Annotated in this window: 55 protein-coding genes and 1 pseudogene (2 of these 56 only partly in view); 26 read left to right on the plus strand and 30 right to left on the minus strand. The window is 52.5% G+C overall.

What is annotated here, in order from left to right; all coding sequences use genetic code 11:
- Positions 1-128, minus strand: the 5' portion of a protein-coding gene (rpsB, locus tag ACTJI9_RS15770; RefSeq protein WP_115053299.1) for a 30S ribosomal protein S2. Its footprint begins 670 nt before the window's first position; 128 of the gene's 798 nt are visible here — the first part of the coding sequence; the start codon lies at positions 126-128; the stop codon falls past the left edge of the window.
- 177 nt (positions 129-305) lie between these two features.
- Complete coding sequence (locus ACTJI9_RS15775) at positions 306-1,091, minus strand: cell envelope integrity EipB family protein (protein ID WP_440809362.1); 786 nt, start codon at positions 1,089-1,091, stop codon at positions 306-308.
- 154 nt (positions 1,092-1,245) lie between these two features.
- Between ACTJI9_RS15775 and ACTJI9_RS15780 the strand changes: the two genes are divergently transcribed.
- The 4 genes from ACTJI9_RS15780 to ACTJI9_RS15795 all read left to right on the plus strand — a co-directional run bounded on the left by ACTJI9_RS15780 (position 1,246) and on the right by ACTJI9_RS15795 (position 4,218).
- Positions 1,246-1,710, plus strand: coding sequence for a RidA family protein (locus ACTJI9_RS15780; protein ID WP_115053006.1), 465 nt, complete (start codon positions 1,246-1,248; stop codon positions 1,708-1,710).
- Between the two features lie 2 nt (positions 1,711-1,712).
- Positions 1,713-2,432 carry a glycerophosphodiester phosphodiesterase gene (locus tag ACTJI9_RS15785; RefSeq protein ID WP_354343765.1) on the plus strand — a complete coding sequence of 240 codons (720 nt, stop codon included), beginning with the start codon at positions 1,713-1,715 and terminating at the stop codon, positions 2,430-2,432.
- A gap of 105 nt (positions 2,433-2,537) precedes the next feature.
- A complete protein-coding gene (locus ACTJI9_RS15790; RefSeq protein WP_440809211.1) occupies positions 2,538-3,722 on the plus strand; it encodes a GNAT family N-acetyltransferase in 1,185 nt (394 codons plus the stop codon).
- Between the two features lie 64 nt (positions 3,723-3,786).
- Positions 3,787-4,218 carry an HIT family protein gene (locus ACTJI9_RS15795; RefSeq protein ID WP_115053003.1) on the plus strand — a complete coding sequence of 144 codons (432 nt, stop codon included), beginning with the start codon at positions 3,787-3,789 and terminating at the stop codon, positions 4,216-4,218.
- Here ACTJI9_RS15795 and ACTJI9_RS15800 read toward each other — a convergent pair.
- The 5 genes from ACTJI9_RS15800 to ACTJI9_RS15820 form a co-directional block, all read right to left on the minus strand.
- Positions 4,213-4,557, minus strand: a complete 345-nt coding sequence (locus ACTJI9_RS15800) for an AzlD domain-containing protein (RefSeq protein WP_115053002.1) — start codon at positions 4,555-4,557, stop codon at positions 4,213-4,215. The two genes, ACTJI9_RS15795 and ACTJI9_RS15800, sit on opposite strands and share 6 nt — an antisense overlap.
- Entirely contained in the window at positions 4,554-5,312 is a 759-nt protein-coding gene (locus tag ACTJI9_RS15805) for an AzlC family ABC transporter permease (protein WP_115053001.1), read from the minus strand. Before ACTJI9_RS15805 ends, ACTJI9_RS15800 begins: the two co-directional genes overlap by 4 nt.
- A 66-nt stretch (positions 5,313-5,378) precedes the next feature.
- Positions 5,379-7,847 carry an ATP-dependent Clp protease ATP-binding subunit ClpA gene (clpA, locus tag ACTJI9_RS15810; protein WP_440809215.1) on the minus strand — a complete coding sequence of 823 codons (2,469 nt, stop codon included), beginning with the start codon at positions 7,845-7,847 and terminating at the stop codon, positions 5,379-5,381.
- A 6-nt stretch (positions 7,848-7,853) separates the two neighbouring features.
- Complete coding sequence (clpS, locus tag ACTJI9_RS15815) at positions 7,854-8,186, minus strand: ATP-dependent Clp protease adapter ClpS (protein WP_162802512.1); 333 nt, start codon at positions 8,184-8,186, stop codon at positions 7,854-7,856.
- Positions 8,187-8,401: 215 nt separating this feature from the next.
- Positions 8,402-8,734, minus strand: a complete 333-nt coding sequence (locus ACTJI9_RS15820; protein ID WP_115052999.1) for a phasin family protein — start codon at positions 8,732-8,734, stop codon at positions 8,402-8,404.
- Positions 8,735-9,018: 284 nt separating this feature from the next.
- Here ACTJI9_RS15820 and ACTJI9_RS15825 point away from each other — a divergent pair, with 284 nt between their 5' ends.
- Both ACTJI9_RS15825 and ACTJI9_RS15830 read left to right on the plus strand, forming a co-directional pair.
- Entirely contained in the window at positions 9,019-10,353 is a 1,335-nt protein-coding gene (locus ACTJI9_RS15825; protein ID WP_440809365.1) for an SPOR domain-containing protein, read from the plus strand.
- 49 nt (positions 10,354-10,402) lie between these two features.
- Positions 10,403-10,675 carry a hypothetical protein gene (locus tag ACTJI9_RS15830; protein WP_440809217.1) on the plus strand — a complete coding sequence of 91 codons (273 nt, stop codon included), beginning with the start codon at positions 10,403-10,405 and terminating at the stop codon, positions 10,673-10,675.
- A 211-nt stretch (positions 10,676-10,886) separates the two neighbouring features.
- Here ACTJI9_RS15830 and ACTJI9_RS15835 read toward each other — a convergent pair whose 3' ends face one another.
- Together ACTJI9_RS15835 and ACTJI9_RS15840 are read right to left on the minus strand one after the other, a co-directional pair.
- Entirely contained in the window at positions 10,887-11,324 is a 438-nt protein-coding gene (locus ACTJI9_RS15835) for a DUF1489 family protein (protein WP_115052997.1), read from the minus strand.
- A gap of 69 nt (positions 11,325-11,393) precedes the next feature.
- A complete protein-coding gene (locus tag ACTJI9_RS15840; protein WP_440809221.1) occupies positions 11,394-12,794 on the minus strand; it encodes an L-serine ammonia-lyase in 1,401 nt (466 codons plus the stop codon).
- Between the two features lie 241 nt (positions 12,795-13,035).
- Between ACTJI9_RS15840 and ACTJI9_RS15845 the strand changes: the two genes are divergently transcribed.
- A complete protein-coding gene (locus ACTJI9_RS15845; RefSeq protein WP_307285235.1) occupies positions 13,036-13,749 on the plus strand; it encodes a DUF599 domain-containing protein in 714 nt (237 codons plus the stop codon).
- On the opposite strand, the gene ACTJI9_RS15850 is transcribed toward ACTJI9_RS15845, so the two are convergent.
- The gene (locus tag ACTJI9_RS15850) at positions 13,744-14,943 is read right to left on the minus strand and encodes an MFS transporter (RefSeq protein ID WP_115053295.1); all 1,200 of its coding nucleotides are present in this window, start codon (positions 14,941-14,943) and stop codon (positions 13,744-13,746) included. The genes ACTJI9_RS15845 and ACTJI9_RS15850 overlap by 6 nt on opposite strands.
- 196 nt (positions 14,944-15,139) lie before the next feature.
- On the opposite strand from ACTJI9_RS15850, the gene ACTJI9_RS15855 reads away from it, so the two are divergent.
- Positions 15,140-16,105 carry a DUF1624 domain-containing protein gene (locus ACTJI9_RS15855; protein ID WP_440809224.1) on the plus strand — a complete coding sequence of 322 codons (966 nt, stop codon included), beginning with the start codon at positions 15,140-15,142 and terminating at the stop codon, positions 16,103-16,105.
- A 4-nt stretch (positions 16,106-16,109) separates the two neighbouring features.
- Here ACTJI9_RS15855 and ACTJI9_RS15860 read toward each other — a convergent pair whose 3' ends face one another.
- The 6 genes from ACTJI9_RS15860 to ACTJI9_RS15885 all read right to left on the minus strand — a co-directional run bounded on the left by ACTJI9_RS15860 (position 16,110) and on the right by ACTJI9_RS15885 (position 22,279).
- Positions 16,110-16,496 carry a MerR family transcriptional regulator gene (locus ACTJI9_RS15860; RefSeq protein WP_115053294.1) on the minus strand — a complete coding sequence of 129 codons (387 nt, stop codon included), beginning with the start codon at positions 16,494-16,496 and terminating at the stop codon, positions 16,110-16,112.
- A gap of 111 nt (positions 16,497-16,607) precedes the next feature.
- Positions 16,608-18,020, minus strand: a complete 1,413-nt coding sequence (mgtE, locus tag ACTJI9_RS15865; RefSeq protein ID WP_336440056.1) for a magnesium transporter — start codon at positions 18,018-18,020, stop codon at positions 16,608-16,610.
- A 50-nt stretch (positions 18,021-18,070) separates the two neighbouring features.
- Positions 18,071-19,519, minus strand: coding sequence for an aldehyde dehydrogenase family protein (locus ACTJI9_RS15870; RefSeq protein ID WP_440809227.1), 1,449 nt, complete (start codon positions 19,517-19,519; stop codon positions 18,071-18,073).
- 150 nt (positions 19,520-19,669) lie between these two features.
- Complete coding sequence (locus ACTJI9_RS15875) at positions 19,670-20,266, minus strand: anthranilate synthase component II (RefSeq protein ID WP_337354719.1); 597 nt, start codon at positions 20,264-20,266, stop codon at positions 19,670-19,672.
- Entirely contained in the window at positions 20,263-21,657 is a 1,395-nt protein-coding gene (gene pabB / locus ACTJI9_RS15880; protein ID WP_440809230.1) for an aminodeoxychorismate synthase component I, read from the minus strand. The genes ACTJI9_RS15875 and pabB overlap by 4 nt, the downstream gene beginning before the upstream one ends.
- Positions 21,658-21,856: 199 nt before the next feature.
- Positions 21,857-22,279, minus strand: a complete 423-nt coding sequence (locus ACTJI9_RS15885; protein WP_115052990.1) for an Lrp/AsnC family transcriptional regulator — start codon at positions 22,277-22,279, stop codon at positions 21,857-21,859.
- Between the two features lie 133 nt (positions 22,280-22,412).
- On the opposite strand from ACTJI9_RS15885, the gene rocF reads away from it, so the two are divergent.
- Together rocF and rocD are read left to right on the plus strand one after the other, a co-directional pair.
- Positions 22,413-23,402: an arginase gene (gene rocF / locus ACTJI9_RS15890; protein ID WP_440809233.1), complete on the plus strand. Its 990-nt coding sequence runs from the start codon at positions 22,413-22,415 to the stop codon at positions 23,400-23,402.
- A gap of 24 nt (positions 23,403-23,426) precedes the next feature.
- Positions 23,427-24,635, plus strand: coding sequence for an ornithine--oxo-acid transaminase (gene rocD, locus ACTJI9_RS15895; RefSeq protein WP_307286544.1), 1,209 nt, complete (start codon positions 23,427-23,429; stop codon positions 24,633-24,635).
- Positions 24,636-24,680: 45 nt separating this feature from the next.
- Here rocD and ACTJI9_RS15900 read toward each other — a convergent pair whose 3' ends face one another.
- Positions 24,681-25,319 carry a LysE family translocator gene (locus ACTJI9_RS15900; RefSeq protein ID WP_440809235.1) on the minus strand — a complete coding sequence of 213 codons (639 nt, stop codon included), beginning with the start codon at positions 25,317-25,319 and terminating at the stop codon, positions 24,681-24,683.
- Positions 25,320-25,546: 227 nt separating this feature from the next.
- Between ACTJI9_RS15900 and ACTJI9_RS15905 the strand changes: the two genes are divergently transcribed.
- Positions 25,547-26,587, plus strand: coding sequence for an LLM class flavin-dependent oxidoreductase (locus ACTJI9_RS15905; RefSeq protein ID WP_115052988.1), 1,041 nt, complete (start codon positions 25,547-25,549; stop codon positions 26,585-26,587).
- Between the two features lies 1 nt (position 26,588).
- Here the strand turns inward: ACTJI9_RS15905 and murI are convergent, their stop codons facing one another.
- The 3 genes from murI to ACTJI9_RS15920 are packed head-to-tail and all read right to left on the minus strand — an operon-like array spanning position 26,589 to position 28,537.
- A complete protein-coding gene (murI, locus tag ACTJI9_RS15910) occupies positions 26,589-27,392 on the minus strand; it encodes a glutamate racemase (protein ID WP_115052987.1) in 804 nt (267 codons plus the stop codon).
- Complete coding sequence (locus tag ACTJI9_RS15915) at positions 27,385-28,251, minus strand: TrmJ/YjtD family RNA methyltransferase (RefSeq protein ID WP_115052986.1); 867 nt, start codon at positions 28,249-28,251, stop codon at positions 27,385-27,387. Before ACTJI9_RS15915 ends, murI begins: the two co-directional genes overlap by 8 nt.
- Positions 28,238-28,537, minus strand: a complete 300-nt coding sequence (locus ACTJI9_RS15920; protein ID WP_307285270.1) for a hypothetical protein — start codon at positions 28,535-28,537, stop codon at positions 28,238-28,240. The genes ACTJI9_RS15915 and ACTJI9_RS15920 overlap by 14 nt, the downstream gene beginning before the upstream one ends.
- On the opposite strand from ACTJI9_RS15920, the gene ACTJI9_RS15925 reads away from it, so the two are divergent.
- From ACTJI9_RS15925 to ACTJI9_RS15935, 3 genes and pseudogenes are all read left to right on the plus strand, one after another.
- Entirely contained in the window at positions 28,536-29,750 is a 1,215-nt protein-coding gene (locus ACTJI9_RS15925; protein ID WP_307285273.1) for an NADP-dependent isocitrate dehydrogenase, read from the plus strand. The two genes, ACTJI9_RS15920 and ACTJI9_RS15925, sit on opposite strands and share 2 nt — an antisense overlap.
- Positions 29,751-29,904: 154 nt before the next feature.
- On the plus strand, positions 29,905-31,125 hold the full coding sequence (locus ACTJI9_RS15930; protein WP_440809240.1) for a PLP-dependent aminotransferase family protein: 1,221 nt from the start codon (positions 29,905-29,907) through the stop codon (positions 31,123-31,125).
- Positions 31,126-31,213: 88 nt separating this feature from the next.
- Positions 31,214-31,342 (plus strand): annotated as a pseudogene (locus ACTJI9_RS15935) (N-acetyl-gamma-glutamyl-phosphate reductase); the annotation flags it as partial.
- Between the two features lies 1 nt (position 31,343).
- On the opposite strand, the gene ACTJI9_RS15940 reads toward ACTJI9_RS15935, so the two are convergent.
- From ACTJI9_RS15940 to recA, 3 genes are all read right to left on the minus strand, one after another.
- Complete coding sequence (locus ACTJI9_RS15940) at positions 31,344-31,796, minus strand: hypothetical protein (RefSeq protein WP_337354712.1); 453 nt, start codon at positions 31,794-31,796, stop codon at positions 31,344-31,346.
- A 308-nt stretch (positions 31,797-32,104) separates the two neighbouring features.
- The gene (alaS, locus tag ACTJI9_RS15945) at positions 32,105-34,762 is read right to left on the minus strand and encodes an alanine--tRNA ligase (protein ID WP_440809243.1); all 2,658 of its coding nucleotides are present in this window, start codon (positions 34,760-34,762) and stop codon (positions 32,105-32,107) included.
- Positions 34,763-34,960: 198 nt separating this feature from the next.
- On the minus strand, positions 34,961-36,055 hold the full coding sequence (recA, locus tag ACTJI9_RS15950) for a recombinase RecA (RefSeq protein ID WP_115052980.1): 1,095 nt from the start codon (positions 36,053-36,055) through the stop codon (positions 34,961-34,963).
- A gap of 319 nt (positions 36,056-36,374) precedes the next feature.
- Between recA and ACTJI9_RS15955 the strand changes: the two genes are divergently transcribed.
- Both ACTJI9_RS15955 and ACTJI9_RS15960 read left to right on the plus strand, forming a co-directional pair.
- Entirely contained in the window at positions 36,375-37,325 is a 951-nt protein-coding gene (locus ACTJI9_RS15955; RefSeq protein ID WP_440809246.1) for a carbohydrate kinase family protein, read from the plus strand.
- 10 nt (positions 37,326-37,335) lie between these two features.
- Entirely contained in the window at positions 37,336-38,259 is a 924-nt protein-coding gene (locus ACTJI9_RS15960; RefSeq protein ID WP_440809249.1) for a pseudouridine-5'-phosphate glycosidase, read from the plus strand.
- Here ACTJI9_RS15960 and ACTJI9_RS15965 read toward each other — a convergent pair.
- Positions 38,249-38,911 (minus strand): OmpA family protein, encoded by a 663-nt coding sequence (locus tag ACTJI9_RS15965; RefSeq protein WP_307285291.1) that lies wholly within the window; start codon positions 38,909-38,911, stop codon positions 38,249-38,251. The genes ACTJI9_RS15960 and ACTJI9_RS15965 overlap by 11 nt on opposite strands.
- Before the next feature lie 187 nt (positions 38,912-39,098).
- On the opposite strand from ACTJI9_RS15965, the gene ACTJI9_RS15970 reads away from it, so the two are divergent.
- Positions 39,099-39,812: an SDR family oxidoreductase gene (locus ACTJI9_RS15970; protein WP_440809252.1), complete on the plus strand. Its 714-nt coding sequence runs from the start codon at positions 39,099-39,101 to the stop codon at positions 39,810-39,812.
- Here ACTJI9_RS15970 and ACTJI9_RS15975 read toward each other — a convergent pair.
- Entirely contained in the window at positions 39,809-40,504 is a 696-nt protein-coding gene (locus tag ACTJI9_RS15975; protein WP_440809254.1) for an ArsR/SmtB family transcription factor, read from the minus strand. The genes ACTJI9_RS15970 and ACTJI9_RS15975 overlap by 4 nt on opposite strands.
- A 192-nt stretch (positions 40,505-40,696) precedes the next feature.
- Between ACTJI9_RS15975 and ACTJI9_RS15980 the strand changes: the two genes are divergently transcribed.
- The gene (locus ACTJI9_RS15980) at positions 40,697-41,026 is read left to right on the plus strand and encodes an NIPSNAP family protein (RefSeq protein ID WP_307285298.1); all 330 of its coding nucleotides are present in this window, start codon (positions 40,697-40,699) and stop codon (positions 41,024-41,026) included.
- Positions 41,023-41,370: an antibiotic biosynthesis monooxygenase family protein gene (locus tag ACTJI9_RS15985; RefSeq protein WP_336440043.1), complete on the plus strand. Its 348-nt coding sequence runs from the start codon at positions 41,023-41,025 to the stop codon at positions 41,368-41,370. The genes ACTJI9_RS15980 and ACTJI9_RS15985 overlap by 4 nt, the downstream gene beginning before the upstream one ends.
- A 395-nt stretch (positions 41,371-41,765) precedes the next feature.
- On the opposite strand, the gene ACTJI9_RS15990 is transcribed toward ACTJI9_RS15985, so the two are convergent.
- The 3 genes from ACTJI9_RS15990 to ACTJI9_RS16000 are packed head-to-tail and all read right to left on the minus strand — an operon-like array spanning position 41,766 to position 47,915.
- A complete protein-coding gene (locus ACTJI9_RS15990; protein WP_307285302.1) occupies positions 41,766-44,210 on the minus strand; it encodes a GcvT family protein in 2,445 nt (814 codons plus the stop codon).
- Positions 44,207-46,654: a GcvT family protein gene (locus ACTJI9_RS15995; RefSeq protein ID WP_440809259.1), complete on the minus strand. Its 2,448-nt coding sequence runs from the start codon at positions 46,652-46,654 to the stop codon at positions 44,207-44,209. The genes ACTJI9_RS15990 and ACTJI9_RS15995 overlap by 4 nt, the downstream gene beginning before the upstream one ends.
- A 28-nt stretch (positions 46,655-46,682) precedes the next feature.
- The gene (locus ACTJI9_RS16000; RefSeq protein WP_115052971.1) at positions 46,683-47,915 is read right to left on the minus strand and encodes an aromatic ring-hydroxylating oxygenase subunit alpha; all 1,233 of its coding nucleotides are present in this window, start codon (positions 47,913-47,915) and stop codon (positions 46,683-46,685) included.
- Positions 47,916-48,066: 151 nt separating this feature from the next.
- Between ACTJI9_RS16000 and ACTJI9_RS16005 the strand changes: the two genes are divergently transcribed.
- Positions 48,067-48,975, plus strand: coding sequence for a LysR substrate-binding domain-containing protein (locus tag ACTJI9_RS16005; protein ID WP_440809261.1), 909 nt, complete (start codon positions 48,067-48,069; stop codon positions 48,973-48,975).
- Here ACTJI9_RS16005 and ACTJI9_RS16010 read toward each other — a convergent pair.
- Complete coding sequence (locus ACTJI9_RS16010; protein ID WP_440809264.1) at positions 48,962-49,453, minus strand: thioesterase family protein; 492 nt, start codon at positions 49,451-49,453, stop codon at positions 48,962-48,964. The genes ACTJI9_RS16005 and ACTJI9_RS16010 overlap by 14 nt on opposite strands.
- Positions 49,454-49,532: 79 nt before the next feature.
- A complete protein-coding gene (locus tag ACTJI9_RS16015) occupies positions 49,533-50,513 on the minus strand; it encodes a GlxA family transcriptional regulator (protein ID WP_440809267.1) in 981 nt (326 codons plus the stop codon).
- Positions 50,514-50,591: 78 nt separating this feature from the next.
- Here ACTJI9_RS16015 and ACTJI9_RS16020 point away from each other — a divergent pair, with 78 nt between their 5' ends.
- The 6 genes in view from ACTJI9_RS16020 to ACTJI9_RS16045 are tightly spaced (at most 11 nt apart) and all read left to right on the plus strand, a layout consistent with a single transcriptional unit that may run on beyond the window.
- Positions 50,592-51,497 carry a 3-keto-5-aminohexanoate cleavage protein gene (locus ACTJI9_RS16020; RefSeq protein ID WP_115052967.1) on the plus strand — a complete coding sequence of 302 codons (906 nt, stop codon included), beginning with the start codon at positions 50,592-50,594 and terminating at the stop codon, positions 51,495-51,497.
- 4 nt (positions 51,498-51,501) lie between these two features.
- Positions 51,502-52,566, plus strand: coding sequence for a carnitine 3-dehydrogenase (locus tag ACTJI9_RS16025; protein ID WP_307285322.1), 1,065 nt, complete (start codon positions 51,502-51,504; stop codon positions 52,564-52,566).
- A 4-nt stretch (positions 52,567-52,570) separates the two neighbouring features.
- A complete protein-coding gene (locus ACTJI9_RS16030; RefSeq protein WP_336440037.1) occupies positions 52,571-53,734 on the plus strand; it encodes an acyl-CoA dehydrogenase family protein in 1,164 nt (387 codons plus the stop codon).
- A gap of 11 nt (positions 53,735-53,745) precedes the next feature.
- Complete coding sequence (locus ACTJI9_RS16035; RefSeq protein ID WP_440809272.1) at positions 53,746-55,818, plus strand: acetate--CoA ligase family protein; 2,073 nt, start codon at positions 53,746-53,748, stop codon at positions 55,816-55,818.
- Positions 55,815-56,597, plus strand: coding sequence for a carnitinyl-CoA dehydratase (locus tag ACTJI9_RS16040; protein WP_440809274.1), 783 nt, complete (start codon positions 55,815-55,817; stop codon positions 56,595-56,597). Before ACTJI9_RS16035 ends, ACTJI9_RS16040 begins: the two co-directional genes overlap by 4 nt.
- Positions 56,594-56,695 carry the start of an alpha/beta hydrolase gene (locus tag ACTJI9_RS16045; protein WP_354343812.1) on the plus strand. The gene runs 849 nt beyond the window's last position, so the window shows 102 of its 951 coding nt (coding positions 1-102); its start codon is at positions 56,594-56,596; the stop codon falls past the right edge of the window. Before ACTJI9_RS16040 ends, ACTJI9_RS16045 begins: the two co-directional genes overlap by 4 nt.

Genomic DNA, 56,695 nt, shown 5'->3' on the forward strand with positions numbered 1-56,695 from the left:
AGAATGTGGATATTGTTACGGGAACCATAAATATATGGTGCCATTTTCGGGTTCCAGCGATGTGTCTGGTGTCCGAAGTGAACGCCAGCTTCCAAGAGCTGACGCATGCTGAAATCAGGCAATGCCATCTTGTGTTTTCCTTTTCCGGTTGAACCTCCACGGGAAGAGGCGGGAAACCCGCCACCGGAGGCCATATCGGATTTCTCCCGATATCGACCCAAATCCCGTGTGTGGAATGAAGCGGCTGTTAATGGATATTTGCGGCAAACGCAAGGGCGTCCGGCACAAAAGACCTCAGCCTTGGTCTACTTCTTGCATTTCGGCGTATCAAACAGCTCGAGATTGACCAGCTTGCCGGTCATGGAAAAATCACCATAATCCATTTTCAGGTCGCGGGTTACACCGTTGCGATACATCTTGAAATTGATGCGGTAGCTTGGCAGTCCTTCTGCCTTTTCCTTTTCGTCGAAGTAAGCGATTGATACAGGCCAGGTCGCATCTTTCGCCAATGGACCCATGTGCTTGATCTCGTCATCAGGCTCGGTAACGGCTGATTTACCGATAACGACGGTCGTCGCCATGATCTTGTTGGCATCTTCCGAGCCATCGAAAAGCTTGGTTTGATAAAAAACCTCGCCAGCAAGCGCTTTCTCGATCAATTGCTGCATGTGACGTGTGGGAAATTGGGAAAGATCAAGATCTTCTTTCGAAGCAATCGGCTTTGTCAGTGAAATTTCCGTCTTGTCTTTCAACAGCGATGCATCGCCGCGAACTTCCTTGGTTAGGCTTTGATCGACAAAAGTTTTATTGACGAAGCGAAATTTCTCACCATTTGCGGTTTCGAACGTCGTCGTTTGTTGATCTGTCACCCTTTGCGGCTGCTCTTCCATATCGACGCGCGTCACAAAGCGGAAGTTCGTCGTGTAGCCTTCGCAATCCGACCCATTGAACTCGTAGACCATACGCCCCGTCAATCCGGTAATGCCGCTAGAATCCTGTGCATTGTCCAGTTTCAGGTCATAAATAGCGCGATGAGGAACAAGCGTTGCAGTTCCGGCAGCAAATGTCATGGTAGAACCACCCAAAGCCATGACGCCAAGACTGTAACCAAGGATTGAAAATACGCGCATCAAAAGATTCTCCACTATTGAACGTGCATATTAAAAAAACTCTTGGCGGAAGCGAGGCAAAAATCGCAACTTCCATCACAATCAATTGCGATTCCGAAACACAAGGACAATAACCATGAGCAATCCTGTCGAATCCCGCCTTGCCGAGCTCGGCATCAGCCTCCCCGTCGCCGCAGCGCCGGCAGCAAATTATGTGCCCTATTCGCAAACAGGAAATCTTTTGCTCACATCGGGCCAGTTGCCTTTGGTCGGCGGCAAGCTCGTTCATACGGGATTGCTCGGTGCGGATCTGGATGTGGCACAGGGTCAAGCCTGTGCTCAGGCGTGCGCCGTCAATATTCTGGCTCAGGCAAAAGCTGCACTTGGCGATCTTGAAAAGATTGTTCGCGTCATAAAGATCACTGTTTTTGTCGCCTCAACGCCAGGTTTTACCGAACAGCACCTTGTTGCCAATGGCGCTTCTGATCTTCTTGTCGCGGCATTGGGCGATATTGGACGCCATGCACGCTCTGCAGTTGGCACAGCGGCACTGCCCCTTAATGCTCCTGTCGAAATCGAAGCTATCATTGAGGTTCGCTGATTATGCCCTCAATTGACTGGTTGAAGAAAACTCCAATAGCCCATCGTGGCTTGCATGATTTGAACAATAAGCGCTGGGAAAACACGCTGTCTGCTTTTGACGCCGCAGCAAGCGCGGGCTTCGCCATAGAATGCGACGTTCATCTATCCGCCGATGGCAAAGCGGTTGTTTTTCACGATGGCACCTTGGACCGCGTCACGGGCCAAAAGGGCAATATTGATGAACTGACTGCGCAACAGGCCTGCAAAATCCGCGTCGGCGGAACCAAGGACCATATCCCTACCCTTACCGAAGCCCTGAAGCTGATTGATGGTCGCGTACCGATTATCATCGAACTGAAGGGCATTGCCGGACGCGACGACGGTCTGGTCAAGGCCGTCGCAAGTGATTTGGCGGCTTATCAAGGTCAAGCCGCGATCATGTCGTTCGATCACCATCTCATTCGCCTTTTCGGCAAGGACGCACCGGGCATTCCAGCCGGGCTGACAGCCGAGGGCCTGCGCGATGAGGATATGGAAGCGCATTTCTCAATGCTGGCCTACGAAATCGACTTCATTTCCTATAATGTCCACCATCTGGAAAATCGCTTTCTGGAGTTTGTAAACTCGCACCTTGACCTGCCTGTGATCTCCTGGACTGTGCGTAGCGCGGCAGACAAGGTGAAAAGCGATGCTCTTGTAGACCAGATCACATTTGAAGGCTTTGATCCTCGCTTGCCATAAGGCTGGCTTTGCCTCTTGTATCGGCAAATCAATCACCTAGCTTATTGATTGAACCGGAATCGTTGCTTCCGGTTCGTCTTCGCTTATGGAAAGCCCAATTTGCTGATGCAAAATCTTGAACACGGCAATTTCACCTTGCGTGCCTGCGAAGGCATTGGCGCATTCACGCCAGCCGAGTGGTCGCGGCTGACTGACACCTCCCGTGATCGACCGGGTTACAATCCATTCATTTCGCATGCCTTTTTGTCGTCGCTGGAAGATTCCGGCTGCGTTGCCACCAAGGCAGGCTGGCTACCGCAGTTCTTGCGCCTTGAAGATGAATGCGGCGTGCTCGTCGGCGCCGTTCCTTGCTACTTAAAAAGCCATAGCCAAGGGGAATATGTATTCGACCATGGTTGGGCTGATGCATTTGAACGGGCGGGCGGGCGCTATTACCCGAAATTGCAGGCAAGCATACCGTTTACGCCAGCCACCGGCCCACGTCTGCTGGTCAATTATGATTGGGATGGCGACGCAGTCCGCGCCGCGCTGGCTAATGGGTTGCAGCAACTCGCCACGCAGCTGAACGTTTCGTCCGCACATTCAACCTTCGTGAATGAGACCGATCTTGTGTCTTTCACTGAAGCCGGGTTCCTGCATCGCGTCGACCAGCAATTCCATTTCATCAATGATGATTATGCCAATTATGACGAATTCCTTGATACGCTTGCATCCCGCAAGCGCAAGGCTTTGAAGAAAGAACGCCGCGAAGCCGTGGCGAATGGTATCACCATTGAGCGACTGACCGGCACCCAACTCACTCAAGAGGTTTGGGACGATTTTTATACGTTCTATATGGATACTGGCAGCCGCAAATGGGGTCGCCCCTATCTGAACCGCAAGTTCTACCAACTGATTGGTGAGCGCATGCCCGAGGATATCATGCTTGTCATGGCTCGCCGTGATGGTCGCTATATCGCGGGAGCCATCAATTTCATCGGCTCAGACAGATTATATGGCCGGAACTGGGGCTGTATCGAAGACCACCGATTCCTGCATTTCGAGGTTTGCTATCATCAAGCCATTGATTTCGCTATTGAGCGCAAATTGCGTGTCGTCGAAGCGGGTGCGCAAGGCGAACACAAGTTGGCACGTGGCTATCTGCCCGTCATTACAAATTCAGTGCACTACATTGCCCATGAGGGGTTGCGGCGCGCAGTCAATGATTTCCTCAGGCATGAACGCGCTGATGTTGCTTTGATGAGCGATGCGCTCAATGAACATGCGCCATTCAAAAAATCCGAACAATAAGCTTGACCCGCAAAACGGGCATGATCAAAAACATCAGCCATGATTTTGTAAGGACACGCACAGAATGAACCAGCAATATGAAAGCACCAACATATTCGCGCGAATCCTCCGCGGAGAGATTCCGTCTCATAAGATATACGAAGATGACAGAACCTATGCGTTAATGGATGTAATGCCGCAGGGAAAGGGTCATTGCCTCGTATTAACCAAATCTCCAAGCCGCAACCTGCTCGACGCCGATACAGAGGCGCTTTCCGCCGCCATCGCTACAACGCAGAAAATTGCGCAAGCCGTGGTGAAGGCTTTCAATGCCGATGGGGTCGGCATTGCACAGTTCAACGAATCTGCCGCAGGACAAACGGTTTTCCATCTGCATTTTCACGTCATTCCGCGCTTTGAAGGAATTGCGCTGAAACCACACAGCGGCACGATGGAAGACAACGCCGTACTGGCGGCCAACGCGGAAAAGATCAGGGCGGCTTTGGCAGAGCTATAAAAGCAAGCCGGCAATCAAAATAGCTTCCCCGACGACAACGCCAATAATGACCCGTCGGCCCAGGTAGAGATAGGCGAGAAATCCTGCCAAGGCGGCGCCTACTCTCAAATAGACGGACGACTCTGCTAAAGCGCCGCTTGGATAAAGTATCAATTGGGCGATAACGCCTGCCACAAGCGATGTTGCAACAGCGCGCACAACCGTCAGTGCTTCTGAATCTTCGCTAACGCGCCCACCAATAAATACGCCGATGAAGCGCCAGATATAGGTGGGAAATGCTCCTGCCAGCAGAATGAAAACGTAAGGCCACCACCAATCGGAATAGCTTTGCCAAGTCATGACGACCTGCTCCGCATAGCTGCAAATCGCACATATGCCATTGTCACCAAACCACCGGCAAAGCCCGTTAACAGCAGATCATAAGCCGGGACGATGGTATGGATCAGCGGGAACAGCAACAGCCCCGAAACCATGGCAACATGCACAGAACGATCATGCGCCGATCCCCAAAGGGAAGCCAGGAAGTACATCGGCGTCAAAAAAAACAACGCAGCAAAGACAAGTGGCGGAAAACTGGCCGAAAGCCAATACACCATCGCCACGACCAATGTGTTCACAGTGGTTAGAGTAATGCCCAGACCTGCGAAAAATATCAGGCGCATGTCGCGCGGCACATGCTTGAGCTTTTCCATGCCCACCACCCACGCAGTAATCGCAATGAAATGCGCAATGGGCAGAAGCGCTCTTTTCCTGGTTTTTGGGCCGCGCACCTCAGGGATGAACGCCGCAACCATTGGCATTAGCCTGATGGATGAAAGCCCTACTGCAATGGCTGTTGCGACAATGGAATAGCCACCCGAAATGGCACCTATCAGCACGATATTAGCCGGAAGCGCCCAGATTGAAGCTACCATGAACGTCGCTTGCAGCATCGAGACGCCATTTTCACTGGCAAAGCCGGCGAAGCCAACATGAGCGGTCATGAGGATAAGTGCCGGGATACTTGCGATCAACGAAGCACCTGCCAGAAACCACTGAAATGGTGTCCGCTCGGTCATCTGTGTGTCTTCGGGGGCAAGATCGGAATCAGACATGCTTCAAGCGTTAAACGCAACTTTCATAGGGGGCAAGAAAAAGGCCACCCGAGGGTGGCCTTTCTGTTATTTCTTGCGCGGAACCTTTGGCACTGATGCTTTGGGGGTCACAGGGGTGGAGCGTTCCCCGCTGACCGCATCTGCCGAAGCTTTCTCGAGCACCGGTTTTTTAGGCGCTGGCTTCTTACGTGCCAGCGGTTTTTTCTCTACCGGCATTTCCTTCTTCGGCTTTACCACAACCTCGTCGGCTATGTAGTCGAGTACCAGACCGCGTGAACCATCCGGCTTCTCGGCAACGGAAACCTTGACGGTGCCGCCCTTCTTGAGTTTTCCGAACAGCACTTCATCAGCCAATGGCTTCTTGACGTACTCCTGGATAACGCGACCCAGCGGACGCGCACCCATGCGATCATCATAACCTTTGTCAGCCAACCAGGCGATTGCTTCCTGTTGCAGATCGAATGTTACGCCGCGATCGGCAAGCTGTGCCTCAAGCTGGATAACAAACTTCTGCACCACCTGATGAATGACCGGAACAGGTAGAGGACCAAATGGCACGATCGCATCGAGACGGTTGCGGAATTCTGGCGTGAACAGGCGGTTGATGGCTTCCAGATCATCGCCTTCACGCCGTGAAGAGCCAAAACCTATAGCCGCCTTTGCCGCATCCGAAGCGCCGGCATTCGTCGTCATGATCAAAATGACATTGCGGAAATCGATCTGCTTGCCATTATGATCTGTCAACTTGCCGTGATCCATGACCTGCAAGAGGATGTTGAACAGATCCGGATGCGCCTTCTCGATTTCGTCCAGCAGCAGCACGCAATGCGGATGCTGATCGACGCCATCGGTCAAAAGGCCGCCCTGGTCAAACCCGACATAGCCGGGAGGCGCGCCTAGCAGACGCGACACCGTATGGCGCTCCATATATTCCGACATATCGAAACGCAGGAGTTCCACGCCAAGTGATGCAGCCAATTGCTTGGCAACCTCGGTCTTGCCGACGCCGGTAGGACCGGAGAACAGATAAGAGCCGATCGGCTTTTCCGGTTCGCGCAAACCTGCACGGGCCAGCTTGATTGATGAAGACAGCGCTTCAATGGCCAGATCCTGACCATAGACAACCCGCTTCAATTCCGCCTCAAGGTTCGAAAGGACTGCTTCATCATCTTTCGAGACAGTCTTCGGTGGAATGCGCGCCATTGTTGCAATGGTTGCTTCTATTTCCTTGACGCCAATCGATTTCTTGCGCTTGGCCTCCGGCAGCAGCATCTGGCTTGCACCAGTCTCATCGATCACGTCGATTGCCTTGTCCGGCAATTTGCGATCATTGATATAGCGTGCTGAAAGTTCTACAGCCGATTTGATCGCCTCCACAGTGTATTTGACCTTGTGGAAGTCTTCAAAATATGGCCGCAAGCCCTTCATGATCTCAATTGCATCAGGAATTGAAGGCTCGTTCACATCGATCTTCTGGAAACGGCGTACAAGCGCCCTGTCCTTCTCAAAGAACTGGCGGAATTCCTTGTAAGTCGTTGAACCAATGCAACGAATCGCCCCTGATGACAAAGCCGGCTTCAACAGGTTCGACGCATCCATAGCGCCTCCAGATGTAGCACCGGCACCAATGATGGTGTGAATTTCGTCGATGAACAGGATTGCACCCGGAAACTCTTCGAGTTCCTTGATGACCTGCTTCAAACGCTCTTCGAAATCGCCACGGTAGCGCGTTCCGGCCAGCAATGTACCCATATCCAGGGAGAACACTGTTGCATCCTGAAGTACACTTGGAACCTTCTTTTCCACAATACGCTTTGCCAGACCTTCGGCTATTGCCGTCTTGCCGACGCCGGGATCACCGACATAAAGCGGATTGTTTTTCGAACGGCGGCAAAGAATCTGGATGGTCCTGTTGATCTCCTGATCACGGCCGATCAATGGATCAATCTTGCCAATCTTGGCGCGGTCATTCAGATTGATGCAATAAGCCGTCAGGGCATCCTGCTTTTTCTTCGTCGTTTCATCAGACTCTGAAGCATGTGATTCTTCATTATTGCTTTCAGTGCCGAGCGGTGTGCGCGGCTCCGACATGCCTGGACGCTTGGAAATCCCGTGGGAAATGTAGTTGACCGCATCATAGCGGGTCATCTGCTGTTCCTGCAGGAAGAAGGCCGCATGACTTTCACGTTCGGCAAAAATCGCGACAAGCACGTTTGCGCCGGTCACTTCCTCGCGGTTGGAAGATTGCACATGGATAACAGCACGCTGGATTACGCGCTGAAAAGCGGCAGTCGGTTTTGAATCTTCATCATAGCCCGTAACAAGATTATCGAGCTCATGATCAACATAATCGTTCACCGTACGGGTAAGTTGCACCAGATCGACATTGCACGCGCGCATGACACTGCTTGCGTCCTGATCATCGATCAGGGCAAGAAGCAGATGCTCCAGCGTGGCATATTCGTGATGATGCTCATTGGCGATGGTCAGCGCCTGATGCAGGGCCCGCTCAAGACTAGGTGAGAAAGATGGCATGAAACCTCACTTTTTCTCCATCACGCATTGCAGCGGATGTTGGTTTTGCCGCGCATAGTCCATGACTTGGGTCATCTTGGACTCCGCGACCTCATAGGTAAAGACACCGCATTCACCGACTCCATGATTATGCACATGAAGCATGATTCTGGTGGCATCTTCTTTGTTCTTCTGGAAAAAACGTTCCAGAACATGAATGACGAATTCCATGGGAGTGTAATCGTCATTAAGAATCAACACACGGTAGAGACTCGGCTTTTTCAGCTTTGGTTTTGTACGGGTAATAACAGCCGTGCCCCGACCGGGACCGTTGCCATTGCCTTGGTCCTCATCCTGCATTTTGGGTGAAAACGTATTCATGTTGTTGCTGCCTGCATTCTGATCGCCATGTGTCGCTCTGTACATTCTATGTAGGTCGCGATGAGCTAATTTTAAGCCCTATCCTGAAGCTTGCAATATCAAGTTACACTTGGCAAAGGCGATTTGCTGCTTCAAGGATAAAAAAAGCCCGCTTGCAGGGCAAGCAGGCTCAAAATCAACCTTGTGAGAGCGTGTCAGCTCCGCACTTTTACCAGCACTGCTTCATAAGGCTTGAACGCTTCTTTCGCGATATCCGCGTAAAGCTCACTAAATTTGGCAGCTTGCGCCACGAATGCTTCGTAAGCATTTTTGGTGAAAATGCTGTGAGCATGGAATGCCTGCTCGACGGACCGAGTGGATGCGAGCTTTTGAACCAATGCTGAGCCATCCTGGAGCGATTTTGTCGAATAATCGGTAGCTTCGCCTACAATCGTCTGCAAGCCTTCGTTCATTGCAGAAACGCTGGCCATACTATTGCCCAGAAATTCTCTGCTTTTCTCGTTCAGCGCGCTGAGTGAGGTGACCATAATTCAGACCTTTCAAATGAACTTTTGTTATTGGCGTGGAGTTAGTGTGCACTGCACAAAAAGTCAAATTCAAGGTAGCTGCGATTTTAACCTTAAAAATTAATCAAAATCGACGGAAAACCGTGAACCTTCCGGTTACCATAAAGGGTTTGGTAACGCTGATACGGCTAAAGTCTACACATCCGTTCTGATGCCTTTGATCATCAGTAAATTTCGACGCATATACCGAGCAGGTGTTGATTGTGCTTTACCCGGCCCGCCAGACTTCAAAACTAATTACAAAAATGGCTTATGCCCTGCTCGCAGTGGCAATCATATCCGGGTTGAGTTTGGGCATCGCCACACAGGCCGAAGCTCAAAGCAAGGCTGCCTCGATCGTCGTGGATGCCAATACGGGCAAGACCCTCTATTCATCCAATGCAGATGCAAAGCGTTATCCCGCTTCACTGACCAAGATGATGACCCTCTATATGCTCTTTGAAGCGATGGCGGCAGGCAAGGTTTCAAAATCGACGCCAATCGCTGTGTCGGCTTATGCTGCCTCCCAGCCGCCCACAAAGATCGGTTTCAAACCCGGCCAGACAATCAGCGCCGAAGCTGCAATTCTTTCTCTGATCACCAAATCCGCCAACGATGCTGCAACTGCCATAGGTGAACATCTTGGCGGCTCAGAGCAGCGTTTCGCAGTGATGATGACCAACAAGGCACGCCAGCTTGGCATGCGCAATACTCAATTCCGCAATGCGAGCGGCTTGCCTGATGGTCAGCAATATTCGACAGCACGTGATCTGGCGGTCCTCGGCATCGCGCTCCGCGAGCATTTCCCACAATATTACAGCTATTTCTCAACCCGCAGCTTCAGCTATCGTGGCCGCCGCATCGTTGGTCACAACAGGCTTCTCGGTAAAGTCGAAGGCGTTGATGGAATCAAGACCGGCTACACCCGCATGTCTGGCTTCAACCTTGTTTCGTCGGTCAATACAGGCGGCAAAAAGCTCGTCGCCGTCGTAATGGGCGGATCAAGCGGGGGCTCACGCGACGCTCAAATGGCCAAGTTGATTGCGCAATATCTCCCTTCTGCATCGCGCCGCGATGGTGGAAATCTGCTCGCATCGCGCAAAAACAGTCAAATCAGCGTTGCTGCTCTCGAATTGCCTGAAAACAATAATGTTCCTGTCCCGGTCCAGCGCGAAGTCGCCGCTGCTCCAGTAGAGGCTGAAGAAGTTGTAACCGCCTATGCGGCACCTGCCCCAGTCGCCTCACCGGCAGCACAGATTTTGCGCATACCAGCCCCAACACCTAAAGAGGAAGTCGGCGAAGGCGATCAGTCTGAGGTTGACCCTGTAACGACTGCTTCGGCATCTCCCGGCGGCTGGATGGTGCAGATTGGCTCCACAGGCAGCCCTCAAGAAGCAAAGGCTCTGCTATCCAAGGCCGTCTCACAGGTTGGCGCCCCTGTTGCAAGCCTTTCGCCCTATACGGAAAAATTCCAGAAGGGTTCCATTACCTATCACCGCGCGCGCTTTGCAGGCATCTCCTCCGCCAAGGCTGCCAACAGCGCTTGCGCCGCTCTGAAGCGTCAAAGTTTCAACTGCTTTGCGATTGCACCACAATCGTAAGGCGATTGATGAAGAAGGCCCCGATTGTTTAGCGTTAAGGGTTTAGGTCATGTCGAGCATCATAGAACAAGATAGTTCCTTTGGTTTTGCCCCCAAGTCTGCCAAGCCACGGCTGAGCGGCATTGGAGCATTGCAGCAGGCAGCATTGCGTCTTGCCGATCTGCGCCGGGGCGGTACTAACGCCTTCAAAACCATGGATCTCGTCAATGTGTTGTTGTGTCAGGCAGCACGGACCCGCCGCGCGGCTTTGCCACCGGTTCGTCTGCACCTGCGTTCGGAAAGTAGTAATGGAGTAACCGCAGTTCGCCTCCGCCTCTACTGAACAAGCACACGGCCAATGCGCTGTGTTTATGTCTGGTGACAACGGCGTTGTTCGTGTTCGCCCTTCGAAAAGCTCAGGGATCTCACCAAAGGTGAAATAGTGGGCGATATGATAATCGCAAGCGTTTCAAAGCTTGACTCTTACAATCTCCAACCATCCTCATGGTGAGCTTGTCGAACCACGCGCTGAATTAATGCACCAAGCTAAACGACTAAAGTAACCCGAGCGAGGCCAGCTCATTCCGCAGCTCCGGTGGCAGTTTGGCACGGCCGGATTTGCCCTGCCCCTCATCCAACGGTGCGTCTTCGCTCGTAAGATAGCGCCACCCCTGAAATGCCCGCCTCGGCTGCCATTCGGTTACGATAATGCGCGGCTCCAATACGAGATTGCAGCGCGAAATTCCTTCATCATCCGTAAATGTCCGCAGATCGGTCAGGCGCTGGCGGCACTGAATATTGCCCTTGATGACCCAATAGAGCGATCCGCCATCCAGAAGCTCTTCAGCACGCTTTGGCACCATGCGCGTTGTATGAAACTGTTCCGCAGGCAGACCCGCGCGGCGGCGTTCATCCAGACGGAAATCAATCCAGGCGGCCAGATCTTCGATTGCCGTACAGCCGACACAGAGTTTTACGAGGTTAAGAGCCATAGGCTAGCTTTTACGCTTCCGGGTTGTTCGGTCAACCTTAAGCAACGTTTCGTCCACAGCGGCAATGAATCAGCATTCCACCACATTGACAGCCAGACCACCCAAGCTGGTTTCCTTGTACCGCTCATTCATGTCCATACCTGTCTGGCGCATGGTTTCGATACAGGCATCCAGCGGGACAAAATGGGTTCCGTCGCCTTTAACCGCCAATGAAGCCGCCGTAACCGCCTTCACCGCGCCAAGCGCATTGCGCTCGATACAGGGCACCTGCACAAGGCCAGCGACAGGATCGCAAGTCATGCCAAGATGATGCTCAAGGGCAATTTCGGCAGCATTTTCAATCTGCTCCGGCGTTCCGCCAAGGACAGCCGCCAAACCGGCAGCGGCCATAGCTGATGCAGAGCCGACCTCACCCTGACAACCGACCTCAGCGCCCGAAATGGAGGCATTGGTTTTGACGATCCCTCCAATGGCTGCCGATGTCAGCAAAAAATCCCGAATGCCATCCTGATCCGCGTCCTCGTGGAAATGCAGATAATAGCGCAGAACTGCCGGAACAACGCCAGCGGCGCCATTTGTCGGGGCAGTTACAACACGGCCACCGGCAGCATTCTCCTCATTCACAGCCATCGCATAAACTGACAGCCAATCATTGGCCAGCAGGGGATTGATGCGATTTTGCCGCCACTCTTCCTGAAGCCGATCATGCAGATAACGGGCACGGCGCTTGACCTTGAGGCCACCCGGCATAATGCCTTCCTGCTCCAAGCCGCGATCAATACATGAGCGCATGGCCGACCAGATGCGATCAAGACCAGCATCCAAATCAGCGCGGCTCATGAACATTTCTTCGTTGCGCCGCTTCATTTCAGCGATGGAAAGGCCGCTTTCCTTTGCCATGCTCATCATCTGCGCGGCATTTTTAAAAGGAAACGGCACCGAATGATCTGCTTTGGGTACCGTGCGTGTCTTCGCTGATTCCAATTCTTCTTCGGTTACAACGAAACCGCCGCCGATTGAGTAGAAAATCCGGCGGAGCAATAATCTGTCATCAACATCATAAGCCTCGAAAGCCATGCCATTGGCATGGCCGGGAAGCGCGGTGCGACGATCCATGATGAGATCCATAGCCGGATCAAAGCGATAGATGGGATGACCTTCTGGTGCGAGCGTCTTTGTCTGCTTAACTTTCTCAAGCAGGGCATCCATCTCGTTTGGATCAACAGTTGCCGGCAAAAGCCCGCATAAACCCAGAATCACCGCCCGGTCCGTAGCATGCCCGATACCAGTAAAGGCCAAGGATCCATGCAGATGCACACGCAGCCTGTGGACTTTCACACCCGTAGGGCGCGGCCACTGGCCATTCTTCAATTCATCAAGAAATTGTCCACCGGCAGTCATCGGTCCCATCGTGTGGGAACTCGAAGGACCAATGCCGATTTTGTACAGATCGAAAACCGACAGGAACATCAAGCAACCTCAAAAGGTGGAATCCGGAATATTCGATAATGGCTGGTCGGCGAGGAAAGGCGCAGCCAGCCACCGACCTAGCCTTGCATTTATACGACATAGGGTGTGTGAGACGAAAGTCCAATAGCTATTTGTGTCAGCAATTATTGACACGAAACAGAACTGCCCGAATAAAGGTTGAATAGTACCCCATTCTCGGAGCCTGCACATCCTGGGGTCCGACCCCAAGGGTGATGGAACAATGACGAATCCGAATATGTCCTATTGGCTCGATGTTGTGGCGCTAGTGTATTTTTTCGCCGTCTGGGCGCTTTATTCGCACACCACGGCCAATGGCTTTGGTGGCAGAAAATCCCTGACATCCGAGATGAATCACGCACGAAGCCAGTGGATGACGACAATGGCCACGCGCGAGCTGCGCATGATCGATACCAGCATCATGATCGGGTTGCAGCAAGGCACAGGATTCTTTGCCTCAACTTCGATCCTGGCAATCGGCGGCTGTTTCGGCCTTCTCAACTCTTCGGGTCGCGTTCTGACCCTGTTTCACGAACTGCCATTCATCAGCGAAACAACGCAACAGCTGTTTGAGACAAAGATACTTGGTTTGCTCATCCTGTTCGCCTATGCGTTCTTTAAATTTGCCTGGTCGTACCGGCTGTTTAATTATTGCTCCATATTGATCGGCAGTGTGCCTATGGCCCGCGATAGAGGTCCCGATGATCCGCAGGTGGTTGCCGGAATCAATCGCGCCGCCGGGATAAACATTCAGGCCGGGCAGCATTTTAACAGCGGCCTTCGCGGCATATTCTTCTCGATAGGATATTTAGGCTGGTTTCTTCACCCGGCGCTGTTCATGGTCACGACAACACTGGTTGCCTTCGTGCTTTTACGCCGGCAGTTCTTCTCAAAAGCGCGCGACGTTCTCATCCGCAATGCCCAGACGGGCCTATAGACGGCGTGGCAGATATCGCCAGACGAATATGGCTGTGAACAGCATCAACGCTGCCAATGCGATAAAGATCGAGCCGAAGCTGAAGAATGTCAGGATGATCGAGTAAAAGAAGGCGGGCAGTATTTCGGAAAAATCGAGATAAGTCCGATATACTGCGGTCATTTGGGCTCGTTCATGCGGGTGTACAGCCCGAATGAATGTCGTGGATGCCAATGTATCGAGCGCGACACAGAAAAATGAACCGGAAAGCAGCATGAGTGCTGCAATCATCGGAAAACTTTCGCCAGCAATTCCCGCACCGATCAGGGCAATAGCCAATAGGATGAATATGCCGGATATTGTTCGCGTTAAACCCTGCGCCATTCCGATTTTGCCCCACAGAATGGAACCAAGAAGAAACAGATTGCCTAAAGATACGAGCAGCCCGCCGGCGAGCGATCCCTGCCCCGTCGCTACCATGAGGATCGGGCCGTAGACGAAGAAAGTGCTCCAATAACAAGAGCGGGAAAAGGCAATGAGCCAAGCCAGTCGCAACCTCGGCTGAACGACAAACCGGCGCACATTTGCAATGGGGTTTGCCGGACGGCTGGGGCCCTTTTGCAAGGCCGGGTTATCGCTAAGCCGGAAATACCAGAACAGCGTCAGCAAAAGAATGGAAAAACCGATCGATAACAAAAATGGAGCGATCATCCCGATGCGGGTGTAAAGAAAAACACCCAAAAAAGGCCCGGCCGTCCAGGCGAGCGTCGCAGTTGCCATACGTACGGACTCGGCCCGGACAAGTTCGCCTTTCTTGATATGGTCCATAATGTAAAGGCTGAGCGTTATCGAAAGCGTTCCTGCCCCGAAGGTTCGAAGGAACAGTCCAATTGCCTGTCCTGATATTGTATCAAGCGCAAATGCGACGCATCCCAGCATCAGGGAAACTGAACCAGCTGTGTACACCCATCGCCGTGGAATGCGCACGATCAGCAGCGGGATCGATAAGGTTGAAATAAGCCCGAGCAAAGACATACAGGTATAAAGAATGCTGACGCTGCGTTCGCTTTGCAAAAGATCATAGGTCTGGATCGGCACCACACTAGTAATGATCGCACGGGCCATCGATTCGATGCCGAAAAGGATGGCAAATACCCGCGCTGTTGGACGCTTGGCCGTGTTGATCCAGATGGGATGACGAACTTGATTTATCACGATGGGACTTTGAAGCTTGATTCGAACGCTGCAGGAAGCATCGAACGAGAATCCATCGATAGCAGTCAATTAGGCGACATAACATGCAACTTTCGATGGATTTTTCACAATCCGTGATGGGATTGCTTAAACGTCATGGATTTTAAGCGCCAGCTCCAATAGCTTGCGGCAAACTTTAGCTACGAGATTCCATAAAATGAGCCAAAACGCTGTCTCAAATCCTCCGGTAAAAGCACGCCTTGGCAAACTCGATGTGTTGCGCGGCATCGCTCTTATTGCGATGGCGACATATCATACCGGTTGGGATTTTGAGTCCTTCGGCTATTTGGAGCCCGGCACAACCGGACATGGTATGTGGAAGCTCTATGCCCGCTGTATTGCATCTACATTTCTGGTGCTTGTCGGCTTCAGTCTCGTTCTGGCTCATAGTCGCGGCATTCGCTGGCGACCCTTCGGCATCCGACTAGCGCAAATTGTTGCCGCAGCGCTGGCAATTACAATTGCCACCTATCAATTTACCCCGGACAGCTTTGTATTCTTTGGTATACTCCATCAAATTGCGGCTGCGAGCCTTCTTGGCCTGCTTTTCTTGCGCTTGCCAGCATTTATCATCGCTTTCGCCGCTGCTGGAGTTGTTGCCGCGTCCCATTTTCTGGCATCATCGGCCTTTGATGCCCCGTGGCTATGGCCGCTGGGTCTTTCCGAAATTACGATCCGCTCCAATGATTTTGTACCGATATTTCCCTGGTTCGGAGCGGTATTGGTGGGGATGGCCCTCGCCAAAACATTCCAGCATCTCAATTTGCTGACCTTGTTTGCGGGCAATATCAAACCGGCTTGGCTGGACAAAGGGCTGCGCTTTATCGGTCGCCATAGCCTTGCCTTCTATCTGATTCATCAACCTGTGCTTATCGGTTCTGTCTACGTTATTTCGCAGATTTTCCCCCCATCCCTGCCTGCCAGCCGCTATGCGGGTGAATGTGTGCAAAGCTGCGAAGTGACCTATGACAAGGCCCTTTGCGAAAACTTCTGCGGATGTGTCGTGGGTAGATTTCAGGCAGACGGAATATTCGCTGACGCACTATCGGGAAAGCGAAATCCGCAAACCGATCCGCAAATGCAGGAAATCCAGCAGATTTGTCTTAACGAAACCGGTCAGTGAGACTTCAGGTATTAACGCCCAGCTCAGCGAGCCGCTCAATGCAGCCCTCTTCCACCTGATCTAGTTCTGCCAAGGTTTCTTCGATATCCCGGCGCTTCTGGCGCAGCTCACTGCGTTTTTCTTCCACGCGCTTCATCATAAGATGAATCTGTCCAAGCTCACCGGGGGGCGCCTTGTACATCTGGATGATTTCCTGAATCTCGGAGATCGAGAAACCCAGGCGCTTGCCACGAAGAATCTGCTTTAGCAGATGCCGATCAGAGGGACGGAATAAGCGTGTGCGCCCGCGCCGCACAGGATGGATCAGGCCTTCATCTTCATAAAAGCGCAATGTCCGGGTTGAAACACCGAACTCCCGTGTCAATTCTGTAATTGAATAATATTCGCGGATAGCAGACACAGATCATTCTCTCTTTAACCGATTGAATGTAGTGGTCACGAATTTACGTAAAAGTCAATTGAACGATTGTACTCGGTTGAAAACTTTGGTGCATAACAACTTTTATTTGAAGCCAAACCACCATGTTGCAAGGCCGAGAAATGACGAAAAGCCAACCACATCGGTGATTGTTGTCACGAATACCGCTGAGGCAATCGCCGGATCTGCGCCGAACCGGTGGAGGAGCAGCGGAATGAGGATTCCGCCAAGCGCGGCCGCCAGCATGTTGATTATCATCGCGCAAGCGATGATGCCGCCAAGATTGACGCTGCTGAACCAGAAAGCCGCGACCAGACCTATCAGTATTGCAAAGATGACGCCGTTGATCAGTCCCACGGATGCTTCACGTCTTATGATACGGCCAGCATTATAGATATCCATGTCACGTGTCGCCAGCGCGCGCACTGTAACAGTCATCGTCTGCGTGCCTGCATTGCCGCCCATGGAGGCAACAATCGGCATGAGCACGGCAAGCGCGACCATCTGCTGGATCGTGCCGTCGAAAAGCCCAATGACAGATGCCGATAGAAATGCCGTGAACAGATTGACCACAAGCCACGGCGTACGCGAGCGCGAGGTGGAAAGGATCGAGTCGGAAAGCTCTTCGTCGCCGACGCCGCCGAGGCGCATAATATCTTCCTCGGCCTCTTCTTGAATAACGTCAACGATGTTTTCAATTGTCAGAACACCGACCAGACGCTCATTTTCGTCGACAACAGCGGCAGATAGCAGATCATATTGCTCGAAAATTTGCGCAGCTTCTTCCTGGTCCATCGTTGCCGGGATCGCATGCCGTGTTTCGTGCATGATATCTTCGATCTTCGTATCGCGGCGCGTGCGCAAGATGCGATCAAGATCAATGGCGCCCAGCAGCCGAAACATCGGATCAATGACAAATATCTGCGAAAAGGATTCCGGCAGATCATCATTCTCGCGCATATAGTCGATGGTCTGCCCCACCGTCCAGAACGGCGGCACAGCCACAAACTCGGTCTGCATGCGGCGGCCAGCCGTCTCTTCCGGATAACCCAGTGAACGCCGGAGGCGCACTCGCTCGGTAAATGGCAATTGCGCCAGAATCTCGTCGCGGTCTTCCTGATCGAGATCTTCAAGAATGTAGACGGCATCGTCGGAATCGAGGTCCTGAACGGCCTCGGCAATCTGCCTGTTTGGCATTGCATCGACGATTTCGAGGCGGACAGCCTCGTCCACCTCGGTGAGCGATGCAAAGTCGAACTCATCGCCAAGCAATTCAACCAATGCGCGCCGCTGTTCTGACTGCAAGGCTTCAAGAACATGACCCAACTCGGATTGATGCAGCTTGCCAACATGCGAACGCAGAAACAGCACATCGCGATCGGCAATAGCCGCGCCGACGCGAGCGAGATAAGACGAGCGCACAGCGCCATCTTCGCCATAGATGTCCACGTCCTCAACGTCAGGCGCGGCATTGCTCAGGCGTTCTGTTTCATCCATTCTGTCCGCACCCGTCTGCTGGCATCAATCGTCGTTCAGGCAATACAGGCTCAAGCGGTGCTGTCTTCCCAACCGCTTATGGCCTTCACTTCCAGGAAGTCTTCAAGGCCCCAATGACCGCCTTCGCGGCCGATACCTGACTGCTTATAGCCACCGAAAGGTGCATCTGCCGCATGGCTCGCGCCATTGATACGCACCATGCCTGCACGAAGCTGCTTCGATACGCGTTTGATGCGCTCAACATTACCGGACTGAACATAGGCGGCAAGGCCATAGGGCGTGTCATTGGCGATTTCGACAGCCTCCTCTTCTGTATCAAAGGGTATCATCGTCAGAACCGGACCGAATATTTCTTCGCGAGCAATGGTCATGCCGTTGTTCACGTCAGCAAAAACGGTCGGGCGGACATAGTAGCCACGATTGAAACCCTCGGGACGTCCGGTTCCGCCGGCAATGAGCCGCGCGCCTTCCTTGATGCCCTGTTCTATCAGACCCTGCACCTTGTTGAACTGAAGTTCGGAAACCAAGGGGCCCATATGGTCACCTTCCTGCGAAGGATCGCCAACCTTGGTCGCTTTGGCCGTTTGTGCGGCAACTTCTGTTGCCTTGTCATAGACAGAACGTTCGACGAGCATGCGTGTCGGCGCGTTGCAGGATTGTCCGGTATTATTGAACACATGGGCAACGCCGCGCTTTACCGCTGCTTCAACATCCGTGTCAGCGAAAACAATGTTTGGTGATTTGCCACCAAGTTCCAGCGAAACCCGCTTGACCGTATCGGCAGCAGCTTTGGTGACAGCAATGCCAGCGCGCGTAGAACCGGTAAAGGACATCATATCAATGCCTGGATGACGTGACATAGCTTCGCCCACAGTCGGCCCATCGCCATTGACGAGGTTGAAAACACCTGCGGGCAAGTCAGAAGCGTCAATAATTTCCGCAAAGAGCATGGAGGACATTGGTGCAACTTCAGATGGCTTCAGAATGACTGTGCAGCCCGCAGCAATCGCAGGAACGACTTTCAGCACCACCTGATTCATCGGCCAGTTCCAAGGTGTAATGAGGCCGCAAACGCCAATTGCCTCATAGGCGATACGTACATTCTTGTTGTGTGCATCAAGCGGGCGTTCGAATTCGAAATTCCTCAGCGCGCGCTGAAAGGCCTTGAGGTGCCCCATTCCTGAAGCCGCCTGTTCTTCGAGCGCCATGGTCATGGGTGCACCCATCTCAGACGATATTGCCCTGGCCATATCGGAGAGGCGCGATTCGTAAATGGCGATCAGGCGTTCCAGCCAAGCGAGGCGATCCTCGCGGGTGCTGATACTCCACGTGGTGAAGGCATTGCGGGCAGCGATAACTGCTTTGTCCACATCAGCGGCAGAACCAAGAGAGATCGTGGCAAATGCTTGCTCGTCAGCCGGGTTGATCACTTCAAGCTCTTTGGCGACAATTGGAGCTATCCATTTTCCATCAATATAGAAATCGGTCTTGCGCAGCATGATCTGTCTCCTGCTCATTTGCTTTGTAAAAGGCGATTGTAACAAGACCGCCCACGATCGGCGGACGTCATATTGTGTGTGTAGCGAGGATAGGCGAAACGTCCAACAGGAATATCGAACAAAGAGGCGAAAATTGCGGCGCGCGCTAATTTACACCTTTATTTGTTCGCGATTGAACTGCCGTGCAAGCCGCAAAAAATTCCCGAGCATGGCATGACCATACTCGGTCAATACGGATTCCGGATGGAACTGAACGCCATGGGTTGGGTGGCTTGCATGGGTCAGCCCCATGATTTCACCCGAGCTGGAACGCGCATTAATCAATAATGGACCCGCTTGCGGTTCGTACTCCACGATCAATGAATGATAGCGTCCCGCTTTAAGGGGGCTCGGCAGGCCCTTGAAAACACCCGTGCCGTCATGCTGGATTGCCGACGAGCGACCATGCATTGGTTCGCGTGCCCGCACAACGCTGCCGCCAAACACTTCTCCAATACATTGATGGCCAAGACATATGCCGAGTATAGGAATTTCCCCGCTCAGCTGTTCGATAATTGCCAGCGACTGCCCGGCCTGGCGCGGTCCGCATGGTCCCGGTGAAAGGATAATGGCCTCTGGAGCGAGGTGCTTTACTGCTTCAGCTGATATGGCGTCGTTTCGAACCACTTTCGGGATCGTGCCAAGCTCTGCGAAATAGCGTGCAACGGTAAAAACAAAAGAATCGTAATTATCGATGATCAGGATCACGGCGCATCCTCTTCAAAAACGCTGAAGATGCGAGCGGCTTTATCAAGGGTTTCCTGATACTCGGCTGCCGGATCCGACAGCGCTGTTATCCCGCCGCCAGCTTGAAAAATAGCCTTGCCGCCCTGAAACAACACGGTTCGGATCCCGATATTGCTGTCGCAATTACCATTGAAACCCATATAGCCTATCGAACCGCAATAAATGCCCCGCGCCTGCCGCTCGATCTCGGTAATGATCTCCATTGCCCGCAACTTTGGAGCGCCGGTTATTGATCCTCCGGGGAATGATGCAGCGATCAGATCCATCAATGATGTGTTTTTGGCCAACTCGCCAGTCACCACCGAAACCAGATGATGAACGCTGGCATAGGTTTCCAGACCGCAAAGCACTGGCGTCAGAACCGAGTGTGGACGACAAACGCGCGACAGATCATTGCGCATCAGATCGACAATCATCAGATTCTCAGCGCGATCCTTTTCAGATCCAAGAAGCATGTCGGCAAGTTGCTTATCCTTCACAGGATCGGAAGATCGCGGCATTGTGCCTTTGATCGGCCGTGTCTCGACGTGGCTTCCAGTGACAGCGAGAAACCGCTCGGGTGAACTTGACGCAATAATGATGTCACCATGATCGAGAAAAGCAGCGAAAGTTGCAGCATTTTTCTGGCGCAATTGCTTGTAGAATAGCCATGGCGCATAATTTTCGGGAATGTTTGCGCTGAAACACTGGGCAATGTTCGCCTGAAAAATATCTCCATCGAGAATATATTCCACGACCCGGCTCACCGCCTGCATATAGCTTTCACGGTCAAAATTGGAGTTCCACTCCGTACGGGGAATGGCTGGCTTTCGTCCGGCAACGCCACTTTCCGATCTGGTGAGTTGGTCTAAAAACAGTCCTGCCCTCTCCGCAGCGCGCTCTGCACGAACACTTTTTTCCAGTTCCGGAAACCCGGTTGAAATCAGCCAAACTTTTTGTTCTGTGTGATCGAAGGCCAGAACGACATCATAAAAATTCCATATGGCATCCGGCATTGTCCCTTGTTCTGGCACTTCTGGCTTTGGCAATCGCTCAAGCAAGCGCCCGAATTCATAAGAGAAATAGCCTATCGCGCCTCCCTGGAATGGCGGCAATCCGGGTTGTCCCTCCGTGCGATATAATTCGAGACAATGTGAAATAGCGTCCCGTGCGGGCATACTCACCGGCTCATTATTCCATCTTACACTGCCCTGATCGGCGATCAGCTGACCGAACGGATCAGCGGCCACGTAGGAGTACCGTCCGAGGGATTCGTGACGCATCGCACTGTCGAGAAAGCTCAATCCTCCGAGCGCCCGCAAACGTTCGGCAACATCAACAGGCTCCAGCCATGGAATTTCACGAATATGCAAATGGCTCTCCCGAGAGTATCAGCGCCGGACATTAGATATTTTTACAGTAACATTGTGCGAGGTTCGACGGGGCTAACCATGAGGAAGGTGAGTTGATTTTAAGACAGTTCCTAAGAGCTGTTTTATAATGCAGTCAAACCACTTTCTTATGGCGAAGCCATCGAACCACGCATAATGCTGGTGCAAACATTATAATCGCTTAGCTTTTACGCGTAGACAAAAGGATACTTGTCTCTGTTGAGGTGATTCCGTCAATGTGGCGAATATCACGCAACGTTTTGTCAAAAGCCTCAAGGGTCTCGACCTCAATCTCAGCAACAATATCCCAGCGCCCATTGGTGGTATGCATGGCCCGGATTTCCGGGAAACCCTGAAGGCGGCGAATAACCTTCTCGCCACCCTGCCCGGCAACTTCGATCATGGCGATGGCCCGTACTCCATAGACACCAGCGCCAGCTTTCAAGGTGATTGTGAAGCCCTGAATAGTGCCATCATTGGTCATTTTGTCGATACGAGTGCGCACGGTGGCGCGCGATATGCCCAGGATTGTAGCCATCGATGAAACCGGCAGGCGGCAATCATCTCTCATCAATGACAAAAGCCGACGATCAATGTCATCCATACCTATCAAACCGATCAATATTATTAAGCAAACTGCTCATTATGTTGCGCATTTCTATCAAGATGCTGGCTTTTTGTCACCATTAAAAAATGCGAACATCAGGAAACGACAATCTGCGAAATGGCGACGATTCATGAATATGCACGGCAATTTTGATGATACTCAAAAGCAAAACCTGACCATTATCGGCGCCCCTATTGAAGAGGGCGCAGGTCGGCTTGGCGCATTGATGGGACCGGCCGCTTTGCGCACGGCAGGGCTTGTGCGTACACTTGAAGAACTCGGCCATGCTGCGGAAGATCGCGGCGACCTGCACCTTCCTGAAATATTGCCCAATGTCCCGCCGGTTAAAGGTCTTGCCCATCATATTGAAGAAATCGCCGCATGGTCGCGCATGCTGGCGATCGAAACCTATAACGCAATGAAATCAGGCTCTTTTCCGATTATTCTTGGTGGCGATCATAGTCTTTCCATCGGATCGGTCGGCGGCATTGCGCGCTATTGTGAAGAGCAGAATCGTGAACTCTTCGTGCTTTGGCTTGATGCGCATTCTGATTTCAATACGCCTGCCACTTCGCCATCCGGCAACATGCATGGCATGCCTTTGGCTCTTTTGTGCCGGGAACCCGGCCTCGAAGGCGTTTTCGGCGATGAACCGCATGGTTTCGTCAAACCGGAAAACCTCCACCTTTTTGGCATCCGCTCAATTGACAGCACCGAGCGCGTGCTTCTGCGCGAACGGGGTATTGATGTCGTTGATATGCGCCAGATCGATGAGTTCGGCGTTGCACCGCTCCTGCGCCGAATTCTCGAACGCGTGCAAAAGGCAAATGGCGTTCTCCATGTCAGCTTTGACGTCGATTTTATTGACCCGTCCATTGCACCCGGTGTTGGCACCACAGTGCCCGGCGGCGCGACCTATCGTGAAGCACATCTCGTCATGGAAATGCTGCATGATTCAGGGGTCGTCTGCTCGCTCGATGTTGTCGAGCTGAACCCTTTTCTGGACGAGCGGGGCAAGAGCGCTTTGTTGCTCGTCGATCTCGTGGCCAGCCTTTTTGGCCGCTCAGTTTTCGGAAAACCAAATCGCGTTGATCAGGGCACAACCGCCATCAATGCTTGAATATGGCAATAGGAGGATATTTTGCTGCACACAGCCGCCGATCTCATTTCTACCGAATCCCGTCTTGGGGCACATAACTACAAACCCCTCGACGTAGTGCTGGAGCGCGGTGAAGGTGTCCATGTGTGGGATATTGAAGGCAATCGCTATCTAGATTGCCTGTCTGCCTATTCAGCGGTCAATCAGGGGCATTGCCATCCCAAAATTCTAAAGGCCATGACTGAGCAGGCCAGCAAGTTGACGCTGACCTCCCGCGCCTTTCGCAATGATCAGCTTGCCTTGTTTTATGAAGAACTGGCGGCACTGACCGGCTCCCATAAAATTCTACCCATGAACAGCGGCGCGGAAGCTGTCGAAACAGCGATCAAGGCCGTTCGCAAATGGGGTTATGAAGTAAAAGGCGTTCCGGAAAACAGTGCGGAAATCATCGTCTGTTCCGATAATTTTCATGGCCGGACCATGGGAATTGTTGGCTTCAGCACAGATCCTTCAGCGCGAGAAAACTTCGGACCATTTGCTCCCGGCTTCAAGGTGGTTCCCTTTGGCGACATCGATGCGTTCAGCGCCGCCTTGACCCCTAATACTGTTGCCTTCCTTGTTGAACCCATTCAGGGCGAAGCTGGCGTTATCATTCCACCCCAAGGCTATTTCACTAAAGTGCGCGAGCTTTGCACCAGCAATAATGTGACGCTTATTCTTGATGAAATCCAGACAGGGCTTGGCCGGACAGGCGCGCTACTTGCTGAAGAACATGAAGGCATCGAAGCCGACGTAACGTTAATAGGAAAAGCGCTTTCCGGCGGTTTTTATCCGGTTTCTGCCGTTCTTTCCAATACCGACGTGCTTGGCGTTCTAAAGCCTGGTCAGCATGGCAGCACGTTTGGCGGAAACCCGCTTGCCTGCGCAATTGCCAGAGCAGCGCTCCGCGTCCTTACAGAAGAAGGCATGATCGAGAATTCCCGGGTCGAAGGTCAGTACTTCCTTGAACAGCTAAAGGGCATTCGTAGCAACATCGTGCGGGAAGTCCGTGGCCGTGGGTTGATGCTGGCCGTCGAATTGCATCCTGAAGCCGGTGGCGCAAACCGCTTCTGCTATGAGCTGAAAGAGCGTGGCATTCTTGCCAAGGATACCCATGGCGACACAATCCGCATTGCCCCGCCTTTAGTTATCAAGCGCGATCAGGTGGATTGGGCGCTCGAACAATTTGATGAGGTATTGACAAGGCTCAACTAACACAAAACCAAAGCTGCTCTGTACTCTGAGTTGTGCGGAGCAGTTTTAGATAGCTGGCCGGTAAGTAGCCAGTTTCAGCCCAAACCCGATGAAAACAACGCCTGTCACCCCCTTGAGCCAGCGCTGGAATTTTCCTTGCCGTGTGAAGGCCGTCAGCTTTGAAAAAAGAAACACAATCGAGCCGAACCAGACAATATTGATCATGGAATGCAGGAAAACGAGCAGAAAAGCCGATGCTACGGGATGAGCATTCAAAGGAATGAATTGCGGGAAAACCGCAAGATAAAACATTGATACTTTGGGATTCAGGCCATTCGTCAGCAACCCCTCGAAGAACGCCTTCAAAAGAGTACGCTGACGCTTTGCGGGGGCGATCCTGGGTGCAGTTTCAACACCCTTGAAGGCAGCCATCAGCGCCTTAATTCCGATCCAGCACAAATAAGCCACGCCAATATATTTGACGATCATAAATGCCGTTGCGGATTTCATGACAATGATGGAAATACCCAGAATTGACAAAGCGCCATGTATGTAAAATGCGGTAAAGAATCCCGCAATATTGGCAAATCCGGCTGCGCGGCCAGAGGTCGGAACCGTCTTGGCAATCAACATGCCGTTGGGTCCGGGTGACGTGACCAAAAGCGTGGCAGTGATCACGAAGGCAAATATTACTGACCAGCTCATATGCGTCACCATCCTTTTGCTTTTGCATATATCTGACAAATGAACACGAATTAGTCACTGCGAATCTTGTCACGGTGGCATGTTCAGCCGGGCATTCCACGTAAATCACGTTTCGGCTGCAAATTGAACGGTCACTTTTTGGTGCCTCGGACACTGAAATGTGCGTTCTTCACAATGCGAGTCGACAAGCTTACCTACAGTCTAGTTTGAAAACGAAGAGCACAATCATGGAACTTGGCATTTATACATTTGCGGGTATGAGCCCGGACCCAACAACCGGTGTTGCGATTGATGCTCATCAAAGGATGCAGAATCTCATTGAAGAGATGGAACTGGCGGATCAGGTTGGGCTGGATGTATTTGGTATTGGAGAGCATCACCGCCCTGATTTTGTTATCTCTACGCCTGCAGTAGCGCTCGCCGCTGGCGCTGCCCGCACCAAGAATATTCGCCTTACCAGCGCCGTTACCGTTCTGAGTTCAGAAGACCCGGTACGGGTGTTCCAGGAATATGCCACACTTGATCTGATTTCGTCTGGCCGCGCTGAGATCATGGCCGGACGCGGCTCCTTCATCGAGTCTTTCCCTTTATTCGGATATGATCTTCGCGATTATGATGAGCTTTTCACAGAAAAACTCGATCTATTGCTGAAACTACGCGAAAGCACGCGTGTGACATGGCACGGCAAATTGCGGGCACCATTGGATAACATCGCTGTATATCCCCGCCCGGTGCAAAATCCCTTGCCCGTATGGATTGCTGTCGGTGGAACGCCGGAATCGGTTGTCAGAGCCGGCACGCTGGGACTGCCGCTTGCCGTTGCGATCATCGGCGGCGAGCCGCATCGCTTCGCGCCTTTGGTTGAACTCTATCGTGAATCGGGAAGCAAAGCTGGACATTCCCCGGAGACGCTCAAGGTTAGTATCAACTCGCATGGCTATGTGGCTGATACGTCGCAAGAAGCCGCTGATGGATACTGGCCATCTTACGAAGTTGTCATGAATAAAATCGGCCGCGAACGTGGCTGGCCGCCAAGCAATCGCGCGCAATATGAAGCTGGACGCACGCCTCGGGGCGCCCTCTTGGTTGGTTCTCCGCAAGAGATCATCGACAAGATCATGCTGCAGTATAATTACTTCAAACATGATCGCTTCATGTTGCAGATTGATCTTGGCAGCTTGCCGCATAAGAACACGCTCAAAGCGATTGAGCTTTACGGTACGAAGGTAGCGCCGGTCATCCGCAAAGAGCTTGGTCGGCTTGGCTGAGCTAGACCGGATTTAGTCCAAAACCCTGCAACAGACGCCGCGTTGGAAAGTCCGGCAAGCCCGAGGTGAACACGGCGATATCGTCACCATGTTCCGGCTCCACACCGTCGACATTGGGCTTGAGCAAGGATAATGCCCGCCTTGCTATGGCTTCAGCTGGATCAAGCCAATCCACGGGCCAGGGAGCAAGGCGGCGAAATACATTGACCAGTAGCGGATAGTGGGTGCAAGCCAACACCACGATATCCGTACGCTTGCCGTCCTTCTCGTAGAAGCACGGCATAATTTCATCCAGCAGTGCTGCATCATCCAGCTTATCGCCACGCATGTGCATTTCAGCCATTCGGGCGAGTGTTTGACTGCCGACAAGCCTCACGTGGCATTTTGTGGCAAAAGACTGGATGAGATCACGCGTATAGGCGCGTTTCACAGTGCCCGGCGTTGCCAGAACGCTGATCAGACCTGAAGACGTTCGTTCGGCTGCTGGTTTGATCGCGGGAACTGTGCCCACAAACGGCACTGCTGGAAATGCTTTACGCAAATCATCCAGCACGAGTGTCGATGCCGTATTGCAAGGAATGATCACTATTTCAGGATCATAGGTTTTGATGAAACCATCGAAAAGGCCGATGATACGCTGCTTCAAAGCCTCTTCTTCCCAATCGCCATAAGGAAAACCGGCATCATCGGCGATATAGACAAAGCGGCGATCTGGAATGAGCACCCTCGCCTCGCGCAGGACTGTAAGACCTCCAATACCACTGTCAAAAGCAATAATTGGTCTGTCGCTGGCCGTATTATTCATCGCTTGATGAATCCCTGTCCAAAGTTTGCATGTCATTTTCTGGCGGCATGGACTTTTCGCGCTTGCGCCCCTCGGGCGCGCCGGAACCGCGCGGGGTCTTTGGACTGAAGTAATCCAGCGAAACAACAACGCCGCGTAGCAGTCTTAATTCTGACTCGGAAAAACCAGCTCGCGTCAGTACTCCGCGCAGATTATTGACCATAATCTCCTTACGCGCCATGGGACGGAAGTAACCGCGAGCTTGAAGCGCATCTTCAAGATGGTTGAAAAATCCTTGCAATTGCTCTTTCGGAGCAGGCTCAAGTTCCGGGCCGCGAAAGGCCGTATCGGTTTCCTTTGCAAGTCCTGATTTCATCCACTCGTAAGACATGAGGAGCACTGCCTGCGCGATATTCAACGAAGAAAAAGCCGGATTGACGGGAAAGGTCACAAGTTCATCAGCGAGGCTGATTTCGTCATTGTTGAGGCCGAAACGTTCGCGACCAAACAGAATTCCGGTTTTTTCTTTATTGTTGAAACGTTGCCGCAATATCTGTCCAGCTTCAACAGGACCACGCACCTGCTTGAAAGCGTCACGTTCGCGAGCCGTGGTCGCATAGACAAAATGCAAATCCTTGATCGCCGAAGCCAGATCATCAAAAACCTTTGCATTATCGATAATATGATCGGCACGACTGGCAGCCGAACGCGCCTTCTCATTTGGGAAGGTTTCGCGCGGCTTGACCAATCTCAACTCGGCCAGTCCAAAATTTGCCATTGCCCGCGCCACCATGCCGATATTTTCCGGCAATTGCGGCTCTACCAGAATAATTGCCGGGCCTTCCGCAATAAGGGTGCGCTGTCTGTCAGTTCCGGCCATTTTCAATCCTTGCTTTGATTGCGCCGTAATAGCTCGCGTTTTTTTTACACAAAACCCCAAAAATCTTATTTTGACTGCTGGAGAAGGATTTTGCGCCATTAAAAGCGTTGCGGCGACCTTTGGGCATCAAAAAACAAGCATGGCGTTGTGATGCAATCCAACTGTTTGCGCGAAACCATGTGCGAGCGTCTTTGCGTAACTGTTTTCCAATGCTATAGGGGCGCGAACCCTCAATCAAACCAAAGCCGGCATCCCAAACCCGGCAAAAAAGAGGCCCAATATTCATGGCAAAGATCAAGGTTGCAAATCCGGTTGTCGAGCTCGACGGCGATGAGATGACTCGCATCATCTGGCAATATATCAAGGAAAAGCTGATTCATCCTTACCTCGATATTGATTTGAAATATTATGATCTGGGCATGGAACACCGCGATGCAACGGATGATCAGGTAACGATCGACGCTGCAAACGCTATCAAGCAATATGGTGTGGGCGTAAAGTGCGCCACCATTACGCCTGACGAACAGCGCGTTGAAGAATTTGGCCTGAAGAAGATGTGGAAGTCGCCTAACGGCACCATCCGCAATATTCTTGGCGGCGTTATTTTCCGCGAGCCTATCATCGCCAAAAACGTTCCCCGTCTGGTTCCAGGCTGGACACAGCCAATCATAGTTGGCCGTCATGCCTTTGGTGATCAGTACCGCGCGACAGATTTCAAGTTCCCCGGCAAGGGCAAGTTGTCGATCAAGTTCGTCGGCGAAGATGGCCAGACCATTGAGCACGATGTCTATGACGCACCAAGCGCTGGTGTAGCCATGGCCATGTACAATCTTGACGACTCAATTCGCGATTTTGCGCGTGCATCATTGAACTACGCATATAATCGCGGCGTTCCTTGCTATCTGTCGACTAAGAATACAATTCTCAAAGCCTATGACGGCCGCTTCAAGGACATTTTCCAGGAAGTCTTCGATACGGAGTTCAAGGAAAAGTTTGCAGAAAAGAAGATCGGCTATGAGCATCGCCTGATCGATGACATGGTTGCTTCGGCACTGAAATGGTCTGGCGGCTACGTATGGGCTTGCAAGAACTATGATGGCGACGTTCAGTCTGACATCGTTGCGCAAGGCTTTGGCTCACTTGGTCTGATGACTTCCGTTCTGATGACCCCAGATGGCCAGACAGTGGAAGCAGAAGCTGCTCATGGCACGGTTACCCGTCACTATCGCCAGCACCAGAAGGGACAGGAAACATCGACAAACTCCATCGCGTCGATTTTTGCATGGACCCGCGGTCTGGCACATCGTGCCAAGCTTGATGGCAATGCTGAGCTTGATCGTTTCGCAAGCACGCTTGAAAAAGTCTGTGTCGACACCGTTGAATCGGGCTTCATGACCAAGGATCTGGCGCTTTTGATCGGCCCTGATCAGCCTTGGCTCTCAACAACAGGCTTCCTCGACAAGATCAGCGAAAATCTTACAAAAGCTATGGCTGCCTGATAAAACCACTTGAATTCAAAAGCCCCGTTCACACTGTGACGGGGCTTTTTTAGTAAATGCGGTCTTTTTTGCTCCAAAGCAATAAATATACGACAGCATTGTTGACATATTATCTATTTTGCAGTCGAGTGCCTGCAAAATTGCGGAGGAAGAAATGAGCAATCGCAACGACCGATATTCAACGCGCATCGATAATATGCGTGCTTCCGAAGTTCGCGAACTGCTCAAGCTCCTGGATCAGCCCGGCATTATCTCTTTTGCCGGCGGCATACCTGATCCGGCGCTGTTTCCGAAAGATGCGATTCAGGAAGCTTACAACGCGATTCTGAGTGAAAATGCTGGCGCAGCACTGCAATATTCGGTCAGCGAGGGTTATAAGCCACTGCGTGAGTGGCTCGTTGGCCATATGGCATCGCTCGGTGTTGAATGCACGATAGACAATATCATCATTACCACGGGTTCTCAGCAGGCGCTCGACTATCTCGGCAAGCTGTTTATTTCGCCGGGCGATACGATACTTACCACCTGGCCCACCTATCTCGGAGCACTTCAGGCATTCAATGCCTATGAGCCACGTTATGATCGTCTGACACCGGAAGGCGGCAATACGACCCCGGCAGCTTATATGCAGAGCGCAGAGAAAGCCGGCGGGCAGGTAAAACTCGCCTATCTTACCGCTGATTTTTCCAATCCGACTGGCGAAACAATCGGACGCAGCGAGCGTGCCAAGCTGATCGAGCTTGCCCATGAGCTCGATATTCCCCTCATCGAAGATGCCGCTTACCGGTCACTGCGGTTCAACGGCGAGAACGCCCCTTCCATGCTTGCTCTCGATATTGAGCGCGAGGGAGACATTGACAAGACGCGGGTTATTTACTCCGGCAGTTTCTCAAAAACCCTGACGCCCGGCCTTCGAGTGGGCTGGGTTTGTGCGGCAAAGCCCATCATCTCCAAGCTGGTCCTGATTAAACAGGCTGCCGATTTGCACAGCCCGACAATCAACCAGATGGTTATTCACCATGTGGCTGAGCGGCATTTCGACCAACAGGTCAGCAAGGCCTGCGATAGCTACAGGCTGCGCCGCGATCACATGTTGCAAGCCTTACAAAATTACATGCCAGAGGGTGTTACCTGGACAAAACCGGAAGGCGGAATGTTTGTGTGGATGACGCTACCCGAACATATGGACGGTGCGGATCTGCTGGCAAAATCGATAAAAGAAATCCAGGTGGCTTTCGTGCCCGGATCCGCATTCTTTGCCGATGGCAGCGGCAAGAACACAATCAGACTGAACTACTCCCTGCCAAATGCCGAAGCCATTGATACGGGTATGGCCCGCTTGGGAACGCTTATCAAAAACCAATTGGCTGTTTGATAAGCGCCATTTTAATGAGCTCACACAATGTTGCCGGACATAGACAGTTCCCGGCGGCATTGGTTCAAAGATGATTCACAAATCAGTGCACAAGCGCGTTCCCGAATTGCAGATGCATGGTCGCCTTGACCGCAAACCGATTTTCAGCGCCAGCGTTGACCTTGCCCAAGGCATGATTGTGCAAATGCAGGTCTATACGAGCGATCTTAATGGTAATGCTATTGATCGCCCTCCTGCCCGGCCACAACCTGTTCTGCTGAAGAGCTTACAGATGGCGCGGCAGGTGGACCGAGTTTACTCTTGAGTTTCAGAGCATCGCGAAAGGCCTGTGGGTTCACCTTGCCAACCACCTTACCCGACTTGCCAACGAGCTCAAAGGCAAACCCATTGGACGACGCCTCCAGGAACTCTGCTTCGGTCAAGATCACAATGCCATTCGAAAAGACCATGCACGGCGCCTGAAAACATGGCTGCCTCTCGAAAGTGCCTTTGGTGAATTCAAGCCGTTTTCCAAAACTCCAGGCTTCCTCGAAATTAACCCTGTCAAAAGCCGCATAGACAGTTTTGAAGCCGTAACCGGCCGTCGTCGAATAGAATGGTTGAACTTGCAAGAAAGAGAATACTGCATAGTAAGCCGTGGCAATCGAACCATATGCCGTCTTGTCGTTCATATGAACATCGTTCACAACACTTGGTGGAGTTAAACAAGAACTCAGAGAAATCGAAATAAACAATAAACCAAGTATTCTCTTCACGGAATTCCCTAAATATTTAAAAGAAAATACAAATTTTGCGTGTGACTGTAAAATATACAATTCAATAAGATCAATAAGAAATATAAAGTATTTCAATGCACTTACAGAGTTTAAATAAAAACTCAAAACACGCAATAAACAATAAGTCTAATGACCAATATATGCCCAATAACAATTAAAAAGTGTACTCCTACCCGACTTACGCTCGGGTAGGAGTACGAAAATTAATTCAGCAAAGCTTGACGAACCGCAGAGACTGCCTCTTCCGCCTTTGCCCCATCGGGACCGCCGGCCTGCGCCATGTCCGGGCGACCGCCCCCGCCAGCACCGCCCAGCGCCGCAGATGCAATGCGGACGAGTTCGACAGCGCTGTACTTCCCGAGCAAATCGTCGGTAACGCCAACCACAGCACTTGCCTTTCCATCGTCCGAGACGCCAACGAAAGCGACAATGCCAGAGCCAACTGTTTTCTTGGCATCATCTGCCAATGGCTTGAGGTCGCGTGGATTGACCCCGGAGACCACTTTACCAAGGAAGCCCACGCCATTGATGGTTTCAGACTTGGCACCGCCAGATGCTGCGCCTCCCAAAGCGAGCTGTTTGCGCGCTTCGGTAAGTTCGCGTTCAAGCTTGCGCCGTTCGTCGATGAGTGCCGTTACACGAGACAATGCGTCGGCGGGCGATGATTTGAGTGCGCCCGCAATTGCCTTTACCCGGTCATCCTGCTCTTCGAGATAACGGCGGGCAGCTTCGCCCGTCAACGCTTCCATGCGACGAACACCCGCTGCCACCGCGCTTTCAGAAACAACGCGAATAAGACCAATATCGCCCGTTGCGCGCACATGCGTGCCGCCGCAAAGCTCTGTGGAATAACTTTTTCCGGCCTTTTCTCCGTGAAGCGCAGTGCCCATCGAAACGACACGCACCTCGTCTCCGTATTTTTCTCCGAACAATGCCATTGCGCCTTCGGCAATTGCATCATCAACCGCCATCAGCCGCGTCGAAACGGGTGCGTTCTGCAAAACAATTTCATTGGCAAGATCTTCAATGGCCGCAAGTTCCTTGTCGGAAATCGGCTTGGGATGTGAGAAGTCGAAACGCAGGCGATCAGGCGCAACAAGTGATCCCTTCTGCGCCACATGGGTTCCTAATGTTTCGCGCAAAGCCTCATGCAATAAATGCGTTGCCGAGTGGTTGGAGCGAATGCGGTTGCGACGAGCGCTATCCACGACAAGCTCAACCGCCGCATCTACTTTTACTGTGCCCTTGGTGACTGTGCCAATATGAACGAACACGCCATCATTTTTCTTCTGCGTATCGCTGATGGCGATGCTGAAGCCTTCACCGGTAATTAAGCCCGTATCGCCCTGCTGACCGCCGGACTCGCCATAAAATGGTGTTTGATTGACCACAACAGATACGGACTGCCCTTCGCCGGCACTGTCGACCGTTTTGCCGTTTTGAACCAATGCGGTGACAACGCCTTCGGCTTTCTCCGTCTCATAGCCGAGAAATTCCGTCGAGCCCACCTTGTCTCGAACCGAGAACCACACAGTTTCGGTCGCAGCGTCACCGGAACCTGACCAATGCGCGCGCGCTTCAGCCTTCTGCCGCTCCATGGCAGCGGAGAACCCATCGGTATCGACGTTGATGCCGCGCTGACGCAAAGCATCCTGCGTCAAATCAAGCGGAAAGCCAAAAGTGTCATATAGCTTGAATGCGGTTTCGCCATCCAGGCTGTCGCCCTCACCCAAAGATTCCGTTGCATCGCCCAAAAGTCCAAGACCACGCTCCAATGTCTTGCGGAAGCGTGTTTCCTCTAATTTGAGCGTTTCCGAGATCAACGACTCTGCGCGAACAAGCTCTGGATAGGCCTGTCCCATTTCCCGCACCAAAGCCGGAAGCAAACGCCACATCAGCGGATCGCGGGCACCGAGCAATTGCGCATGGCGCATGGCGCGACGCATTATGCGACGAAGTACATAACCACGGCCTTCGTTAGATGGCAGCACGCCATCGGCAATAAGGAAGCTTGCCGAGCGCAGATGATCAGCGATCACACGATGACTGGCGCGAAACTTACCTTCGGCTTTTACGCCGGTTGCATCTTCCGATGCCCGGATCAGCGCACGAAACAGATCAATATCATAATTGTCATGCTCGTTCTGAAGCACGGCAGCAAGGCGTTCAAGCCCCATTCCGGTATCAATAGAGGGACGTGGCAGCTCTATCCGCTCTTCCTTGGTCAATTGTTCGAACTGCATGAAGACCAGATTCCAGATCTCGATAAAGCGATCTCCGTCCTCATTTGCGCTACCGGGAGGACCGCCCCAAATATCCTCGCCGTGATCGTAGAATATTTCAGAGCAAGGCCCACAAGGTCCGGTATCGCCCATGGCCCAGAAATTATCACTGGTCGCAATGCGAATGATCCGGTCATCCGAAAGGCCTGCGATTTTTTTCCAGTATTCCGCAGCAGCGTCGTCCGTATGATAGACGGTCACAAGCAATTTGTCCTTGTCCAGGCCAAACTCCTTGGTGATCAAATTCCAGGCGAGAGAAATCGCTTCTTCCTTGAAGTAATCGCCAAAGGAAAAATTGCCCAGCATTTCGAAGAAGGTATGATGACGGGCAGTATAGCCGACATTGTCCAGATCATTATGCTTGCCGCCTGCTCGCACGCATTTTTGCGAAGTCGTCGCGCGGTTATAGGGGCGCTGCTCAACACCTGTGAAAACATTCTTGAACTGGACCATTCCGGCATTGGTAAACATCAGCGTCGGATCATTGCGGGGCACAAGCGGGCTCGACGCGACAATCTCATGGCCGTTCTTCTTAAAATAATTCAGAAATGTCGACCGTATCTCGTTGACGCCACTCATAATTCTCAGCCTCTGATCCTGTATATCCAATGCGGATTCACTACTTCCCCAAAATGAAGGGATAGAACGAAACGCTTGTAGCGATGCGTTCTGCCGCTGTCCAGAAAATCCCTCTTCCCGCGGCAATGGATTACAAAAAACCCGCAACCGTGAAGGTGTGCGGGTTTTTGCAACTATCAAATAACGCTGTTTATTGGCTTAGCCTTCAGCAGCATCCAAATTGTCATCATCCTCAATATCATTCGGACCCTTGTCCAGCATCTGCTCGGAGATCAATCCTGCATTCTGGCGGATTGCAAGTTCGATCTCATTGGCCAGATCGGGATTTTCCTTCAAGAACAATTTGGCATTGTCTCGGCCCTGACCAAGGCGCTGCGAATTATAGGAGAACCAGGATCCAGACTTTTCGACCAGACCAGCCTTGACACCAAGATCGACAAGTTCACCCGTCTTCGAAACACCTTCACCATACATGATATCGAATTCAACCTGCTTGAAGGGCGGAGCAAGCTTGTTCTTGACCACTTTTACACGAGTCTGATTGCCCACGACTTCATCACGCTCTTTCAGCGAACCGATGCGCCGAATATCAAGGCGAACCGAAGCGTAGAATTTAAGCGCATTGCCGCCTGTCGTTGTTTCGGGCGAGCCAAACATCACGCCGATCTTCATGCGGATCTGGTTGATGAAAATGACCATGCAGTTGGAACGCGAAATCGAAGCTGTCAGCTTACGCAGTGCCTGACTCATCAACCGAGCCTGCAAGCCTGGCAGGCTATCGCCCATTTCGCCTTCAATTTCGGCACGTGGTGTCAGTGCAGCAACAGAGTCGATAACCAAAACATCGATTGCGCCAGAACGAACCAGTGTATCGGTGATTTCAAGCGCCTGCTCCCCCGTATCGGGCTGGGAGATCAGCAAATTCTCCAGATCAACGCCGAGCTTGCGTGCATAGACTGGATCAAGCGCGTGTTCCGCATCGACAAAAGCGCAAATCCCGCCCTTCTTCTGCGCTTCTGCAATTGTATGCAGTGCGAGCGTCGTCTTACCAGAACTTTCCGGTCCATAAATTTCTACGATACGTCCCTTGGGAAGACCGCCAACACCGAGCGCAATGTCGAGCGACAATGAACCGGTAGGCACAGTTTCAATCTCAACGACCTGCTCGTTGCGCCCCAGCCGCATAATCGACCCCTTACCAAAGGATCTTTCAATCTGCGACAATGCCGCATCAAGCGCTTTAGTTTTATCCACCGAATTACCCTCAACCAACCGCAAAGAATTCTGAGCCATGTTACACTACCCCTGTGATATGCATGAAGTCCGGATGTTCCTGTTTGTGAACTTATTTGTATCTGTTTTGTTCTCATTTTGCAATAGCATTATGTGACTGAAATTAATATAGAAATCAATTTTGTTCTGATAATGTTCTCGTCATGACTGCCACTGCCGTCCACATTTTGTTTTGACCTGTTTTACCAAGCACTGGGGTTAAGACAGCTCGATGTGGTCGAATCGCTCTCATTGTTGCGTCGGGCGATTCTGCGGTCTAGAGAAAGAGGAACGCGATCAACGTCGCAACCTTCAGTTTTATCCAGGCAAGTTTTCAACCATGGCCACATATATTAAACCGCTGCTCTTTGCTGTCGGCGGTGCTCATCTCGACCGGCGGGGCCAAAGCACAGTACCTTTTGTTCCTGGAGCCTCCAATCCCGGAATTATGCGCGAAGAAGCCGGCGGCGGTGTTTTCAACGCCCTCAGGCTAGCGGTGCAGCGCGGCATTTCAGCTGATATTCTTTCGGTACGGGGTGCGGATCCTGCCGGAGATGCGGTGGCATTGGCAATGGAATTGGCAGGCATAAAGGACAGTTCTGTCGTGTTTATGGATCGGCCCACGCCAAGCTATACGGCTATCCTCGATGAAAACGGCGACGTGGTTGCTGCGATCGCCGATATGGCGCTTTACGAACTTGCGCTGCCAAAGCAATTGCGCCGGCGCAAGGTGCGCGATGCCATCTCATCCGCCAATGCGATATTCTGCGATGCCAACCTGCCGCCGGAAGGGTTAAAGCGCCTTGCCGAGCTGTCCGGCAGTCTGCCAATCTTCGCCTTGGCGATTTCCCCTGCAAAGTCTATCCGCTTGCGCCCTGTCTTTCCCGAGCTTGCTTGCCTTTTCATGAACCGGCGCGAGGCTTTGGCCCTTTCGGACCTGGAGCAAGATGCCTCACTTACTCAAATTCATGCCGCTTTACGCGATCAGGGGCTTCGTAGCGCAATTATAACCAATGGAGGTAACGCCGCGCTCGCCTTTAACAGCGATGACGTCTTTACGATCCAGCCGCCGGAGGTTCCCGGTATTGCAGATGTAACGGGCGCCGGTGATGCAGTAGCAGGAGGCACCATTGCTGCACTCATGCGCGGCGAGCCATTTGAGCAGGCGTGCCGCGAAGGAATGGCCGCATCCTTGCTGACGCTACAGGTCCACTCAGCCAGCCCCAAATTTTCACAACACGAATTCGACCAAGCGCTTGCGTGCATCCCCGCCGCAAATCCGCTCGCATAAGGAAGCGATAATGACAATGAACCTAAACCAATACACGGACATCTCCAGTGATGTGCAAAACGCTCTCGCGGAAGGAAAGCCTGTAGTTGCCCTTGAAAGCACAATCATTACACATGGTATGCCCTATCCAGACAATAGCCGCATGGCAGCCGATGTCGAGGCCATCATCACGCAGGAAGGTGCTGTTCCCGCTACAATCGCTATCGTCGATGGGAGATTGAAAATTGGTCTTTCCATTGAAGAGCGCGAAGCACTTGCGCAAGTGAAGGGAGCGATGAAACTCTCCCGAGCCGATTTGGCATTTGCGCTGTCCGAAGGCCGCACCGGGGGAACAACCGTTGCAGCTACAATGCTCGCCGCTCATCTTGCTGGTATCAAGGTTTTTGCCACCGGGGGTATCGGCGGTGTCCACAAGGGTGCAGAAACCAGCTTTGACATATCTGCGGATCTGGAAGAGCTTGGCCGCACGCCCGTTATCGTCGTGTCGGCAGGCGCGAAGGCAATTCTGGACATTGAGAAAACGCTCGAAGTGCTTGAAACAAAAGGCGTGCCGGTAGTCGTCTATGGTTCAGATACAATGCCGGCATTCTGGTCGCGGCAATCTCCGCTCAAAGCGCCTCTGCGCCTTGATACTGCCGAAAACATTGCTGATTTTCAAAAAGCACGTGAAGCCATTGGCGTTGTCGGAGGCATGTTGATTGCCAATCCCATTCCGCAGGCAAGCGAAATTCCTGCAGAAATCATGGCCGGCTACATAAGCGAAGCACTTTCCCGCGCAACAAGAAATGGCATTACCGGTAAAGCCGTAACGCCATTCCTGTTGTCGGAAATACTGACGATAACCAAGGGTGAGAGCCTTGTGGCAAACATCGCGCTTGTAGAGAATAATGCTCGCCTCGCCGCAAAAATCGCGGTGGCGCTCTCTACTCGGTAAGCGGCGAAATCTGAATCTCGACGCGGCGGTTTTGCGCGCGGCCGGACTCGCTGGCATTGCTGGCGACCGGCTCTGTCGGGCCATAGCCACGAACGTCGAAGCGGCGATTGTCGATGCCCTGCTGCGTCAGATAATTGGCAACAGAAAGCGCGCGACGCTCCGAGAGCAACTGATTGTGTTCCATACTGCCAGTTGAGTCCGTGTGACCCGCAACGTCGACAATGGTCCGGTCAAACTTGCGCAAGACAACGGCGACCGACGCCAATGTTGAGAAAAACTCGGGTTTTACCTGGTCGCGATCAATATTGAAGGTGATGGCGGACGGCATATTTAGAATGATGCGATCGCCATTCCGGGTAACGGATACGCCGGTACCTTGCAGCTGCGCGCGCAACTCCGATTCCTGTCGATCCATGTAATTGCCGATAGCACCTCCACCGAGAGCACCAAGACCAGCACCGATCAGCACGGCATTGCGCTGCGCCCGTCCACTGCCACCAACTGCCAGACCGGCAAGAGCACCAGCCGCCGTACCAATCAAAGCACCGCCCGCGGTGTTCGACATTTTCTGCTCGCCCGTATAGGGGTCAGTCGTTGTACAGCCTGCCAGAAACGTCGCCGCAAGACAGGCGATGGCAAATTTCTTAATCATGGAATCAGTCCCCGTTGAATATGGCAGCGAATATACAATTGATTTAGGCGAAAAAACGCCAACGAATTCCCTTGGCCTGTCCTGTCAATCGTTCAATATATTTGAGCGAAGTATGGCCTGAAATTCATTTGCTTCAATGGCATTGATCGAACATGCTCTGCCAGTTCAATAAATCAAGGCAGATACGATGACCGATAAAACACAAGCTCCCGTCGCAATCATAACTGGCGGAGGGCGCGGCATGGGCGCCGCCATAGCTCGGGAATTGCACGATCGCGGCTACAGGCTTGGCTTGATGTCGCCATCGGGCAGCGCTGTTGAACTGGCTGCCGAGCTTGGGGGCATCAGTATCAAGGGTTCGGCTGGCGAGGCGAGCGATCTGGAGCAACTCGTGAATAAAACCGTCGAGGCCTATGGACGTGTGGATGCGGTCGTCAACCACACCGGCCATCCGCCGAAGGGCGATTTGATCGACATAACCGATGAAAAGTGGGCCGCTGGCAATGATCTGATGGTTCTGAGCGTTGTTCGCATGGCGCGGCTTGTAACGCCTTATATGCTCAAGCAAGGCAAAGGTGCCTGGGTGAATATTACCACCTTTGCAGCATTTGAGCCAAGCTTGGTATTCCCTGTGTCCTGCGCGTATCGGGCTGCTGTCGGCGCATATACCAAGCTTTATGCTGATCGTTATGGCGCAAATAACATCCGTATGAATGCGCTTTTACCCGGTTTTATCGATAGTTTGGATCACAAGCCAGGCACCGGAGACAATGTGCCGATGAAACGGGTCGGCACAATGAATGAAATCGCAAAGACCGCAGCTTTCCTGCTTTCAGACGATGCAGGTTATATCACCGGCCAAAACATTCGCGTCGATGGCGGTATCACAAGGCATGTCTAGGCGAGGTTAACGCCAAAGGTCGCGCGTAGCTGTCGCTGCCCATTGGGGGTTATCGAGACAGCACGCGTGCCTTCTATGCGCTTGATCCAACCTTGATCGAAACAGTGGCTGCATAAAGCGGCACCAATAGCGCCTGCGAGATGGGGCCTGCGCTCGCTCCAATCCAGGCATGGCCGGCAAAGAATACGGCTGCTCTTTGCCGTAATCGTTTCAACATTTATTCCCGCGCTTTCAAACAGCTTGATTCCGCTCAATGTCACCTCGCCTGCATCGATTCCAAGATCAATATGACCGGCATCGATCAACGTATCTGCAATGGACACGCCAAGATGTCCCGCCAGGTGGTCGTAGCAAGTGCGCCCTGCCCGCAATGCTGCATCACGAGGCCCGGTTCTGACCGACTTGCCGCATGCGGCAGGTGCGGCCAGTCGCATGATGCTTTCAATCATCTGCGCCACTGCCGGGGAAGCAAGGCGATGATAGCGGTGACGGCCCTGTTTTTCGACCTGTAACAGGCCCGCTTCCGTCATGCGCATCAAATGACTGCTTGCAGTCTGCGCTGTAATCCCGGCCAACTGCGCTAATTCAGATGCGGTCAACGCACGCCCGTCCATAAGGCCGGTAAGCATGCTGGCGCGCCCCGGATCTCCGGCAAGGGCTGCTATTTCTGCAAATCGTGCATTGTTGGGCATGGTGCGGTTCCGTGTTGTCACTTGTGAGAGATTGAGCGAAGCAAGGCCATGTTGCTTCGGAAATGGTCGAACTATCAAGACGCATCGCAAAGTCTCCTGACAGGTTCAAAAGGCTGCAACACTTCGATCATCCTCGAAGCATCAATAGTTCTGCTCACTCATAGTGAAGACAGTCACAAAGGAGCAACGAAAATGCCTATCACCTGTTTCATCCAATATGAGATAGACCCGTTTCAGAAAGATGCATTTGAGGAATATGCCCGCAATTGGAATGAAGCGATTCCTCGCTGCGGAGCCGACCTGATCGGCTATTACGCACCACATGAAGGGTCATCTACGCTGGCCTATGGGGTATATAATATTGAAAATCTCGCCGCATATGAAGAATATCGTTCCCGGCTTATGGCCGATCCGGTTGGGCGTGCAAATTATGAATTCGCAAGGGAAAAACGCTTTATTCGCCGCGAGGATCGAACCTTTCTGCGTCTTGTGACCGGTACGAATGGAGGATTAGTCAAATGATAGCGGTGATTTTCGAAGTCGAGCCAGCAGAGGGACGCGGCAAAGATTATTTTGAGCGGGCCGCAAATCTGCGGCCAATACTCGAAACAATGGATGGATTTATTTCCGTGGAAAGGTTTCGCAGCCTATCGGATGAAAACCGCTATTTGTCACTGTCATTCTGGCGCGACGAGGAATCAGTTGCGGCTTGGCGCAACACCGAAGAACATCGAATGGCCCAAAGTGATGGCAGAGCCGGAATCTTTGCTGATTATCGGCTGAGGATCGCGTCCGTTATGCGCGACTATGGATTGCGTGCCCGTGATGAGGCTCCGCCTGATGCGAGAGTATATCATCACGCCTGAACGCTGGATCCGTGATTGCGTTGTGCGCAAGCGGGTCCAGGACCACGCATATAATGGCGCTCTGGCCGATAGCTTGGAACAACAAATTCACGGACGATACGAAGCGTATCGCGCAGCTGGAAAATCATCGTCATTGTCGTGTGCCTTGGTTCATGCTCATGCTCACCGGACAAAGCCGGATAGCGATCAATTAGCTAAAACTTAACTTAAAAAGATGAACGGCTCCTGAACGCATTTGGTTAAAATCATCTGAATTCATGAAAAATTAGCTTTAACCAGTAAGGCAAACTGCAGCGCAACGGGCTGAATTATGCCCGTTTTGCTGGATTTTCAGGCAAGTAACAAACGTCTTCGGTTAAGCTTTTCCAAACGCGAAACTGCCCCTATTCGTTAATTTACATTCGCACCCGTTCTGCCTTCGGATCATAGATCGGCTTCAACGAAGCCTCCGCCTTGACGCGCGTTCCGGCAATTTCGATTTCATAGGAGGAAGCCAATATTTGATCGGCAGTCTCACCCTTTGCGGGGACGTAGCCGAGGCCGACTGCTCCACCAAGATGATGCCCATAATTGCCCGATGTAATCGTCCCGACTATCGCGCCGTCGCGTATGATTGCCTCATTGTGAAACAGCAATGGTTCCGGATCGCTGAGGCGAAACTGCACAAGCCGCCGGTCAAGGCCGACCTCTTTCTTGTTCAACACAGCATCACGACCGATGAAGCCTCCCTTGTCGACCTTCACCGCAAAACCCAATCCTGCTTCCAAAATGTGATCTTCATCGGTGATGTCGTGGCCGAAATGCCTGAAGGCTTTCTCGATACGGCAAGAATCAAGCGTATGCAGCCCACAGAGCTTTAAACCGAGTTCTCGCCCTGCCTCTTCGATCTGCTCGAAAACATGCGCTGTCTGATCGGTCGAGACATATAGCTCCCAGCCAAGTTCACCGACATAAGTTACGCGGTGCGCGCGGGCCAGCCCCATGCCAATCTCGATTTCCCGCGCCGTACCGAATGGATTGGCTTCATTGGAGAAATCATTGGGGCTGACTTTCTGGATCAGCTCGCGTGATTTTGGCCCCATGAGGCAAAGCACCGATTCTGCGGCGGTTGCGTCTGTGATGACAACAAACTCGTCCTTGAGATGTTTGCGCATCCATGCCAGATCGCGTTGCAAAGTAGCCCCTGGCACGACGGCCAGAAATGACGTCTCGGAAAGCCGCGTGACTGTCAGGTCGCTTTCAATCCCTCCGCGATTATTGAGCATTTGCGTGTAGACGATGCGACCGGCTTCCACATCAAGCTGGTTGGCACAAAGCTTTTGCAGAAATGCAAGCGCATCGCGGCCCTCGATGCGGATTTTACCGAATGACGTCATATCGAACAGACCGACGCCGTTGCGTACGGCCAAATGTTCATCGCGCTGGTTATCAAACCAGTTTTGCCGCTTCCACGAATAGCGATACTCGCGCTCCTGCCCTTCTTTGGCAAACCAGTTCGCCCGTTCCCAACCCGCTACCTCGCCGAAAACCGCGCCTCGCGCCTTGAGATGCTCATGGATTGGAGAGCGACGAATATTGCGCGATGTTGCCATCTGGCGATATGGAAAATGATCGGCGTAGAGCAGCCCAAGCGTTTCAGAAACGCGCTCTTTTAGATAGCGCCTGTTCTTTTGAAATGGTTGGGCCCGGCGAATATCCACTTCCCACAGATCGAATGGCGCTTCGCCATCATGTATCCATTGTGCGAGCGCCATCCCTGCGCCGCCGGATGATACGATTCCGATCGAGTTGTAACCGGCTGCAACCCAATAACCGCCCAATTCCGGCGCTTCACCAAGATAATACCGATCATCAGGCGTGAAGCTTTCTGGGCCGTTGAAAAACGTATGAATACCAGCGGTGCCGAGCATCGGCATTCGGTTGACACCCATTTCGAGGATGGGTTCAAAATGCTCAAAGTCTTCCGGCAACTGGTCAAAGCAGAAATCTTCAGAAATGCCGTTCATGCCCCATGGCTTGGCAACGGGCTCGAACGCGCCAAGCATCATCTTGCCGGCATCTTCTTTGTAATAGGCGCATTCGTCCGGGACTCGAAGTACAGGCAACCGCCCCAATCCCTCAATTGGCTCGGACACCAGATAGAAATGCTCGCAAGCATGCAATGGCACAGTGACGCCGGAACTGGCAGCCAGATCACGCGCCCACATTCCCGCGCAATTGATCACAACATCCGTCTCGATTGTTCCCTGTTCCTCGCCCTTGGCCCAGGACACACCCGCAACCCGGCCATTCTTTTTAAGAACTTCGGTGACCTTCACGTTCTCAACGATCTTCGCGCCGCGCTGACGGGCACCTTTCGCCAACGCCATCGCGATATTGCCCGGATCACATTGTCCATCCAGCGGCAGATGCACTGCGCCCACCACATCCGCAATGTTAAGATGCGGATACATCTCTTTGACTTCATTAGGAGATATTTCCCGAACATCTACGTCAAAAGCCCGCGCCAATGAAGCTTGCCTATATATTTCGTGCTTGCGCTCTTCGGTCAATGCGACTGTAATTGATCCTACCTGTCGCATACCGGTGGCAACTTCCGTTTCAGCCTCGAGCTTGACGTAGAGGTCGGCGGAATATTTCGCCAGACGCGTCATGTTTTGCGAAGCACGAAGCTGCCCGATCAACCCGGCAGCATGCCATGTCGTGCCGGAAGTCAGCTGTTTGCGTTCGAGAAGGACGATATCCGTCCACCCCAGCTTTGCCAGATGATATGCAACAGAACAGCCGGAAATACCGCCGCCGATGATAACGGCCCGGGCCTTAGCCGGTAGAGAACTCATGCGCGGATTCTTTCGTTCTTTGGGTCCCAGAGAGGTTCGTCCGGATGGACCATTGCTTTGTATCGTTCGCCAAAGATTTCCACTTCGACTTCAGTGCCAGGTTCAGTCAATTCAGTTTTCAACATGCCGAGGGCAATGGATTTATCAATGCGATGCCCCCAACCACCGGACGTGGTTTCACCCACGATTGATCCATTATGCCAGAGCGTGGACATATAGGGCGCGTCACAATCTCCGGCTTCCACCGTGAGTGTAACAAAGCGTTTCTTCACTCCCTGCTGCTTTTCACTTTCAAGCGCGCTCTTGCCGAGAAATTCTGGCTTCTCCCATTTGATAAAGCGCTCAAGACCACTTTGCAGGGGCGTATAGTCGGTCGAAAGATCACCCTTCCAAGCGCGATAACCTTTTTCCAGGCGCAATGAATCAAGTGCAAACATGCCGAATGGCTTGATCCCGTATTTCTGGCCGGCTTCCCAAACCGCGTCGAAAATCGCCGCAGTATCATCAATTTTCGTATGAATTTCCCAGCCAAGTTCACCGGCAAAAGACACGCGTACTAATTGGCAATAGCGCCCGGCGATCTGTGTCGTCTGATGCGACAGCCAGGATTTCTCAAGGTCCGCATCGCAAATATCACTGAACAATGCGCGTGCTTTTGGTCCCGTGACGATTTGGCATGAAAAATCATCTGTAACATTGCTGATCGTAATGGCGCTATCTTTTGGAAGATGATTCATCAACCAATCGCGGTCATGCCACTCTGCAACACCCGCAGTAATGAGAAAGAATACATCCTCATCAATGGCCATGATGGACATTTCGGTGACAACGTGGCCCTTGTCATCCGAGAAATATCCGAGTCCAATACGGCCCGGCTTTGGCACAATCCCTGTGACGAGTGTCGTCAACCAGGCGCGCGCACCCTCACCGCTCACTTTAAAACGCGAGAATCCCGGCAGATCGAGAATGCCGACCGCATCGCGAACCGCGTGGCATTCTTCGCGGATGCGCTTTTGCCATGGCCCTTCCCGCGTAAAAGTCTGTGTCGCCTCTTCGGAAATATCGTCGCTGGGTTGCGCATACCAGTTTGCCCGTTCCCAACCATTATATGCGCCGAACTGCGCGCCCAATCCTGCAATACGATCATGGATTGGCGAAAGCTTTTTATTGCGCCCTGCTGGCCAAGTATGACGGGGGAAATGAATGGCATATTCGTGCCCGTAGACTTCCATGCCCTTGGCAACGCAGTAGTCCTTATCCGTAAAGCCGGTAAAGCGGCGTGGATCGCAGGACCACATATCCCACTCGGTCGCGCCCTCCATCACCCATTCTGCGAGCACTTTTCCTGCTCCTCCGGCCTGTGCAATGCCGAATGTAAATACACATGCCTCAAACGCATTGGGAACACCGGGCATAGGTCCGATCAGCGGATTGCCGTCTGGAGCATAGGGAATGGGACCATTGATGATTTTCGAAAGCCCCGCTGTTCCAAGGATCGGAACCCGGGCGATCGCATCGTTGAGATACCACTCCAATCGCTCAAGATCATCCGGGAAAAGCTGGAAAGAGAAATCGTCCGGCATTGGATCGTCTGCTGTTGCCCAATGCGCACGGCAATTGCGCTCATAAGGCCCAAGATTCATGCCGTTCTTTTCTTGTCGAAGGTAATAAGAGGAATCGACATCGCGGAGAAGCGGTAGCTTTTGGCCGTGCTCCCTAGACCATGCTGCAATTTCCGGAATTTCATCAAAGAGCAAATATTGATGGCTCATCACCATCATCGGGACATCGCGCCCGAACAATTTTCCAATTTCTTGCGCGCGATAGCCAGCTGCATTGACTACATATTCGCAGCGAATTTCGCCTTGCGGGGTTGTAATGATCCACTCTTCATTTTCGCGCCGCGCGCCTGTAGCGGGACAGAACCGAATAATCTTGGCGCCCAAATCACGCGCGCCTTTTGCCAAAGCCTGCGTGAGCTGTGCCGGGTCAATATCTCCATCATTGGGATCATAAAGCGCACCGGCCAGCTCATGCGTCGCAATGAATGGATAGCGGCCATTGATTTCGTCAACGCCCAGCACATCAATATCCATTCCTTGATATCGGCCCATGCTCTTGACGCGCTGAAACTCGCGCATGCGTTCCTTGGTATGAGCAAGGCGCAACGAACCGGTGACATGATAATTCATTGGGTAGTCAACTTCGGCAGCGAGCCCCCGATAAAGCTCGGCTGAATAACGCTGCATATTCATTACGGACCACGAAGCCGAAAATGTGGGTACGTTGCCCGCCGCATGCCAAGTGGAACCTGATGTCAGCTCGTTTTTCTCAAGCAGCACACAATCCGTCCAGCCTGCTTTTGCGAGGTGATAAAGCGAAGAAACACCGACCGCCCCGCCGCCTATGATGACGACGCGCGCCGATGTTGGAAAATCAGACATACATAGTCTCCCGCATTATCATGCTGTTTCAAGCCCGTGCGATTTCATCGAGGTACCACTGGATGTACCGCAACTCGTTATATTCCATTGGTGCGATTGGCCCCGGCACAAAGTAATGCGAACGAACACCCCGCGAGGTATGCTCGATAATCGTCTTGTCTTCGGCGGTGGTTACTTTCCACAACCAGGTAAGCTTTTCGAGATCGTAATCCTTGCCTTCTTCGGCATCGCCTCGCACCAGCCAGATCAACTCCATTTCACACGTATCGACTGTTTTCGGAATGAAGCGATAGATCATGCCATGGTCTGGATAGCAGACCAGAAAGCTCGTGCCTCCAAGGTGGATGGATGTTACCCCGCCATCAAATTGGGTGAAGCGGCCCATTAGCGGACCAACTGGCGATCCATCCTCGCTGCCGCTCGAAACGCCGTCATAAAGCGCATAGCGGAAAGTGTGGATTGCCTCATATCCCTGCGCTGAACTTTGCCAATGATCTCCCGTAGCAATATCTATACCGAGTGCGCAGGTGCGCTGCTCCATACGCGCATTAAGCTCTACGATTTTCTCTGCGGGCTGCTCCAGCGCATGGGTTTGCGAATATTCCGGATGAGCCGGACCGCAATGATAGCATTCGACGTAATTTTCAACGGCCAGCTTCCAGTTGGCATCAACTGGATAGGTCTCCCGATGTGCTACTTTGGCATCCGCCCAGCCATATTGCCCACAAGTCGTGCGCAGTGACTGCTCTACAACTGAAAAATCTAGAGGTTCGTCGGCAAAGCAGATGAAAATCAAACCTTCAGCAACACGCACATGCAGTTTTTTCAATCCATGAGCGTTGCGGTCAAAATCTCTCGGCATAAGCCGTGCAGCTCGTAGGCTGCCATCATTGGTATAGGTCCAGGCATGATAGGGGCAGACGAAAAAGCGCGCATTGCCCTTGGATTTTGTGCAAACCTCTGCGCCTCTATGGCGGCAGACATTCAGAAATGCGTGGATGGAACCGTCTTCCGTGCGCGAAACAATGACAGCTTCCGTATCAATCTTGAACAGCTCAAAATCACCGGCATTCGGGATAATGCTGGCATGCCCGATACAATGCCAATGGCGGCGGAACACACGTTCCATATCCCGCGCATAGATATCCGGGTCCATGTAGAAGGCCCGAACGAGACCATGACCCGCTCTATGTTCCGCGATTAGCCGATCAATCTTCTCCAGAGGCGGCGCAATTTCTGCAAATGCCTGTTCTGCACCCATTTTATTCTCCGAAAGCATTGTTCCCGGACGCTTGTTTTCTCAAAGTGCGCGTCTCAGTTTAGAATGATTCCGCATTGCGCAGCATTCAAGCGATGGTTACTCATAAAGACATGAATTATTCTCACCCGTCTCAATGTGAAAGTTTTCACCAATGATGTCCAAGCCAAGAATACCGCCGCTGGGTTCGCTCCGAGCCTTTGAGGCATCAGCGCGGCTTTTGAGCTTTCGGCTTGCAGGTGATGAACTTGGGGTGACGCAGTCTGCGATAAGCCACCGCATTGCAGAGCTTGAAACGATCCTTGGCGTCAAGCTGTTTGAGCGGCTGCCACGCGGCGTTTCGCTCACAGATGCCGGAACGCTTTATTATCCCTATATGCGCGACGCATTCGAAAAGATTGCGCGCGGCACGGCACTTATAAACCGCATCGGCACTGCAGACGATCTTGCCATCGAGACCTATGCGACCTTCGCCATTCGCTGGCTCATTCCGCGCTTGACTGACTTTCGGAAGATCAATCCAAATCTTGCCATCCGCATCGGTACAAGCCAACTGGATTGGGAATTGAACATCGATAGTTCTGATATTGGCATTATCCATACCACACGTCCGGAGCGCATGAATCTGCATTATCGCCAATTGGTAAAAGCCCAAATGTGTCCGGTATGCAGTCCGGCAGTTGCTGAGCGCATTACCGGGGATACTGATGCCAAAGCTCTTGGAAAAGTACCCCGCCTGGCACTTTACACTGCGCCGGAGGACTGGGGCACCTGGCTCGATGCTGCTGGTATCACCGACACGGCAAGAACTGATACTTTGAAGTTCGACACCTATCTTGCGGCGTTACAATCGGCGCTCGATGGTCAGGGAGTTGTCGTTGCCCCTGACTTTCTGGTCCAGGAAGATATCAAGGCTGGCAGGCTGGTCGCCCCGTTCTCGTTGAAGGTGCCACAGCCCGGTGCCTGGTATATGATCTGCCGCAAAGAGCGCGTTGGCGAAGCACGCATAAAAAAGTTCGAGAACTGGCTGGCCGATCAATTCAGCCGCGTCACTTCTTCTTGATGCCTATTGCCCGGCCTACGCGCTCAGGCCTTGGCAATTTCTCGTGTGCCTCTTTGTAAAACTCAAGCTTTGGCAAAACATCGTCTGGAAACGGCACCACTTTTGGACCATTCATATCAACATGCAATGACAGGACTTCCGCGGTCGCCGCCAGCCATCCGTTAACATGAACAATCTCATTATAGGTATGAAGGCGCTTGCCATCGAAGTCAATGAGTTGGCTTGTAACCGTGACGAGATGGTCGAGATGAATTTCCTGAACGTAGCAAATATGCACTTCCGCCGTGTATATCGTAAGCCTGCGTGCGGCGGCATATTGGGGCCCAAAGCCCAGCTCGGCCAGAAACTCATCGCCACCACGATCAAACACTACATTGTAATAAGCCATGTTCAGATGGCCATTATAGTCAATCCACTCCTTTTCCATGGAGATCGGTGCTGACCTGTATAATTCTCCGGACTGATGATTGATTAGCATCGAGTGCTCCTGACTCTGGAAATTGATGTTTTAGCTTGAAGCATGGATGGGCAATTCATCGCTTTGTCAAAAGCGACTCTCATTGAATAGGTCGAAACGCACTTGGCGGCTTGCCTTCAAAACTCCGAAATGTGCGGGTGAACGCTGCTGCAGAGGAAAATCCCGTTCGTGCAGCAATATCGGCAAGCGGCGACTTGGTATCGGTAATGAGTCTGCGCGCGACTTTCAAGCGCAAGCGCAGATAGTACCGCCCCGGCCCTTCCCCGACAGCTTTTGCAAATATCTTCTCAAGGCTTCGGGCACTAAGTCCGCATCGTTTGGCGATTGCTCCAACCGTCAGCGGCTGCTCGATATGACCTTCCATCAATCGGATAGCGACCGCTAGCTTTGGATGCACATTGTCCAGTCTTCCGAGTGAGATCAAAGGCTGTGCATCATTGGACGCATGGGCCTCGTCATAGATGAACACGCTTGCAACATCGAGCGCGACCGACATGCCGTAGCGCGAGCGGATCAAATGCAGCATGAGATCGAAAGTCGGCGATGCGCCGCCGCTCGTGAAAACCGGGCCATCAATGACATAGCGATCCGGTCTGATGTCCGCATCAGGAAACTCTGCGGTAAACTCCTCCATATCTTCCCAATGGGTGGTTGCGCGACGCCCGGTCAATAGTCCGGCACGTCCGAGCAACCATGAACCTGCCTCGATGCCGCCGATCATTTGATAATTGTGTACTGCCCGCCGCAAATTTGCAGTGAATGTCGTGCGTGCAATGTCCGCGGTGCCAAAACCCCCGACGACCAGCAGCATATCGCCCTTTTCCGATGCATTAAACTGACCGGAAACAGCGATAGGCAAGCCACAGGTCGTCATGGTGGGTTTACCGTCAAGGGAAACGACTTGCCATTTGAACAATGATGCGCCTGAAACCCGGTTCGCTGCTCGCATGGGGTCAATTGTCGAGGCAACACACATCAGGGAAGCGCCACTGAATACGAGAACCGTTACATTTAACGGCTCGGTATTGGGCAAAAACAGTGGAGATATTTCGTTATTCATCAATTTCAATTCGTATATCGCAAAGCATTCCTTGGCAATGGGGGCATGATCAGGTCAATAAATAATGGGAGCAGACAAATGGGACTTACCCCCAATCGCGAAGTATTTATCACTTGCGCCGTTACTGGCGCTGGCGACACGACAGGCCGTTCGGACAAGGTGCCGGTAACTCCCCGCCAGATTGCTGATGAGTGTATTGCCGCTGCCAATGCGGGTGCTGCGATTGCTCATATTCACGTACGCGACCCGAAAACTGGTAAGGGTTCACGCGATATAACTCTCTACACGGAAGTCGTTGAGCACATAAAGGCCTCTGGCGTGGACATGGTGCTCAATTTGACCGCAGGCATGGGCGGGGATCTGACGCTCGGCAGTGTCGAGCAGCCTATGCCGCCTTCCGCAGATGGAACGGACATGGCCGGCGCGACGGAGCGTTTGGAACATGTGGCTAAACTTCGCCCCGAAATCTGCACGCTCGACTGTGGCACCATGAATTTTGGTGAAGGCGACTATGTCATGACCAATACGCCAGCCATGCTGAAAGCAATGGCAGCACAGATTCAGGCGCTGGGCGTTCGCCCTGAAGTCGAAATCTTCGACACGGGTCACCTCCTTCTCGCCAAATGGCTCTATGATCAGGGTCTGCTCGATGATCCTGTTATGGTTCAACTCTGCATGGGTATTCCTTGGGGTGCGCCAGACGATATTGGTACATTGCTTGCCCTGACCAACAACCTGCCCTCCAACTGGACCTTTTCCGCATTTTCTATTGGTCGTAACCAAATGCCCTATGCGGCAATGGCGATGCTTGCGGGCGGAAATATCCGTGTCGGTCTGGAAGATAATATCTGGCTCGATAAAGGCGTGCTGGCGACAAACGGCCCATTGGTAGAACGAGCCGTAAAAGTTGCCGAAGGCATGGGAGCCCGTATTCTCGGTCCTCAAGAAGTTCGTGAACGCATGAAATTGACAAAGGGCTGGTAAAATCATGGCAAGCATTCGCAAGGCAGCCGCTGTCGGTGGCGGAGTTATTGGTGCTGGCTGGGTAGCCCGCCTGCTTCTCAACGGAATTGATGTTTCAATATTCGATCCCGATCCGGAAGCAGAACGCAAAGTCAGCGAGGTGATGAAGAATTCGCGTCGCGCCTACAAGACGATGTTGCCGGATGGGCTGCCTAAAGAAGGCAAGTTGACTTTTGCCAAGTCGATTGAGGAAGCCGTTGCTGGTGCAAACTTCATCCAGGAAAGCGTTCCCGAACGTCTCGACCTGAAACACAAAGTGCTGGCCGAAATAGATAAATATGCCGATGTGACCGCGATCATTGGGTCTTCGACTTCCGGCATTCTCCCGTCTGACATGCAAACATCAATGAAACACCCGGAACGTCTGGTTGTTGGCCACCCCTACAATCCGGTCTACCTTTTGCCATTGGTGGAGATTGTCGGAGGCAAACTGACATCTCCGGAAGCGGTCGAAAAAGCACGGGAACTTTACGCGTCTATCGGCATGAAACCAGTGGTCATTCGCAAGGAAATTGAAGCTTTTGTCGGTGATCGTCTGCTTGAAGCTGTTTGGCGCGAGGCTCTCTGGCTCATCAAAGATGACATCACGACCGTTGAAGAACTTGACGACATCATGCGCTACTCCTTCGGCATTCGCTGGGCGCAAATGGGTATGTTCCAGGTCTACCGCGTTGCTGGAGGCGAAGCCGGGATGCGTCATTTCATTGCCCAGTTCGGTCCGTGCCTGTCATGGCCATGGACCAAGCTCATGGATGTGCCGGAACTGACCGAAGAACTGGTCGACAAGATTGCCAACCAATCTGACGAACAGGCTCACGGACTTTCCATTCGTGAACTCGAACGCATACGTGACGACAATCTCGTGGCCATCATGGATGCTCTTTCCAAGCAGAATAAGGGCAAAGGGTGGGGTGCTGGTGCGCTCTATAAGGACTATACGAAGCGCCTTTCAAAACTGGCACAAAAACCCGCTCTGTCCAAGGCAGCAGCAAAGGCCGTGACGAGTAAGCCCAAAAAGAAGAAAGGCTGAAACAATGGATTTTGGTCTTTCGGAAGAACAACGCCTGATCGTTGATACGACGCGGGCTTTTGTCGAGAATGAGCTTTATCCGCATGAGGCAGAAGTCGAACGCACTGGCATCCTGCGAAAAGAACTCGCGGACGAGTTGAAGCAAAAGGCCATTGAAGCAGGCCTTTATGCGGCCAACATGCCGGAATCAGTGGGCGGTGCTGGTCTCGATACTGTTACCTGGCTGCTCTATGAAAAAGAACTCGGCCGCGCAAACTATGCCCTGCACTGGACCTGTGTCGGACGTCCGTCGAACATATTGCTGGCGGGAACTGACGCACAAAAAGAGAAATATCTCTATCCATGTATTCGGGGCGAGAAATCCGATTGTCTGGCCATGACAGAGCCCGGCGCTGGTTCCGATTTGCGCGGCATGAAAGCATCTGCCGTCGAGAATAATGGCGATTGGGTGGTGAATGGCACGAAACACTTCATAAGCCACGCGCTTGAGGCCGATTTCGTCATTCTTTTTGTGGCGTCAGGCGAGGAAGACACACCGCGCGGCAAGAAAAAGAAAATCACGGCATTCTTTGTCGATAAAGGTCATCCGGGCATGACCATCCGCGAAGGCTACCGCAATGTTTCGCACCGTGGATATAGCAATGCGATTATCGAGTTCGATGATTGCCGCTTGCCGCAAGATGCTATTCTTGGTGAAGTTCATAAAGGCTTTGAAGTGGCCAATACCTGGCTCGGGGCTACACGTTTGCAGGTCGCTGCGACCTGTTTGGGTCGTGCTGAACGCGCACTCGCTCACGCAATTGAATATGCTGCACAGCGTCAGCAGTTCGGTCAGCAGATCGGCAAGTTTCAGGGTGTGTCGTTCAAATTGGCTGATATGGCAACTGAATTAAAAGCGGCGGATCTGCTCACGTTTGAAGCCGGCTGGAAATTCGACCAAGGCACCGTTACGGATCAGGATATGGCAATGGCCAAGCTCAAAGCCACTGAAATGCTGGCTTTCGTTGCCGATGAAGCGATCCAGATTCATGGCGGAATGGGGTTGATGGATGATCTGCCGCTGGAGCGAATTTGGCGCGACGCCCGGGTCGAGCGCATCTGGGAAGGCACGTCCGAGATTCAGCGGCATATCATATCGCGCGCCCTGCTCCGTCCGCATGGCGCGTAACGGAGTATTTGATGGCGCATAAACTGGATCGCCTGCTTCGACCCAAGACCATTGCTGTCTTCGGCGGCCTTCAAGCTGCTGAAGTCATAAAGCAATCGCAAAAAATGGGTTTTTCCGGTGAGATATGGCCGGTGCATCCCAAACATGATGAAATATACGGATTGAAAGTCTACCGCTCCGTTGCCGACTTACCGGCAGGTCCTGACGCCGCATTTATCGGAGTTAATCGCTTTCTAACGCTCGATATTGTGCGTGAACTGCGCGCGATCGGAACGGGCGTGGCAGTCTGCTATGCATCGGGTTTCCTCGAAGCAGGCGCGGATGACGCCGACGGCGCAAGACTTCAGGAAGAACTGATCGAGGCGGCGGGTGAAATGCCGATCATCGGGCCTAATTGCTATGGGCTTATCAATTATTGTGATGGCGCTCTGCTTTGGCCCGATCAACATGGCGGCAGACGGCTGGAGCCGGACGAACGGGGCGTAGCCATCATCACGCAGTCGTCCAACATCGCCATCAATATGACGATGCAGACCCGCGGACTGCCGATTGCTCACGTCATGACGGCGGGCAACCAGGCTCAGACCGGCTTGCCTGACATGGCGATTGCCCTGCTTGAGGATGAACGCGTCACAGCGCTCGGTCTGCATATTGAGGCTTTTCAATCGGCATCCAAATTTGAACTACTGGCAAAGCGCGCCCGTGAACTCGGCAAGCCGATCGTTGCGATGAAAGTTGGACGCTCAGAACAAGCACGAGCTGCGACAGTTTCCCATACGGCTTCGCTGGCTGGTTCGGATGCTGCTTCCGATGCATTTCTGAAAAGGCTGGGCATTGCTCGTGTCAATTCAATCGCATCGTTCCTCGAGACGCTCAAATTGTTGCACGTGCATGGACCACTTGATGGAAACACGCTCTGTTCAATGAGTTGTTCGGGCGGTGAAGCCTCTGTTATGGCTGACAGTGCTGAAGGCCGCCTGGTTCACTTCCCTGCTTTGACGCCGGAACATCGCGCCAAAGTGAAGTCGACGCTCGGACCTCTCGTTGCGGTGGCCAATCCGCTCGATTACCACACTTTTATCTGGAATAATGAACCAGCACTGACTGAAACATTTACGACGATGGTCGCGGGCGGGTTTTCTTTGAGCTGTCTTGTCCTCGATTTTCCGCGCAAGGACCGGTGCTCGGACGTTGATTGGTGGTCCACTGTTCGCGGCTTTGAGAATGCATTGCGCACGAACAATGCTAAGGGCGCTATCGTGGCCTCATTGCCTGAAAACATTCCGGAAGAATATATGGCGCAGCTCATCGCCAAAGGCATTGCCCCACTTTGCGGAATTGTCGAAGCTTTTGACGCTGCTGAGGCGGCAGCGTTCATCGGCAAGGCTTGGGTCACAGAAATTGCTCTGCCGGTGGCTACTCCCGGTAAAAACTTTGGCAACACGGCAGCACCTGATGAAGCTCAAGCTAAAACCATTTTGAAAGCCGCAGGCTTGCCGGTTCCTGAAGGTCAACGCTGTACGACGTCTGCTGAAGCCGTAGACGTCGCCAATAAACTGGCCTATCCGGTCGCCCTCAAGGCGCTCGGCATTTCCCACAAGTCAGAGCAAAATGCCGTCAGGCTGAATCTAAAGAATGCAGATGCAGTCAAAGCAGCGGCGGACGACCTGATTGATCTTGGTTCCGGCATTTATGTCGAGCGCATGGTAACAGGTACAGTGGCAGAACTCATTGTCGGCATTATCGACGATCCGCAGTTCGGCCCTGTTATGACGCTGGGTACTGGCGGGGTCATGGTAGAATTGCTGCAAGACACGGTAACGCTGCTTCTGCCATCAAGCCGCAGCGATATTGAAACCGCTTTGCGTTCACTGCGTATGTTCCCCTTGCTTGATGGCTATCGCGGCAAGCCCAAGGCTGATCTGGATGCGGCTCTGGACGCAATCATGGGCATTGCTGCCTTTGCGGTAAAAAATGCGGGAAAAATTGTTGAACTCGATATTAATCCGCTATTGGTCTGCGGAGTTGGCCAAGGGGCCTGGATCGCGGATGCGCTGCTGGTTACAAAGGGAGAACTTTCATGAATGATGTTGTCAGAACGCGGCGCGAGGGAGGCATTCTCGAAGTTACGCTTGATCGGCCAAAGGCCAATGCCATTGATCTGACAACCAGCAGACTGCTGGGCGAAACATTCAAAAAGTTCCGCGATGATCCGGAACTGCGTGTGGCAATCGTACAAACCGAGGGTGACAAGTTCTTTTGCGCCGGCTGGGATTTGAAGGCAGCTGCCAGCGGCGATGCTGTGGATGGTGATTACGGTGTTGGCGGCTTCGGCGGCCTGCAAGAATTACTGGAACTTAACAAGCCGGTTATTGCTGCCGTCAATGGCATGGCGGTCGGCGGTGGTTTTGAACTCGCCCTTTCCTGCGATCTGATTTATGCCTCCGATCATTCGAGTTTTGCACTGCCGGAAATACGCGCTGGTACGCTGGCAGATGCCGCGACTGTAAAATTGCCAAAACGCATTCCCTACCATGTTGCAATGGACCTGCTCCTGACTGGCCGCTGGATGGATGTTGCTGAAGCCCATCGTTGGGGGCTGGTCAACGAGGTGCTGCCGAAAGACAATCTCATGGCACGCGTTTGGGAAATTGCCCGCATGCTTGAAAGCGGACCTCCATTGGTTTTCGCTGCCATCAAGGAAGTCGCGCGCGAAGCGGAAAGCATGGGCTTTCAGGAAGCCATGAACTGGATCACAAAGCGGAAATTCCGTACAGTCGACACACTTTATGCTTCGGAAGATGGGCAAGAAGGGTTCAAGGCATTCGCCGAAAAACGCGATCCCGTTTGGAAGGGAAAATGACCACTGACTACTCCGCCCTGATCGACGAGCAGACCTGGGCTTTCATTGAGCGGACCAATAGTTTTTATCCGCCAGATTCTACGGATCATTCCGTTGCC

The organism is Phyllobacterium sp. 22552, assembly GCF_052044585.1.
GTDB classification, from domain to species: Bacteria; Pseudomonadota; Alphaproteobacteria; order Rhizobiales; family Rhizobiaceae; genus Phyllobacterium; species Phyllobacterium ifriqiyense.

What these genes read in the sequence shown, in the direction of transcription:
- ACTJI9_RS16005 (WP_440809261.1), top strand. Translation starts at nt 48,067, where the DNA reads ATGATGTCCAAGCCAAGAATACCGCCGCTGGGTTCGCTCCGAGCCTTT.
- ACTJI9_RS15870 (WP_440809227.1), bottom strand. Translation starts at nt 19,519, where the DNA reads ATGCTGCGCAAGACCGATTTCTATATTGATGGAAAATGGATAGCTCCA.
- ACTJI9_RS16015 (WP_440809267.1), bottom strand. Translation starts at nt 50,513, where the DNA reads ATGAATAACGAAATATCTCCACTGTTTTTGCCCAATACCGAGCCGTTA.
- ACTJI9_RS15835 (WP_115052997.1), bottom strand. Translation starts at nt 11,324, where the DNA reads ATGGCTCTTAACCTCGTAAAACTCTGTGTCGGCTGTACGGCAATCGAA.
- ACTJI9_RS15990 (WP_307285302.1), bottom strand. Translation starts at nt 44,210, where the DNA reads ATGAGTTCTCTACCGGCTAAGGCCCGGGCCGTTATCATCGGCGGCGGT.
- ACTJI9_RS15995 (WP_440809259.1), bottom strand. Translation starts at nt 46,654, where the DNA reads ATGTCTGATTTTCCAACATCGGCGCGCGTCGTCATCATAGGCGGCGGG.
- ACTJI9_RS15795 (WP_115053003.1), top strand. Translation starts at nt 3,787, where the DNA reads ATGAACCAGCAATATGAAAGCACCAACATATTCGCGCGAATCCTCCGC.
- ACTJI9_RS16035 (WP_440809272.1), top strand. Translation starts at nt 53,746, where the DNA reads ATGGCGCATAAACTGGATCGCCTGCTTCGACCCAAGACCATTGCTGTC.
- recA (WP_115052980.1), bottom strand. Translation starts at nt 36,055, where the DNA reads ATGGCTCAGAATTCTTTGCGGTTGGTTGAGGGTAATTCGGTGGATAAA.
- ACTJI9_RS15820 (WP_115052999.1), bottom strand. Translation starts at nt 8,734, where the DNA reads ATGGTCACCTCACTCAGCGCGCTGAACGAGAAAAGCAGAGAATTTCTG.
- ACTJI9_RS15780 (WP_115053006.1), top strand. Translation starts at nt 1,246, where the DNA reads ATGAGCAATCCTGTCGAATCCCGCCTTGCCGAGCTCGGCATCAGCCTC.
- clpS (WP_162802512.1), bottom strand. Translation starts at nt 8,186, where the DNA reads ATGCAGGATGAGGACCAAGGCAATGGCAACGGTCCCGGTCGGGGCACG.
- rocF (WP_440809233.1), top strand. Translation starts at nt 22,413, where the DNA reads ATGAATATGCACGGCAATTTTGATGATACTCAAAAGCAAAACCTGACC.
- clpA (WP_440809215.1), bottom strand. Translation starts at nt 7,847, where the DNA reads ATGCCATCTTTCTCACCTAGTCTTGAGCGGGCCCTGCATCAGGCGCTG.
- alaS (WP_440809243.1), bottom strand. Translation starts at nt 34,762, where the DNA reads ATGAGTGGCGTCAACGAGATACGGTCGACATTTCTGAATTATTTTAAG.
- ACTJI9_RS16000 (WP_115052971.1), bottom strand. Translation starts at nt 47,915, where the DNA reads ATGGGTGCAGAACAGGCATTTGCAGAAATTGCGCCGCCTCTGGAGAAG.
- ACTJI9_RS15940 (WP_337354712.1), bottom strand. Translation starts at nt 31,796, where the DNA reads ATGAACGACAAGACGGCATATGGTTCGATTGCCACGGCTTACTATGCA.
- ACTJI9_RS15975 (WP_440809254.1), bottom strand. Translation starts at nt 40,504, where the DNA reads ATGCCCAACAATGCACGATTTGCAGAAATAGCAGCCCTTGCCGGAGAT.
- ACTJI9_RS15925 (WP_307285273.1), top strand. Translation starts at nt 28,536, where the DNA reads ATGGCAAAGATCAAGGTTGCAAATCCGGTTGTCGAGCTCGACGGCGAT.
- ACTJI9_RS15955 (WP_440809246.1), top strand. Translation starts at nt 36,375, where the DNA reads ATGGCCACATATATTAAACCGCTGCTCTTTGCTGTCGGCGGTGCTCAT.
- ACTJI9_RS15965 (WP_307285291.1), bottom strand. Translation starts at nt 38,911, where the DNA reads ATGATTAAGAAATTTGCCATCGCCTGTCTTGCGGCGACGTTTCTGGCA.
- ACTJI9_RS16040 (WP_440809274.1), top strand. Translation starts at nt 55,815, where the DNA reads ATGAATGATGTTGTCAGAACGCGGCGCGAGGGAGGCATTCTCGAAGTT.
- ACTJI9_RS15980 (WP_307285298.1), top strand. Translation starts at nt 40,697, where the DNA reads ATGCCTATCACCTGTTTCATCCAATATGAGATAGACCCGTTTCAGAAA.
- ACTJI9_RS15805 (WP_115053001.1), bottom strand. Translation starts at nt 5,312, where the DNA reads ATGTCTGATTCCGATCTTGCCCCCGAAGACACACAGATGACCGAGCGG.
- ACTJI9_RS15785 (WP_354343765.1), top strand. Translation starts at nt 1,713, where the DNA reads ATGCCCTCAATTGACTGGTTGAAGAAAACTCCAATAGCCCATCGTGGC.
- ACTJI9_RS15825 (WP_440809365.1), top strand. Translation starts at nt 9,019, where the DNA reads ATGGCTTATGCCCTGCTCGCAGTGGCAATCATATCCGGGTTGAGTTTG.
- ACTJI9_RS15915 (WP_115052986.1), bottom strand. Translation starts at nt 28,251, where the DNA reads ATGGCCGGAACTGACAGACAGCGCACCCTTATTGCGGAAGGCCCGGCA.
- ACTJI9_RS15905 (WP_115052988.1), top strand. Translation starts at nt 25,547, where the DNA reads ATGGAACTTGGCATTTATACATTTGCGGGTATGAGCCCGGACCCAACA.
- ACTJI9_RS15845 (WP_307285235.1), top strand. Translation starts at nt 13,036, where the DNA reads ATGACGAATCCGAATATGTCCTATTGGCTCGATGTTGTGGCGCTAGTG.
- ACTJI9_RS15900 (WP_440809235.1), bottom strand. Translation starts at nt 25,319, where the DNA reads ATGAGCTGGTCAGTAATATTTGCCTTCGTGATCACTGCCACGCTTTTG.
- ACTJI9_RS16025 (WP_307285322.1), top strand. Translation starts at nt 51,502, where the DNA reads ATGGCAAGCATTCGCAAGGCAGCCGCTGTCGGTGGCGGAGTTATTGGT.
- ACTJI9_RS15920 (WP_307285270.1), bottom strand. Translation starts at nt 28,537, where the DNA reads ATGAATATTGGGCCTCTTTTTTGCCGGGTTTGGGATGCCGGCTTTGGT.
- mgtE (WP_336440056.1), bottom strand. Translation starts at nt 18,020, where the DNA reads ATGGATGAAACAGAACGCCTGAGCAATGCCGCGCCTGACGTTGAGGAC.
- ACTJI9_RS15960 (WP_440809249.1), top strand. Translation starts at nt 37,336, where the DNA reads ATGACAATGAACCTAAACCAATACACGGACATCTCCAGTGATGTGCAA.
- ACTJI9_RS15930 (WP_440809240.1), top strand. Translation starts at nt 29,905, where the DNA reads ATGAGCAATCGCAACGACCGATATTCAACGCGCATCGATAATATGCGT.
- ACTJI9_RS15970 (WP_440809252.1), top strand. Translation starts at nt 39,099, where the DNA reads ATGACCGATAAAACACAAGCTCCCGTCGCAATCATAACTGGCGGAGGG.
- ACTJI9_RS15885 (WP_115052990.1), bottom strand. Translation starts at nt 22,279, where the DNA reads ATGGATGACATTGATCGTCGGCTTTTGTCATTGATGAGAGATGATTGC.
- ACTJI9_RS15830 (WP_440809217.1), top strand. Translation starts at nt 10,403, where the DNA reads ATGTCGAGCATCATAGAACAAGATAGTTCCTTTGGTTTTGCCCCCAAG.
- ACTJI9_RS16030 (WP_336440037.1), top strand. Translation starts at nt 52,571, where the DNA reads ATGGATTTTGGTCTTTCGGAAGAACAACGCCTGATCGTTGATACGACG.
- ACTJI9_RS16010 (WP_440809264.1), bottom strand. Translation starts at nt 49,453, where the DNA reads ATGCTAATCAATCATCAGTCCGGAGAATTATACAGGTCAGCACCGATC.
- ACTJI9_RS15855 (WP_440809224.1), top strand. Translation starts at nt 15,140, where the DNA reads ATGAGCCAAAACGCTGTCTCAAATCCTCCGGTAAAAGCACGCCTTGGC.
- ACTJI9_RS15840 (WP_440809221.1), bottom strand. Translation starts at nt 12,794, where the DNA reads ATGTTCCTGTCGGTTTTCGATCTGTACAAAATCGGCATTGGTCCTTCG.
- ACTJI9_RS16020 (WP_115052967.1), top strand. Translation starts at nt 50,592, where the DNA reads ATGGGACTTACCCCCAATCGCGAAGTATTTATCACTTGCGCCGTTACT.
- ACTJI9_RS15790 (WP_440809211.1), top strand. Translation starts at nt 2,538, where the DNA reads ATGCAAAATCTTGAACACGGCAATTTCACCTTGCGTGCCTGCGAAGGC.
- ACTJI9_RS15775 (WP_440809362.1), bottom strand. Translation starts at nt 1,091, where the DNA reads ATGGCTTTGGGTGGTTCTACCATGACATTTGCTGCCGGAACTGCAACG.
- ACTJI9_RS15985 (WP_336440043.1), top strand. Translation starts at nt 41,023, where the DNA reads ATGATAGCGGTGATTTTCGAAGTCGAGCCAGCAGAGGGACGCGGCAAA.
- ACTJI9_RS15800 (WP_115053002.1), bottom strand. Translation starts at nt 4,557, where the DNA reads ATGACTTGGCAAAGCTATTCCGATTGGTGGTGGCCTTACGTTTTCATT.
- murI (WP_115052987.1), bottom strand. Translation starts at nt 27,392, where the DNA reads ATGAATAATACGGCCAGCGACAGACCAATTATTGCTTTTGACAGTGGT.